Annotated in this window: 50 protein-coding genes and 2 pseudogenes; 23 read left to right on the top strand and 29 right to left on the bottom strand. The window is 60.8% G+C overall.

Annotation, left to right across the window (positions count from 1 at the left end; genetic code table 11):
- Nucleotides 1–101: pseudogene (locus tag FBY04_RS33020) on the bottom strand (integrase); the annotation flags it as partial.
- A gap of 193 nt (nt 102–294) precedes the next feature.
- Nucleotides 295–501 (bottom strand): annotated as a pseudogene (locus FBY04_RS04740) (Na+/H+ antiporter); the annotation flags it as partial.
- Nucleotides 502–815: 314 nt separating this feature from the next.
- Here FBY04_RS04740 and FBY04_RS04745 point away from each other — a divergent pair.
- The 4 genes from FBY04_RS04745 to FBY04_RS04760 all read left to right on the top strand — a co-directional run bounded on the left by FBY04_RS04745 (nt 816) and on the right by FBY04_RS04760 (nt 4,018).
- Nucleotides 816–1,178, top strand: coding sequence for an ArsC family reductase (locus FBY04_RS04745; RefSeq protein ID WP_007949322.1), 363 nt, complete (start codon nt 816–818; stop codon nt 1,176–1,178).
- A 33-nt stretch (nt 1,179–1,211) separates the two neighbouring features.
- Nucleotides 1,212–2,246, top strand: coding sequence for a 2,3,4,5-tetrahydropyridine-2,6-dicarboxylate N-succinyltransferase (dapD, locus tag FBY04_RS04750; RefSeq protein WP_084322265.1), 1,035 nt, complete (start codon nt 1,212–1,214; stop codon nt 2,244–2,246).
- Between the two features lie 162 nt (nt 2,247–2,408).
- Complete coding sequence (locus tag FBY04_RS04755) at nt 2,409–3,614, top strand: aminotransferase class V-fold PLP-dependent enzyme (RefSeq protein WP_145314677.1); 1,206 nt, start codon at nt 2,409–2,411, stop codon at nt 3,612–3,614.
- A complete protein-coding gene (locus tag FBY04_RS04760; RefSeq protein ID WP_084322263.1) occupies nt 3,611–4,018 on the top strand; it encodes a SufE family protein in 408 nt (135 codons plus the stop codon). Before FBY04_RS04755 ends, FBY04_RS04760 begins: the two co-directional genes overlap by 4 nt.
- A 93-nt stretch (nt 4,019–4,111) precedes the next feature.
- Here FBY04_RS04760 and tcdA read toward each other — a convergent pair whose 3' ends face one another.
- Complete coding sequence (gene tcdA, locus FBY04_RS04765) at nt 4,112–4,930, bottom strand: tRNA cyclic N6-threonylcarbamoyladenosine(37) synthase TcdA (protein ID WP_084322262.1); 819 nt, start codon at nt 4,928–4,930, stop codon at nt 4,112–4,114.
- A 271-nt stretch (nt 4,931–5,201) separates the two neighbouring features.
- Between tcdA and FBY04_RS04770 the strand changes: the two genes are divergently transcribed.
- From FBY04_RS04770 to FBY04_RS04785, 4 genes are all read left to right on the top strand, one after another.
- Complete coding sequence (locus tag FBY04_RS04770) at nt 5,202–7,793, top strand: glycosyltransferase (RefSeq protein WP_145314678.1); 2,592 nt, start codon at nt 5,202–5,204, stop codon at nt 7,791–7,793.
- 254 nt (nt 7,794–8,047) lie between these two features.
- Nucleotides 8,048–9,199 (top strand): succinyl-diaminopimelate desuccinylase, encoded by a 1,152-nt coding sequence (dapE, locus tag FBY04_RS04775; protein WP_084322260.1) that lies wholly within the window; start codon nt 8,048–8,050, stop codon nt 9,197–9,199.
- Nucleotides 9,199–10,008, top strand: a complete 810-nt coding sequence (locus FBY04_RS04780; RefSeq protein ID WP_084322259.1) for a putative RNA methyltransferase — start codon at nt 9,199–9,201, stop codon at nt 10,006–10,008. Before dapE ends, FBY04_RS04780 begins: the two co-directional genes overlap by 1 nt.
- A 76-nt stretch (nt 10,009–10,084) precedes the next feature.
- Entirely contained in the window at nt 10,085–10,462 is a 378-nt protein-coding gene (locus tag FBY04_RS04785; protein ID WP_084322258.1) for a hypothetical protein, read from the top strand.
- A gap of 139 nt (nt 10,463–10,601) precedes the next feature.
- Here the strand turns inward: FBY04_RS04785 and FBY04_RS04790 are convergent, their stop codons facing one another.
- Nucleotides 10,602–10,811, bottom strand: coding sequence for a cold shock domain-containing protein (locus FBY04_RS04790; RefSeq protein WP_019647794.1), 210 nt, complete (start codon nt 10,809–10,811; stop codon nt 10,602–10,604).
- A 236-nt stretch (nt 10,812–11,047) separates the two neighbouring features.
- On the opposite strand from FBY04_RS04790, the gene plsB reads away from it, so the two are divergent.
- From plsB to FBY04_RS04805, 3 genes are read left to right on the top strand one after another with little or no spacing between them, the layout of a single operon-like run.
- Nucleotides 11,048–13,549 carry a glycerol-3-phosphate 1-O-acyltransferase PlsB gene (gene plsB / locus FBY04_RS04795; RefSeq protein WP_145314679.1) on the top strand — a complete coding sequence of 834 codons (2,502 nt, stop codon included), beginning with the start codon at nt 11,048–11,050 and terminating at the stop codon, nt 13,547–13,549.
- A 28-nt stretch (nt 13,550–13,577) separates the two neighbouring features.
- Nucleotides 13,578–13,976 carry a YbaY family lipoprotein gene (locus FBY04_RS04800; protein WP_145314680.1) on the top strand — a complete coding sequence of 133 codons (399 nt, stop codon included), beginning with the start codon at nt 13,578–13,580 and terminating at the stop codon, nt 13,974–13,976.
- A gap of 40 nt (nt 13,977–14,016) precedes the next feature.
- A complete protein-coding gene (locus FBY04_RS04805; protein WP_084322255.1) occupies nt 14,017–14,706 on the top strand; it encodes a DUF4197 domain-containing protein in 690 nt (229 codons plus the stop codon).
- Nucleotides 14,707–16,091: 1,385 nt separating this feature from the next.
- Here FBY04_RS04805 and FBY04_RS04815 read toward each other — a convergent pair.
- Both FBY04_RS04815 and FBY04_RS04820 read right to left on the bottom strand, forming a co-directional pair.
- Nucleotides 16,092–19,157 (bottom strand): efflux RND transporter permease subunit, encoded by a 3,066-nt coding sequence (locus tag FBY04_RS04815; RefSeq protein ID WP_145314682.1) that lies wholly within the window; start codon nt 19,155–19,157, stop codon nt 16,092–16,094.
- 6 nt (nt 19,158–19,163) lie between these two features.
- The gene (locus FBY04_RS04820; RefSeq protein ID WP_084321944.1) at nt 19,164–20,264 is read right to left on the bottom strand and encodes an efflux RND transporter periplasmic adaptor subunit; all 1,101 of its coding nucleotides are present in this window, start codon (nt 20,262–20,264) and stop codon (nt 19,164–19,166) included.
- A gap of 93 nt (nt 20,265–20,357) precedes the next feature.
- On the opposite strand from FBY04_RS04820, the gene FBY04_RS04825 reads away from it, so the two are divergent.
- Entirely contained in the window at nt 20,358–21,002 is a 645-nt protein-coding gene (locus tag FBY04_RS04825; protein WP_084321943.1) for a TetR/AcrR family transcriptional regulator, read from the top strand.
- Nucleotides 21,003–21,108: 106 nt separating this feature from the next.
- On the opposite strand, the gene FBY04_RS04830 is transcribed toward FBY04_RS04825, so the two are convergent.
- Nucleotides 21,109–21,891, bottom strand: a complete 783-nt coding sequence (locus FBY04_RS04830; protein ID WP_008035485.1) for a class I SAM-dependent methyltransferase — start codon at nt 21,889–21,891, stop codon at nt 21,109–21,111.
- 93 nt (nt 21,892–21,984) lie between these two features.
- On the opposite strand from FBY04_RS04830, the gene FBY04_RS04835 reads away from it, so the two are divergent.
- Nucleotides 21,985–22,605: an energy transducer TonB gene (locus FBY04_RS04835; protein ID WP_084321942.1), complete on the top strand. Its 621-nt coding sequence runs from the start codon at nt 21,985–21,987 to the stop codon at nt 22,603–22,605.
- A 17-nt stretch (nt 22,606–22,622) separates the two neighbouring features.
- On the opposite strand, the gene FBY04_RS04840 is transcribed toward FBY04_RS04835, so the two are convergent.
- The 7 genes from FBY04_RS04840 to ppc all read right to left on the bottom strand — a co-directional run bounded on the left by FBY04_RS04840 (nt 22,623) and on the right by ppc (nt 29,864).
- Entirely contained in the window at nt 22,623–23,318 is a 696-nt protein-coding gene (locus FBY04_RS04840; protein WP_145314683.1) for an extensin family protein, read from the bottom strand.
- Between the two features lie 2 nt (nt 23,319–23,320).
- Entirely contained in the window at nt 23,321–24,142 is an 822-nt protein-coding gene (locus tag FBY04_RS04845) for an oxaloacetate decarboxylase (RefSeq protein ID WP_145314684.1), read from the bottom strand.
- A 33-nt stretch (nt 24,143–24,175) separates the two neighbouring features.
- Complete coding sequence (locus FBY04_RS04850) at nt 24,176–25,036, bottom strand: DUF72 domain-containing protein (protein ID WP_145314685.1); 861 nt, start codon at nt 25,034–25,036, stop codon at nt 24,176–24,178.
- The gene (locus FBY04_RS04855) at nt 25,036–25,341 is read right to left on the bottom strand and encodes a hypothetical protein (protein WP_084321938.1); all 306 of its coding nucleotides are present in this window, start codon (nt 25,339–25,341) and stop codon (nt 25,036–25,038) included. Before FBY04_RS04855 ends, FBY04_RS04850 begins: the two co-directional genes overlap by 1 nt.
- Nucleotides 25,342–25,528: 187 nt before the next feature.
- On the bottom strand, nt 25,529–26,203 hold the full coding sequence (tsaB, locus tag FBY04_RS04860) for a tRNA (adenosine(37)-N6)-threonylcarbamoyltransferase complex dimerization subunit type 1 TsaB (RefSeq protein WP_145314686.1): 675 nt from the start codon (nt 26,201–26,203) through the stop codon (nt 25,529–25,531).
- Between the two features lie 94 nt (nt 26,204–26,297).
- Complete coding sequence (gene adk, locus FBY04_RS04865; RefSeq protein ID WP_084321936.1) at nt 26,298–26,945, bottom strand: adenylate kinase; 648 nt, start codon at nt 26,943–26,945, stop codon at nt 26,298–26,300.
- Nucleotides 26,946–27,233: 288 nt separating this feature from the next.
- Nucleotides 27,234–29,864, bottom strand: coding sequence for a phosphoenolpyruvate carboxylase (gene ppc / locus FBY04_RS04870; RefSeq protein WP_084321935.1), 2,631 nt, complete (start codon nt 29,862–29,864; stop codon nt 27,234–27,236).
- A 213-nt stretch (nt 29,865–30,077) separates the two neighbouring features.
- On the opposite strand from ppc, the gene FBY04_RS04875 reads away from it, so the two are divergent.
- The 3 genes from FBY04_RS04875 (at nt 30,078) to FBY04_RS04890 (ending at nt 32,027) form a co-directional block, all read left to right on the top strand.
- Nucleotides 30,078–30,422: a pilin assembly protein gene (locus FBY04_RS04875; protein ID WP_084321934.1), complete on the top strand. Its 345-nt coding sequence runs from the start codon at nt 30,078–30,080 to the stop codon at nt 30,420–30,422.
- A gap of 354 nt (nt 30,423–30,776) precedes the next feature.
- Nucleotides 30,777–31,190: a DUF4398 domain-containing protein gene (locus FBY04_RS04885; protein WP_145314687.1), complete on the top strand. Its 414-nt coding sequence runs from the start codon at nt 30,777–30,779 to the stop codon at nt 31,188–31,190.
- 48 nt (nt 31,191–31,238) lie between these two features.
- Nucleotides 31,239–32,027 (top strand): OmpA family protein, encoded by a 789-nt coding sequence (locus FBY04_RS04890; RefSeq protein ID WP_145314688.1) that lies wholly within the window; start codon nt 31,239–31,241, stop codon nt 32,025–32,027.
- 191 nt (nt 32,028–32,218) lie between these two features.
- On the opposite strand, the gene FBY04_RS04895 is transcribed toward FBY04_RS04890, so the two are convergent.
- From FBY04_RS04895 to FBY04_RS04965, 15 genes are all read right to left on the bottom strand, one after another.
- Nucleotides 32,219–32,548, bottom strand: coding sequence for a hypothetical protein (locus tag FBY04_RS04895; RefSeq protein WP_084321931.1), 330 nt, complete (start codon nt 32,546–32,548; stop codon nt 32,219–32,221).
- Nucleotides 32,545–33,459, bottom strand: a complete 915-nt coding sequence (locus FBY04_RS04900) for an alpha/beta hydrolase (protein WP_084321930.1) — start codon at nt 33,457–33,459, stop codon at nt 32,545–32,547. Before FBY04_RS04900 ends, FBY04_RS04895 begins: the two co-directional genes overlap by 4 nt.
- 84 nt (nt 33,460–33,543) lie before the next feature.
- Nucleotides 33,544–34,821 (bottom strand): flavohemoglobin expression-modulating QEGLA motif protein, encoded by a 1,278-nt coding sequence (locus FBY04_RS04905; RefSeq protein WP_084321929.1) that lies wholly within the window; start codon nt 34,819–34,821, stop codon nt 33,544–33,546.
- A 35-nt stretch (nt 34,822–34,856) separates the two neighbouring features.
- Nucleotides 34,857–35,411 carry a hypothetical protein gene (locus tag FBY04_RS04910; RefSeq protein ID WP_084321928.1) on the bottom strand — a complete coding sequence of 185 codons (555 nt, stop codon included), beginning with the start codon at nt 35,409–35,411 and terminating at the stop codon, nt 34,857–34,859.
- A gap of 160 nt (nt 35,412–35,571) precedes the next feature.
- The gene (locus FBY04_RS04915; protein WP_167362919.1) at nt 35,572–36,288 is read right to left on the bottom strand and encodes a TetR/AcrR family transcriptional regulator; all 717 of its coding nucleotides are present in this window, start codon (nt 36,286–36,288) and stop codon (nt 35,572–35,574) included.
- A 103-nt stretch (nt 36,289–36,391) separates the two neighbouring features.
- The gene (lysS, locus tag FBY04_RS04920) at nt 36,392–37,894 is read right to left on the bottom strand and encodes a lysine--tRNA ligase (RefSeq protein ID WP_084321926.1); all 1,503 of its coding nucleotides are present in this window, start codon (nt 37,892–37,894) and stop codon (nt 36,392–36,394) included.
- A gap of 83 nt (nt 37,895–37,977) precedes the next feature.
- Nucleotides 37,978–39,073 (bottom strand): peptide chain release factor 2 gene (prfB, locus tag FBY04_RS04925; protein WP_139272976.1). Its coding sequence is split into 2 segments (ribosomal slippage): nt 37,978–39,000 and nt 39,002–39,073, totalling 1,095 coding nucleotides; the frame shifts between segments, so codons are not numbered across the junction.
- Between the two features lie 102 nt (nt 39,074–39,175).
- On the bottom strand, nt 39,176–40,177 hold the full coding sequence (locus tag FBY04_RS04930) for a PleD family two-component system response regulator (protein WP_084321925.1): 1,002 nt from the start codon (nt 40,175–40,177) through the stop codon (nt 39,176–39,178).
- Nucleotides 40,178–40,225: 48 nt separating this feature from the next.
- Nucleotides 40,226–41,236 carry a chemotaxis response regulator protein-glutamate methylesterase gene (locus tag FBY04_RS04935; protein WP_145314689.1) on the bottom strand — a complete coding sequence of 337 codons (1,011 nt, stop codon included), beginning with the start codon at nt 41,234–41,236 and terminating at the stop codon, nt 40,226–40,228.
- Nucleotides 41,233–43,521 (bottom strand): hybrid sensor histidine kinase/response regulator, encoded by a 2,289-nt coding sequence (locus FBY04_RS04940; RefSeq protein WP_145314690.1) that lies wholly within the window; start codon nt 43,519–43,521, stop codon nt 41,233–41,235. The genes FBY04_RS04935 and FBY04_RS04940 overlap by 4 nt, the downstream gene beginning before the upstream one ends.
- Nucleotides 43,518–44,201, bottom strand: coding sequence for a chemotaxis protein CheW (locus FBY04_RS04945; protein ID WP_145314691.1), 684 nt, complete (start codon nt 44,199–44,201; stop codon nt 43,518–43,520). Before FBY04_RS04945 ends, FBY04_RS04940 begins: the two co-directional genes overlap by 4 nt.
- Nucleotides 44,198–45,466 (bottom strand): protein-glutamate O-methyltransferase CheR, encoded by a 1,269-nt coding sequence (locus FBY04_RS04950; protein WP_145314692.1) that lies wholly within the window; start codon nt 45,464–45,466, stop codon nt 44,198–44,200. Before FBY04_RS04950 ends, FBY04_RS04945 begins: the two co-directional genes overlap by 4 nt.
- Nucleotides 45,463–45,999 (bottom strand): chemotaxis protein CheW, encoded by a 537-nt coding sequence (locus tag FBY04_RS04955; protein ID WP_145314693.1) that lies wholly within the window; start codon nt 45,997–45,999, stop codon nt 45,463–45,465. The genes FBY04_RS04950 and FBY04_RS04955 overlap by 4 nt, the downstream gene beginning before the upstream one ends.
- Entirely contained in the window at nt 45,999–47,621 is a 1,623-nt protein-coding gene (locus FBY04_RS04960; RefSeq protein WP_084321919.1) for a methyl-accepting chemotaxis protein, read from the bottom strand. Before FBY04_RS04960 ends, FBY04_RS04955 begins: the two co-directional genes overlap by 1 nt.
- A gap of 247 nt (nt 47,622–47,868) precedes the next feature.
- A complete protein-coding gene (locus FBY04_RS04965) occupies nt 47,869–48,591 on the bottom strand; it encodes a tellurite resistance TerB family protein (protein ID WP_145314694.1) in 723 nt (240 codons plus the stop codon).
- Between the two features lie 186 nt (nt 48,592–48,777).
- On the opposite strand from FBY04_RS04965, the gene FBY04_RS04970 reads away from it, so the two are divergent.
- From FBY04_RS04970 to FBY04_RS05000, 7 genes are all read left to right on the top strand, one after another.
- Nucleotides 48,778–49,692, top strand: a complete 915-nt coding sequence (locus tag FBY04_RS04970) for a LysR family transcriptional regulator (RefSeq protein WP_084321917.1) — start codon at nt 48,778–48,780, stop codon at nt 49,690–49,692.
- Between the two features lie 130 nt (nt 49,693–49,822).
- Nucleotides 49,823–51,280: a gamma-aminobutyraldehyde dehydrogenase gene (locus FBY04_RS04975; protein ID WP_145314695.1), complete on the top strand. Its 1,458-nt coding sequence runs from the start codon at nt 49,823–49,825 to the stop codon at nt 51,278–51,280.
- Between the two features lie 228 nt (nt 51,281–51,508).
- On the top strand, nt 51,509–52,660 hold the full coding sequence (gene ydcS, locus FBY04_RS04980) for a putative ABC transporter substrate-binding protein YdcS (RefSeq protein ID WP_084321915.1): 1,152 nt from the start codon (nt 51,509–51,511) through the stop codon (nt 52,658–52,660).
- A gap of 124 nt (nt 52,661–52,784) precedes the next feature.
- Nucleotides 52,785–53,822, top strand: a complete 1,038-nt coding sequence (locus FBY04_RS04985; protein ID WP_084321914.1) for an ABC transporter ATP-binding protein — start codon at nt 52,785–52,787, stop codon at nt 53,820–53,822.
- A 1-nt stretch (nt 53,823) separates the two neighbouring features.
- Nucleotides 53,824–54,771, top strand: coding sequence for an ABC transporter permease (locus FBY04_RS04990; RefSeq protein ID WP_084321913.1), 948 nt, complete (start codon nt 53,824–53,826; stop codon nt 54,769–54,771).
- Nucleotides 54,761–55,570, top strand: a complete 810-nt coding sequence (locus FBY04_RS04995; RefSeq protein WP_084321912.1) for an ABC transporter permease — start codon at nt 54,761–54,763, stop codon at nt 55,568–55,570. Before FBY04_RS04990 ends, FBY04_RS04995 begins: the two co-directional genes overlap by 11 nt.
- 174 nt (nt 55,571–55,744) lie before the next feature.
- Nucleotides 55,745–57,169, top strand: a complete 1,425-nt coding sequence (locus FBY04_RS05000; RefSeq protein ID WP_084321911.1) for a gamma-aminobutyraldehyde dehydrogenase — start codon at nt 55,745–55,747, stop codon at nt 57,167–57,169.
- Nucleotides 57,170–57,245: the final 76 nt, after the last annotated feature.

Below are 57,245 nucleotides of genomic sequence, written 5' to 3' on the forward strand. Positions count from 1 at the left end.
TTCTTCGTCGGGTAGCCCAACTGACGAATAGTTGCCCCGGTTCGCTTGCCCAGTTTGATGTAGAGCTTGACCGCTCGGATACGGTCTTCGTATGAGTACATGAACTACCTCCAGGTAGTCCAAGATTTCCGCCGCATCCCCAACAGCCTTTACTGGGTCAGTTTTCGGTCAGCGGCAACATTATCGCGCGCCTGTGTCCATTTGACTTGAAAAAAAATGGACAGCGCCATGACAGCCATAAGTCATTGATACTTAAGTAGTTATGCATGTCCATTTTGGCAGTATAAATCGGGTGTACGCATCGGAGAACAGCAGCGGTGGCAGGAACAAAAACAGGAACAATTCCGGGTCCAGTGCGACGTGCAACCCGAGCGTCGGCCAGGCCAGCAACGCGCCGGCACCGATTTGCACCAGCGGCAATGGCAATGCAATCACGCGTCCGACCAGGCGCGAAACACTTACCAGCATCAACAGGATCAGGACGGTGTAGGCGGTTTGCATAAAGCGCAGTTCCCGGGTAATCGACAGCATTGAAGTGCCATATTAGCCGCCTAGACTGTTCCCTGACCGTTACACCAATGTCGCATCGCCTGAAAACACCTCAATCCAATGTGGAAGCGGGCTTGCTCGCGAAGGGGGCTTAACAGTCAACATTTGCGTGTCTGACACACCGCTTTCGTCGGAACGCCGCCCGGAGCAAGCCCGCTCCCACAAGGGATTTGCGGTGGCATAACGACCAAGGCCGACGCGAAACCGTCCGGTCATGGCATAATCCTTCACCTTTTTTTTCCAGCACCTGCAAAGGGGGCAATTCCTTGACCGTTTCAAGCAAAACGTTGCACCTTTTCGGCATCAAAGCCTGCGACACCATGAAAAAGGCGCGCACCTGGCTCGATGAACACGCTGTCAGCTATGACTTTCATGATTACAAAACGGCCGGAATCGACCGTGAACACCTGACCCAATGGTGCGACGAGCACGGCTGGCAAGTGGTGTTGAACCGTGCAGGCACGACCTTTCGCAAGCTCGACGACGAACGCAAAGCCGATCTCGACCAGCCGAAAGCCATCGAACTGATGCTGGCACAACCCTCGATGATCAAGCGCCCGGTGCTCGATCTCGGAGACAGAACCCTGATTGGCTTCAAGCCAGACATCTACGCGGCAGCGCTCAAGTAAGCCCGCCCGTTCAATTTTGTTAGAGGTATTTACATGTCCACTACCGTATTCAGCCTGGCCTTTGGTGTCGGCACTCAAAACCGTCAAGGCGCATGGCTGGAAGTGTTTTACGCACAGCCATTGCTCAATCCTTCGGCCGAACTGGTCGCGGCCATCGCGCCGGTCCTGGGCTACACCGACGGCAATCAGGCCATCGCCTTCAGCACCGCTCAGGCTTCGCAACTGGCTGAAGCCGTCAAAGGCGTCGACGCCGCACAGGCTGCCTTGCTGACCCGCCTGGCCGAGAGCCACAAGCCGCTGGTCGCGACCATTCTGGCCGAAGACGCGCCACTGACTTCCACGCCTGAGGCTTACCTCAAGCTGCACCTGCTGTCCCATCGTCTGGTCAAGCCGCACGGCCTGAACCTGGCGGGCGTGTTCCCGCTGCTGCCGAACGTCGCGTGGACCAGCCAGGGCGCAATCGACCTCGCCGAACTGGCCGAGCATCAACTGGAAGCCCGTCTGCGCGGCGAATTGCTGGAAGTGTTCTCGGTGGACAAGTTCCCGAAAATGACCGACTACGTGGTACCGGCCGGCGTGCGCATCGCTGACGCGGCGCGGATTCGTCTGGGCGCTTACGTCGGCGAAGGCACCACCGTGATGCACGAAGGTTTCGTCAACTTCAACGCCGGCACCGAAGGCCCGGGCATGATCGAAGGCCGCGTTTCCGCGGGTGTCTTCGTCGGCAAGGGTTCGGACCTGGGCGGCGGTTGCTCGACCATGGGCACCCTGTCGGGCGGCGGCAACATCGTGATCAAGGTCGGCGAAGGCTGCCTGATCGGCGCCAACGCCGGTATCGGTATCCCGTTGGGCGACCGCAACACCGTTGAATCGGGCCTGTACGTGACCGCTGGCACCAAAGTGGCGCTGCTGGACGAGAACAACAAGCTGGTCAAGGTCGTGAAAGCCCGTGAACTGGCCGGTCAGCCTGACCTGCTGTTCCGCCGCAATTCGGAAACCGGCGCCGTGGAATGCAAAACCCACAAATCGGCGATCGAACTGAACGAAGCGCTGCACGCTCACAACTAAGCGTCACATGATCACCCTGTAGGAGCGAGCTTGCTCGCGAGAAACGTAAGGGCAACGCGGTTGTTCAGGTCACACGCGTTAACGTTAACGTCCATCGCGAGCAAGCCCGCTCCTACAGGGGTACGGTGTACACCCCGCCCATGTTTAGCAGGGCCAAATTGCATGATGATTCCCTCTCCCTGGCGCGCCGATTTTCCGGCCATCGCCGCGCTGCAACGGCAAGACCAGACCTATCTGGACAACGCCGCCACCACTCAAAAACCTCAAGCGCTGCTGGATGCCCTGGCGCATTACTACGCCAATGGCGCGGCCAACGTGCATCGGGCGCAGCACTTGCCCGGCGCGCATGCCACCCAGGCGTTCGAGGACAGCCGCAGCAAAGCCGCCCACTGGCTGAATGCCGGCGATTGCGGGCAGATCATTTTTACCCACGGCGCCACCTCCGCGCTGAACCTCCTGGCCTATGGCCTGGAACACCTGTTCAATCCGGGCGACGAGATTGTCATCAGCGCCCTTGAGCATCACGCCAACCTGTTGCCATGGCAGCAATTGGCTCACCGTCGCGATTTGAAGCTGGTGATCCTGCCGCTGGATACCGACGGTTTGATCGACCTCGATGCCGCCGCGTCGCTGATTGGCCCGCGGACTCGCTTGCTGGCGGTCAGTCAGTTGTCCAACGTGCTCGGTGCCTGGCAACCGCTGCCCGCCTTGCTGGCGATGGCCAAGGCACACAGCGCGATGACTGTGGTCGATGGCGCTCAGGGCGTGGTCCATGGTCGGCATGACGTGCAGGCACTCGGTTGCGACTTCTATGTGTTTTCCAGCCACAAGCTCTACGGACCCGATGGCCTGGGTGTGCTGTTCGGGCGCCACGAAGTGCTCAAGCAACTGCGCCATTGGCAATTCGGCGGCGAAATGGTGCTGGATGCGGATTACCAGCACGCACGCTTTCGCCCGGCGCCATTGGGATTCGAAGCGGGCACGCCGCCGATTTCCAGTGTGATTGGACTTGGCGCGACGCTGGATTACCTCGCCGGTCTCGATCAGGACGCGGTCTCAGCCCATGAAGCGGCGCTGCACGACTATTTGTTGAAAGGTCTTGAGGCACGTAACGGCATCCGCCTGCTGGGCAAACCGCAACTGGCGCTGGCGAGTTTTGTCGTCGAAGGTGTGCATAACGCTGATCTGGCGCATTTGCTGACAGAACAGGGGATCGCCGTGCGCGCCGGTCATCACTGCGCCATGCCGTTGCTGAAAAGCTTTGAACTGGCCGGGGCGATTCGGGTGTCGTTGGCGCTGTACAACGATTCCGAAGATCTGGAACGGTTCTTTGAAGCGCTGGATCAGGCGCTGGAGTTGTTGCGATGACCCTCCCCGCTGATGCCGTCAAGGCGCTCGAAACCTTTCAGGCTGCCGCTGGCTGGGAACAACGGGCGCGGCTGTTGATGCAATGGGGCGACCGTCTGCCCGTGTTGAGCGATGTGGACAAGATCGAGGCCAATCGCGTGCATGGTTGTGAAAGCCAGGTGTGGTTGGTGGGCTCGCTGCAGGACGGTCACTGGCAGTTTGCCGCGAGCAGTGATGCGCGATTGATTCGCGGGTTGGTGGCGTTATTGCTGGCGCGGGTTAACGGGTTGTCGGCGGTTGAGTTGCAGCAGGTGGATTTGCCGGAGTGGTTCAATCAGCTTGGATTGAGCCGGCAGTTGTCGCCGTCGCGCAGCAACGGCCTCAACGCCGTGCTCCAGCGAATGCGGAGCCTGAGCGACATGTAGGGGCCGGCTTGCTGGCGATCCAGGCGACTCAGTATGGCTGAGACACCGCGGCGCATGGATCGCCAGCACGCCGGCTCCTACAAGGATCGCGTTTCAAACCCCGGGTTTGACCCGATCCGCCGGGCGCCGCACACCCGCCACAATTTTATCCACAGCCTTGGTCGCCGCGACCATGCCGAATGTCGCCGTCACCATCATCACCGCGCCAAACCCGCCCGCGCAGTCCAGCTTCACGCCATCCCCGACAAAACTCTTCTGCAGGCAAATGCTGCCATCCGGCTTCGGGTAGCGCAGCTGTTCGGTGGAAAACACACACGGCACGCTGTAATGACGGGTCACCGTGCGGGAGAAGTTGTAGTCGCGGCGCAGGGTCGAGCGCACTTTCGAGGCCAACGGGTCGTTGAAAGTCCGGTTCAAGTCGCAGACCTGAATCAACGTCGGATCAATCTGCCCGCCCGCCCCGCCGGTGGTGATGATCTGGATCTTGCGGCGTTTGCACCAGGCGATCAGCGCAGCCTTGGCGTTCACGCTGTCGATGCAGTCGATCACGCAGTCGATGTTCGGCGTGATGTACTCGGCCATGGTGTCGCGGGTGACGAAATCCGCCACCGCGTGCACCGTGCAGTCCGGATTGATCCCGCGCAGGCGCTCGGCCATCACCTCGACTTTGGGTTTGCCGACAGTGCTGTCCAGCGCGTGCAACTGACGGTTAGCGTTGCTGACGCAGACGTCGTCGAGGTCAAACAGCGAAATCTCGCCCACGCCACAACGGGCTACGGCTTCCGCCGCCCAGGAGCCGACGCCACCGACACCGACGATCGCCACGTGGGCGGCGCGCAAGCGCTCAAGCCCTTCGATGCCATACAAACGGGCGATGCCTGCAAACCGCGGATCTTCTGTACTCATGACCATTACCCCAAAAACCGGCGCGCATTATAGGGCCGTCGGCGGCCAAGAGCATCTTTGGGCTATGAACGGGCGTCTTGAACTCATTATTCAGCCTACGCAGAACCAAGATTTAACCTACAAGGTCCAACGAAAGAACTTAAGTCGAGTTGGATTGCCCAACGTCCGGCTGTTCCCTGTCTGCTGTACGGTCAGGGAACGCCCGGTGTAGGATGCGCGCCCCTTGGCAACCGCCGACCGTAACTTCGTTCCACAGCCTTTGGAACCCGAAATAGCTATGTCATCGCGTAAATTTGGACTCAACCTGGTCGTGGTGCTCGCCATCGCTGCCTTGTTTACCGGCTTCTGGGCGCTGATCAATCGCCCGGTCACCGCCCCCAACTGGCCAGAACAGATCTCCGGGTTTTCCTACTCGCCGTTCCAGCAAGGCCAGTACCCGCAGAAAGAGCAGTACCCGACCGACGATGAAATGCGTCGTGATCTGGAGATCATGAGCAAGCTGACGGACAACATCCGCACTTACTCGGTCGATGGCACCCTGGGTGACATTCCCAAGCTGGCTGAAGAGTTCGGCCTGCGGGTCACCCTCGGCATCTGGATCAGCCCGGACCTGGAACGCAACGAGCGGGAAATCACCCGCGCCATCGAAATTGCCAACTCCTCGCGCAGCGTGGTTCGCGTGGTGGTAGGCAACGAGGCGATTTTCCGTAAGGAAATTACCGCTGCGGAACTGAGCGTGATTCTTGATCGCGTCCGTGCCGCCGTTAAGGTGCCGGTCACCACGTCCGAGCAATGGCACGTCTGGGAAGAGCACCCGGAACTGGCCAAGCACGTCGATCTGATTGCCGCGCACGTCCTGCCTTACTGGGAATACGTCCCGGTGGACAAGGCCGGTCAATTCGTCCTCGACCGCGCCCGCGACCTGAAAAAGATGTTCCCGAAAAAACCGCTGCTGCTCTCGGAGGTTGGCTGGCCGAGCAACGGTCGCATGCGCGGCGGCACCGATGCGAGCCCGGCGGATCAGGCGATCTACTTGCGCACGCTGGTGAACAAGCTCAACCGCCAGGGCTTCAACTACTTCGTGATCGAAGCGTTTGACCAGCCGTGGAAGGCCAGTGACGAAGGTTCGGTGGGCGCGTACTGGGGCGTGTTCAACGCCGCGCGTCAGCAGAAATTCAACTTCGAAGGCCCGGTCGTCGCGATTCCGCAATGGCGTGTGCTGGCCATCGGCTCGGCAGTGCTGGCCTTGCTGTCCCTGACCTTGCTGATGATCGACGGTTCGGCCTTGCGTCAGCGTGGCCGCACCTTCCTGACCTTTATCGCGTTCCTCTGCGGTTCGGTTTTGGTATGGATCGGCTACGACTACAGCCAGCAATACAGCACCTGGTTCAGCCTGACGGTCGGATTCCTCCTCGCACTCGGCGCGCTCGGGGTGTTTATCGTTCTGCTGACCGAGGCGCATGAACTGGCCGAAGCGGTCTGGACCCACAAGCGCCGGCGCGAATTCCTGCCCGTTGTAGGCGATTCGGACTACAGACCGAAAGTCTCGATTCACGTCCCTTGCTACAACGAGCCGCCGGAGATGGTCAAACAGACCCTCAACGCCTTGGCCAACCTCGACTATCCGGATTTCGAAGTCCTGATCATCGACAACAACACCAAGGACCCGGCGGTTTGGGAACCGGTGCGCGATTACTGCGCAACCCTCGGCCCGCGCTTCAAGTTCTTCCACGTCGCACCGCTGGCCGGTTTCAAGGGTGGCGCGCTGAACTATCTGATTCCGCACACCGCCAAGGATGCCGAAGTGATTGCCGTGATCGACTCCGATTACTGCGTCGACCCGAACTGGCTCAAGCACATGGTGCCGCACTTCGCCGATCCGAAAATCGCTGTGGTGCAGTCGCCGCAGGATTACCGCGACCAGAACGAAAGCACCTTCAAGAAGCTTTGCTACGCGGAATACAAGGGCTTCTTCCACATCGGCATGGTCACCCGTAACGACCGCGACGCGATCATTCAGCACGGCACCATGACCATGACCCGTCGCTCGGTGCTCGAGGAACTGGGCTGGGCCGACTGGTGCATCTGTGAAGACGCCGAGTTGGGTCTGCGCGTGTTCGAGAAAGGTTTGTCGGCGGCGTATTACCACACCAGCTACGGCAAAGGCCTGATGCCCGATACCTTTATCGACTTCAAGAAACAGCGTTTCCGCTGGGCTTACGGTGCGATTCAGATCATCAAGCGTCACACCGCGAGTTTGCTGCGCGGCAAGGACACCGAACTGACCCGTGGCCAGCGTTACCACTTCCTCGCGGGCTGGTTGCCGTGGGTCGCGGACGGCATGAACATCTTCTTCACTGTCGGCGCACTGTTGTGGTCGGCGGCGATGATCATCGTTCCGCAGCGGGTCGATCCGCCGTTGCTGATTTTCGCGATCCCGCCATTGGCGTTGTTCGTGTTCAAGGTCGGCAAGATCATCTTCCTTTACCGTCGCGCGGTTGGCGTGAACCTCAAGGACGCGTTCTGCGCGGCGCTGGCCGGTCTGGCGTTGTCGCACACCATCGCCAAAGCGGTGCTGTACGGTTTCTTCACCAGCAGCATTCCGTTCTTCCGTACGCCGAAAAACGCCGATAACCACGGCTTCTGGGTGGCGATTTCGGAGGCGCGTGAAGAGATGTTCATCATGCTGCTGTTGTGGGGCGCGGCGCTGGGGATCTTCCTGGTGAACGGGCTGCCGAGCAACGACATGCGCTTCTGGGTGATCATGCTGTTGGTGCAATCGCTGCCGTACCTGGCGGCGCTGATCATGGCGTTCCTGTCTTCGCTGCCGAAACCGGCCGTCGAGGGCGAAACGGCACCGGCAGTCTAAATCTTTACAGATGCACTAAACGGCGGCCAATGGCCGCCGTTTTGCTTTAAGATAACCGCCATTTTGCAGGGCTTGGCGTGATATACGGTCTTACTGACCGCACTCAAAACCTGTGGGAGCGGGCTTGCTCGCGAAGACGGTTTAACATTCAACATTTCCGTTGTCTGACACACCACCGTCGTGAGCAAGTCGAATCGTCGCACCGCCGCTCCCACATTAGTCCGTGCCCATATTCAAGTTTTCCGGAGTTTTCCATGACGGCCCACGCCGACCTTTCGCCGACCCTTCAACTCGCCATCGACCTGATCCGCCGTCCGTCCGTGACGCCGCTCGACGCCGATTGCCAGAAGCAGATGATGCAGCGCCTGGGCGATGCCGGTTTCAACCTGGAACCGATGCGCATCGAAGATGTGGATAACTTCTGGGCGACCCACGGCAAACATGACGGCCCGGTGCTGTGTTTCGCCGGCCACACCGATGTGGTCCCGACCGGCCCGGTGACTGCCTGGCAGATCGACCCGTTCAATGCGCTGATCGACGAACACGGCATGCTCTGCGGCCGTGGCGCGGCAGACATGAAAGGCAGTCTCGCCTCCATGACCGTGGCCGCCGAGCGCTTCGTCGCCGACTATCCGGATCACAAGGGCAAGGTCGCGTTCCTGATCACCAGCGACGAAGAAGGTCCGGCGCATCACGGCACCAAGGCAGTCGTCGAGCGCCTCGCCGCTCGCAAGGAACGCCTGGACTGGTGCATCGTCGGCGAACCGTCGAGCACCACGCTGGTGGGTGATGTGGTCAAGAACGGCCGTCGCGGTTCCCTCGGCGCCAAACTGACCGTGCACGGCGTGCAAGGTCATGTGGCCTATCCGCACCTGGCCAAGAACCCGATCCACCTTGCCGCCCCGGCCCTGGCCGAACTGGCAGCCGAGCATTGGGATCATGGCAACGATTTCTTCCCGCCGACCAGTTTCCAGATCTCCAACGTGAATTCCGGCACCGGCGCGACCAACGTGATCCCGGGTGATCTGGTGGCGGTGTTCAACTTCCGTTTCTCCACCGAATCCACCGTCGAAGGCCTGCAAAAGCGCGTCGCCGACATCCTCGACAAACATGGCCTGGACTGGCACATCGACTGGGCGCTGTCCGGCCTGCCATTCCTCACCGAACCGGGCGCGTTGCTGGATGCCGTGGCATCGAGCATCAAGGACGTCACCGGTCGCGAAACCAAGGCGTCCACCAGCGGTGGCACCTCCGACGGTCGCTTCATCGCGACCATGGGTACGCAAGTGGTTGAACTGGGCCCGGTCAACGCAACGATCCACCAGGTCAACGAGCGCGTGCTGGCCGCCGACCTCGACGTGCTGACCGAAATCTACTACCAGACCCTGATCAAGTTGCTCGCCTGATGCTCGCCTGCCCGATCTGCAGCGAACCGCTGAACGCGGTGGACAACGGCGTGGCCTGCCCCGCCGGGCATCGCTTCGACCGTGCGCGCCAGGGTTATTTGAACCTGTTGCCGGTGCAGCACAAGAACAGCCGCGACCCTGGGGATAACCTGGCGATGGTCGAAGCCCGTCGCGACTTCCTGAACGCAGGCCATTACGCGCCGGTGGCCAAGCGCCTGGCGGAACTGGCGGCCGAATACGCACCACAGCGCTGGCTCGACATCGGTTGTGGCGAGGGTTACTACACCGCGCAGATCGCCCAGGCCCTGCCCAACGCTGACGGTTACGCGCTGGACATCTCCCGGGAAGCGGTCAAACGCGCCTGCAAGCGCAACCCGCAGCTGACCTGGTTGATCGCCAGCATGGCGCGGGTGCCGTTGGCGTCTGGCAGTTGCCAGTTTCTTGCCAGCGTCTTCAGCCCGTTGGACTGGGAAGAAGCCAAGCGCTTGCTCAGCCCCGGCGGCGGCTTGATGAAAGTCGGGCCGACCAGCGGCCATCTGATGGAATTGCGTGAGCGACTGTACGACGAAGTACGCGAATACACTGACGACAAGCACCTGGCGTTGGTGCCGGAAGGCATGGCGCTGCAACACAGTGAAACCCTGGAGTTCAAACTGACGCTTTCAAAGGGTCAGGATCGCGCCAACCTGTTGGCCATGACGCCTCACGGCTGGCGCGCCAGTGCCGAACGCCGGGCGGCGGTCATCGAACAGGCCGAGCCGTTCGAGGTCACCGTGTCGATGCGTTACGATTACTTCGTACTTCAATAATTTTTTGGTCTTGAGCAACGGCTTGAGGCCGGCTAAATCCGCGAATGGATTTTTCAGACCCGCAGTGAGGACATCCATGCGCCAACCCGATATCGAGATTTACCTGAAAGACGCTGACGTCGACTACAAGGCCATCGCGGCCTGGCTCGGCAGCGCATTGGGCCCGTGCACCGACTGGGTTCAGAAAGGCCAGACCTACAAGTGCAAGGCCGGCAACGTGCCGGTGACCTGGTTGCCGAAAGCCGTAGGTAAATGGAACAGCCTGTACCTGGAAAGCGACCAGACCCCGTGGGAAGACGACATCGCCTGTGCCCGCGCCGCGTTTGCCGCGCTGAACGTCGAAGTGCGTTGCGCACCGGGCAGCTGGGTCGAGGAAGAAGGTGAGGAAACAGCGGATCGCTGGATGCGCATCAGCGCCGATGGCGAAGAAGAGATCACCTGGAAAACCGCTTAACATCAGCAACATTGATCAAACGTGGGAGCGGGCTTGCTCGCGAATGCGGTGTGTCAGTCAAAGTTAATGTCGACTAACCCACCGCATTCGCGAGCAAGCCCGCTCCCACATTGGTTTTCGGGTGATCTGGAGAGTGGTTTTACAGCCCCACCACATCCTCAGCCTGCAACCCCTTCTGTCCTTCCACCACTGCGTACTCGACCTGCTGACCTTCAGTCAGCGAGCGGTGGCCTTCACCGCGAATCGCGCGGTAGTGCACGAACACATCCACCCCGTCCGCGCGCTGAATAAAACCGTAGCCCTTGGCGTCGTTGAACCACTTCACGTTGCCGGTTTCACGTGTTGCCATTTGTTCATACCCCTTTTTTATTATTGATCGGGCTTTTCGCAGGAAAGCCTCGGGAACATTGCTTGCGCGGACCAGGTGCCACTATCTGGCCAGTGCGGGCTCGCCGAGTATATGACAGCTGCCAAAACTCTCAACTCAACTTTACTTAGGCGCTTTTTTGCCGATTTTCGGTGAATCCGGCACACTATCGGCCGCCCGAGCAAACGCTCGGTTTTATTCACTCATGCAGATGCCGTATGACCCGTTCCCCGTTCCGCCGTCTTGTGTTTGGCACCCTGCGCCGACTGCTCTATCTCTGGGTTCGCTCCGAGACGATCAATCAGTCGTCGTTCACCCTCAACCTCGACCGCAGTCGTCCGGTGTTCTACGTCCTGCAAAACCCTTCGCTGACCGACCTCGCCGTGGTCGACACCGAGTGCAGCAAGGCCGGCCTGCCCCGCCCGGTGCTGCCGGTGTCGGTGGGTAACCTGCTGGAACCCGCCGCGTTCTTTTACCTGACACCAGACCCCGACTGGCTCGGTCGCCAGGACAAGCGCGGTGCCCCGCCGACCTTGACCCGCCTGGTCAGCGCCCTGAGCCAGAATGCCGCCGAAGACGCGCAGATCATTCCCGTCAGCGTGTTCTGGGGCCAGTCGCCGGACAGCGAATCGAGCCCGTGGAAACTGCTCTTCGCCGACAGCTGGGCGGTTACCGGGCGTCTGCGCCGCTTGCTGAGCATCATCGTGCTGGGGCGCAAGACCCGCGTGCAGTTTTCCGCGCCGATTCACCTGCGCGAACTGATCGATCACGACAAGGGTCACGAGCGCACCGTGCGCATGGCCCAGCGGATTCTGCGGGTGCACTTCCGCAACCTCAAAGCTGCGGTGATCGGCCCGGACATTTCCCACCGGCGCAATCTGGTCAAAGGCCTGCTCAATCAGCCGCTGGTCAAGCAAGCGATCCTGGATGAAGCCGAGCGCGAGAACATCTCCCCGGAAAAAGCCAAGGCCCAGGCCCTGCGCTACGGCAACGAGATCGCCTCGGACTACACCTACACCGCGATTCGCTTTCTGGAAGTGGTGCTGAGCTGGTTCTGGAACAAGATCTACGACGGAATCAAGGTCAACCACATCGAAGGCGTGCAGAAGGTCGCCCAGGGTCACGAAGTGATCTATGTGCCGTGCCATCGCAGCCATATCGACTACTTGCTGCTGTCCTATCTGTTGTTCCGCAACGGCCTGACCCCGCCACACATCGCCGCCGGGATCAACCTCAACATGCCGGTGATCGGCAGCCTGCTGCGGCGTGGCGGTGCGTTCTTCATGCGTCGTACTTTCAAAGGCAACCCGCTGTACACCTCGGTGTTCAACGAATACCTGCACACCCTGTTCACCAAAGGTTTCCCGGTCGAGTACTTCGTCGAGGGCGGCCGTTCGCGCACCGGGCGCATGCTGCAACCGAAAACCGGGATGCTGGCGATCACCTTGCGCAGCTTCCTGCGTTCATCGCGTATGCCGATCGTCTTCATCCCGGTGTACATCGGTTATGAGCGCGTACTGGAAGGCCGGACCTACCTCGGCGAATTGCGCGGTGCGAGCAAGAAGAAAGAATCGATCTTCGACATTTTCAAAGTCATTGGCGCCCTGAAGCAGCGCTTCGGCCAAGTGGCGGTGAACTTCGGCGAACCGATCAAACTCGCGGAATTCCTCGACAGCGAACAGCCAGACTGGCGTCAACAGGAACTCGGCCCGCAGTTCAAACCGGCGTGGCTCAACGAAACCACCAACCGCCTCGGCGAAAAAGTCGCGCAGCACCTGAACGAAGCAGCGGCGATCAACCCGGTCAACCTCGTGGCGTTGGCATTGCTGTCCACCAGCCGTCTGGCGCTGGATGATCACGCCATGGCGCGAGTGCTGGATCTGTATCTGGCACTGTTGCGCAAGGTGCCATACTCGCCGCACACCACGCTGCCGGAAGGTGACGGGCGTGCGCTGATCGAGCATGTGAAGGATATGGATCTGCTGTCCGAACAAAGTGATGCGCTCGGCAAGATTCTGTACCTGGACGAGCAAAATGCCGTCCTGATGACCTACTACCGCAACAACGTCCTGCACATCTTCGCGTTGCCGTCGCTGCTCGCGAGCTTCTTCCAGAGCGCCTCTCGCATGAGCCGCGAACAGATCCTGCGCTACACCCGCGCGCTGTATCCGTACCTGCAATCGGAGCTGTTCATTCGCTGGTCGCTGGACGAACTGGATGCAGTGATCGATCAATGGCTCGAAGCGTTCGTCGAGCAGGGCCTGCTACGTTTTGAAAATGACGTTTACCTGCGCCCGGCACCGAGCTCGCGGCATTTCGTGTTGCTGACCTTGCTGTCGAAGAGCATCGCCCAGACGCTGCAACGCTTCTACATGACCGTATCCCTGCTGCTCAACAGCGGCCAGAACAGCATCAGCGCCGAAGAGCTGGAGGACCTGTGCACGGTGATGGCCCAGCGCCTGTCGATCCTGCATGGCCTGAACGCCCCGGAGTTCTTCGACAAGAGCCTGTTCCGCCACTTCATCCAGACGATGCTCGACCTGGACGTGCTCAAGCGCGACGAAGCCGGCAAATTGAGCTATCACGAACTGCTCGGCGATCTGGCCGAAGGCGCGGCCAAACGGGTGTTGCCGGCAGAGATTCGTTTGTCGATTCGCCAGGTGGCGTTGCATCGCAGTGAAGATGCGGCGGATCTGGCTACCACACAGCCCGAGCAATAACGCTCCCACATTAGATTGGAGATATCAGATGAAAAAACTCTCTCTATTGGCCATCACCGCTTTGCTCGGAGCCTGTCAGTCGATGCAGCCCGCCGACAAAACCAGCCTGGATGGCGAAGTCTTCTACCTGCAACGCATCGCCCTGCCCCCGACCGCCACCCTGAGCGTCAGCTTGCAGGACGTGTCTCTGGCCGACGCCCCGGCCGTGATCCTCGACGAACAGAAGGGCCCGGTCAAAGGTCAGGTGCCGCTGCCATTCCATCTGAGTTACGATCCGGCTCAGGTCAAACCCGGCCACAGATATTCCGTCAGCGCGCGCATCGAAGTGGATGGCGAGTTGATGTTCATCACCACCGAACACCACGCCGTGCAACTGGATGGCAGCGATCCGCAGCCACTGAAAATCCGCGTCGACGCAGCCCGTTGATTTTATTTTTCAAACACTTTTCATGAACAAGGAAGCCGCCATGTTCCGCCCTACCCTTCGCTTCGCCGGCCTCTGTGCAGGCTTGATGATTTCCGCCAGCGCCATGGCGCTCTCGCTCAGTGACCTGTCGCAAAAAGATGCCACCGGCGGCCTCAAGGATGCCCTGACCCAAGGCGCGCAACTGGCCGTGAAACAACTCGGTACACCGGGCGGGTTCAGCAACAACCCGGACGTGAAAATCGAACTGCCAGGCAAGCTGGGCAAGGTCGCCAGCAAGATGAAACAGTTCGGCATGGGCGACCAGGTCGATCAACTGGAAACCAGCATGAACAAAGCGGCAGAAACCGCCGTGACCCAGGCCCAGCCGATCCTCGTGGACGCCGTGAAGAAAATGTCCGTTGAAGACGCCAAGGGCATCCTCAGCGGCGGCAACGATTCGGCCACCCAATACCTGAACAAAACCAGCCGCGAACAAATCCGCGCCAAGTTCCTGCCGATCGTCAAGCAAGCCACCGACCAGGTCGGCCTGGCCAAGCAGTACAACTCGTTCGCCGGCCAAGCCGCGACCATGGGCGTGATCGATACAAAAAATGCCAACATCGAAAGCTACGTCACCGAACAGGCACTGAACGGCTTGTTCGAAATGATCGGCAAACAGGAAGAAACCATTCGCAAGAACCCTGCTGCGGCAGCGACCAGCCTGGCGAAGAAAGTGTTTGGCACCCTCTAAGCCACAACGCCGATCCTGTGGGGGCTAGCCTGCTCCCACAAGATCAGCGTATATCCGCGAGAACAGATTGGTTGGCAGGGTGTCTTCGCCAGCAAGCTGGCGCCTGCGAGGTCTGCGTATGTCGGCGAGGATAGGTTGGTTGGCAGGGCGCCATCGCCAGCAAGCCGGCTCCTACAAGGTCTGCGTATGTCGGCGAGAACAGGTTGGTTGGCAGGCCGCCATCGCCAGCAAGCCGGCTCCTACCAGGTCAGCGTATGTCGGCGAGGATAGGTTGGTTGGCAGGCCGCCATCGCCAGCAAGCCGGCTCCTACCAGGTCTGCGTATAGCCGCGAGAACAGGTCGGTTGGCAGGGCGCCATCGCCAGCAAGCCGGCTCCTACGAGGTCTGCGTATAGCCGCGAGGATAGGTTGGTTGGCAGACCGTCTTCGCCAGCAAGCCGGCTCCTACAAGGTCTGCGTATAGCCGCGAGAACAGGTCGGTTGGCAGGGCGCCATCGCCAGCAAGCCGGCTCCTACCAGGTCAGCGTATGTCGGCGAGGATAGGTTGGTTGGCAGGGCGCCATCCCAGCAAGCCGGCTCCTACAAGGTCTGCGTATAGCCGCGAGAACAGGTCGGTTGGCAGGGCGCCATCGCCAGCAAGCCGGCGCCTGCGAGGTCTGCGTATGTCGGCGAGGATAGGTTGGTTGGCAGGGCGCCATCGCCAGCAAGCCGGCTCCTACGAGGTCTGCGTATGTCGGCGAGGATAGGTGGGTTGGCAGGGCGCCATCGCCAGCAAGCCGGCTCCTACGAGGTCTGCGTGTATCCGCGAGAATAGGTTGGTTGGCAGGGCGCCATCGTCAGCAAGTCGGCTCCTACAAAAGCAGCGTATGTCGGCGAGAACAGGTGGCTGGCAGGCCGTCTTCGCCAGCAAGCCGGCTCCTACGAGGGCAGCGTATATTGGCGAGGATAGGTTGGCTGGCAGGCCGCCATCGCCAGCAAGCCGGCGCCTACAAAAGCTGACCGGCGTACACCCGCTTCTCACCACTCATCAGGCCGAGCGTTAGCTCGCCTGCAGCTCTTGATCTTGTTCCACCCGCCCCTTCGGGAGGCTGAGTGGAGGTGTTCATCCGGGGAGTGGCGCGCAGCGCCGTTCGACGCAGTCGAACTCATCGCATGTAGGTGCCAGCGAAGCCAACCGGAGGGCGATGCCCCCGGATGAATACCGGAGCGAAGGAACGCCGAGCCTTAGCGAGGGGCCGGACGCTCGGGGCGAGACCTTTTGGTTCCTTTTGGGGCGTTTGCCAAAAGGGACTCGCCGTAAGGGCGAAACCGCCAGCAGCCATTACCGCAAAAAAGGATATGTACCCAATCAACAAAAGCCTGGTCGGCCCAAAGGCCGCCAAGACCTCAAGCCGGTTCTTTCTTGATGCGGAACCAAGCCGCATACAGCGCCGGCAAAAACAACAGCGTCAACGCCGTCGCCACAATCAGCCCCCCCATGATCGCCACCGCCATCGGCCCGAAGAACACACTGCGTGACAGCGGAATCATCGCTAGCACAGCGGCAAGCGCCGTCAGCACGATCGGCCGAAAACGACGCACCGTGGCCTCGATGATCGCCTGCCAGGGTTTCAGCCCCGCAGCGATGTCCTGCTCGATCTGGTCCACCAGAATCACCGAGTTCCGCATAATCATCCCGGACAGCGCAATGGTCCCGAGCATAGCCACAAAACCAAACGGCTGGCGGAACACCATCAGGAACAGAGTCACCCCGATCAATCCCAATGGCGCCGTCAGAAACACCATCACCGTGCGTGAGAAACTGCGCAGTTGCAGCATCAGCAACGTCAGCACCACCACAATGAACAGCGGCACGCCAGCCTTCACCGAGTTCTGGCCACGGGCCGAGTCCTCCACCGTCCCGCCGACTTCCAGCAAATAGCCATCAGGCAGTTCCGCGCGGATCGGATCGAGCGTCGGCATGATCTGCTGCACCAGCGTCGCCGGTTGTTCCTTGCCGTAGATGTCGGCGCGAATCGTCACGTTCGGCAAGCGGTTGCGGTGCCAGATGATGCCTTCTTCAAAGCCGTATTCCAGCGTCGCGATTTGTGACAGCGCCACGCTGCGACCGTTGTCGGTCGGCACCGCCAGGCTCGGCAGCAACGACAATTCGGTGCGTTCATGCAACGTGCCGCGCAGGAGGATTTCGATCAACTCGTTGTCTTCGCGGTACTGGCTGACGCTGGACCCGGTCAGCGAGCTCTGCAGGAATTTCGACAGGTTTGCAGTACTTACGCCCAGCGCGCGGGCGCGGTCCTGATCGACGTTCAGATACACGACTTTGCTCGGCTCTTCCCAGTCCAGGTGGACGTTGGCCACGTGGGGATTTTCGCGAACCTTGGCCGCCACTTTGCGGGCCAGGGCGCGAACCTCCTCGATGTGTTCACCGGTGACCCGGAACTGCACCGGATAACCAACCGGCGGGCCGTTTTCCAGACGCGTCACCCGCGAACGCAGGGCCGGGAACTGTTCGTTGAGGGTTTCAATCAACCAGGTGCGCAGGGTTTCGCGGTCTTCGATGGTCTTGGCCAGGACGACAAACTGGGCGAAGCTCGCCGCCGGCAGTTGCTGATCCAGTGGCAGGTAAAAACGCGGCGAACCGGTGCCGACGTAGGCCACGTAATTGTCGATACCGGCGTGATCCTTCAGTAAACCTTCGAGGCGTTTAACCTCGTCGGCAGTGTTGCTCAACGAAGCGCCTTCGGCGAGCTTCAGATCGACCATCAACTCCAGTCGCCCCGAGGCCGGGAAGAATTGTTGCGGCACAAAACGGAACAACACGATGGAGGCAATGAACAGCACCACCGTCAGCGCGATCACCGTCTTGCGCCACCGCACGCACCACTCCACCAGGCGTCTGACACGCTGATAGAACGGAGTGGCGTAAGGGTCCGGTTGGCCGGTGCCGTGTTTCGCCGCATGAATCTTCGCCAGGTCCGGCAGGAGTTTTTCCCCCAGATACGGCACAAAAACCACGGCGGCAATCCACGATGCCAGCAGCGCGATGGTCACCACCTGAAAAATCGAACGGGTGTATTCGCCCGTCCCCGATTGCGCAGTGGCAATCGGCAGGAACCCGGCGGCGGTGATCAGCGTACCGGTGAGCATCGGAAACGCGGTGCTGGTCCAGGCGTAACTGGCCGCCCTGATCCGGTCGAAGCCCTGCTCCATTTTGATTGCCATCATTTCCACGGCAATGATCGCGTCGTCGACCAGCAAACCCAACGCCAGCACCAGCGCACCGAGGGAAATCTTGTGCAGGCCGATGCCCAGGTAATACATGCAGGCGAAGGTCATCGCCAACACCAGCGGAATCGCCAGCGCCACCACCATGCCGGTGCGCACGCCGAGGGAGAAGAAGCTCACCAACAGGACGATGGCCAGGGCTTCCACCAGCACTTGTACGAACTCACCGACACCGGTTTTCACCGCAGCCGGCTGGTCGGAGACCTTGCGCAGCTGCATACCGGCCGGGAGATTTTTCTGGATCCTGGCGAACTCGATTTCCAGTGCCTTGCCCAGCACCAGAATGTCCCCGCCGTCCTTCATTGCCACGGCCAGGCCGATGGCGTCTTCCGCCATGAAGCGCATGCGCGGTGCCGGTGGATCGTTGAAGCCGCGACGAACGTTCGCGACATCGGAGATACGGAACGTACGATCACCGACACGGATCGGGAAGTTCTTGATCTCTTCGACCGTCTGAAAATTCCCCGAAACCCGTAGCTGCAACCGCTCACTGGTGGTTTCAAAGAAGCCAGCCGTGGACATCGCGTTCTGCTCTTCAAGCGCCTGCTGCACCGCCGCCAACGGCAAGCCGAGGGTGGCGAGTTTGACGTTGGACAGTTCGATCCAGATCTTCTCATCCTGCAACCCGAGCAGGTCGACCTTGCCCACGTCCTTGACCCGTTGCAGCTGAATCTGGATGCGATCGGCGTAGTCCTTGAGCACCGCGTAATCAAAACCATCGCCGGTCAGCGCGTAGATATTGCCGAACGTGGTGCCGAATTCATCGTTGAAAAAAGGCCCCTGAATGCCCGGTGGCAAGGTATGACGAATGTCGCTGATCTTCTTGCGGACCTGATACCAGAGATCCGGAATATCCACTGAATGCATGGAGTCACGCGCAACGAACGTCACCTGGGATTCACCCGGTCGAGAAAACGAGACGATGCGCTCGTACTCACCGGTTTCCATCAGCTTCTTTTCAATGCGCTCGCTGACCTGACGCGACACTTCCTCGGCGGTGGCCCCCGGCCAGTTGGTGCGGATCACCATGGCCTTGAAAGTGAACGGCGGGTCCTCGCTTTGTCCGAGTTTGGTGTAGGAAAGCGCGCCGACAATCGCCAGCAACAGCATCAGGAACAGTACGATCTGGCGATTACGCAGCGCCCATTCGGAAAGATTGAAACCCATCGGGGATTACTCCTTGTCCGCCAGATTGACCACGCGGTTGGAGCGATCCACCGGGCGTATTTGCTGCCCGTCATGAAGCACATGGACGCCGGCGGCCACCACCCAGTCGCTGGCGTTCAGGCCTTCGAGCACCGGCACGGTTTTCTCGCCGAATGCACCGACCCGGACCGGGGCTTTTTTCAGGGTGTTGTTGGCGCTGAGCACCCAAACGTAGGTGGCGCCGTTTTCGGCGGTCACTGCCGAGAGCGGTACCGACAGTGCCACGACGTCGGCAGTCTGGATAAATACCCGGGCGCTCTGGCCAAGTTCGGCCGGGACTTTACCGGCAGTGAACGCGATCCGGGCCGCGAAGGTGCGCGACTTTGGATCGGCGGCGGGCGACAGCTCGCGGATGCGTCCGGCGAATCGTTGATCGGGTTGGGTCCAGAGTTCCACCGACACCGGCTGACCGACCTTGAAACGACCGAAACTCTGCTCCGGCAGGCTGATCAGCACTTCGCGCTCGCCATCGGTAGCGAGGGTGAACACGGTTTGACCGGCGGCGACGACTTGCCCGACTTCCACCGCGCGCTTGGCCACGACGCCGTCCTGAGGCGCGCGTAATACGGCGTAGCTGGCCTGATTGGTGGAGACGTTGAATTCGGCCTTGATCTGCTTCAGGCGTGCTTCACCGGATCTGTAGAGGTTTTCAGCATTGTCGTACTGGGAACGGCTGACCATCTGACGTTCCATCAGGGTCTTGTAGCGATCACGCTCGGCGCGTACGAGATTGAGATTGGCTTCGGCAGCCGCGACCTGGGCGCGGGTTGCTTCCAGTTGCAGGCGCACGTCCTGGGGATCGAGTTCCGCCAGAGGCTGGTCAGCCTTGACCCGCTGCCCTTCTTCGACCAGTCGTCGGCTGACTTTGCCGCCAATGCGAAAGGCCAGGTCCGGCTCGTAGCGGGCACGGACTTCACCGGGATAGCTTTCCATCGCCTGGGCCGAAGGCTCTGGCTGCACGACCATGGCCGGTCGGACAGTGACCTGCGGCGCCTCTTCGTGACCACACGCAGACAATAAAAACGCCAGACTGACTGGCAAGGCGAGGGGCAAGGCATAGCGGAACATGGTGAAGGACCTTTCGCTAATGGTGCTTGGAATAATTATACTGAGCAGTATGTTATTAATAGCAAACTCACCAGTCCAGTATTAAAAACGAATATGCCGAACAATCTTTCAGCCCCCAATGGTCCGGGCCGTCCCAAGGATCTGGCCAAACGCCAGGCGATCCTCGATGCGGCGAAAATCCTGTTTCTGAGCAATGGTTATGCGAGCACCAGCATGGACGCCGTCGCGGCTGAAGCTGGCGTGTCGAAGCTGACCGTCTACAGCCATTTCAACGACAAGGAGACGCTGTTCTCCGCCGCCGTGGTCGCCAAGTGCGAAGAACAATTGCCTACGCTGTTTTTCGAATTGCCTGACGGCATTTCAGTGGAAGCAGTGCTGTTGAATATCGCGCGCGGCTTTCATCACCTGATCAACAGCGATGAATCGGTGAACCTGCACCGGTTGATGATGACGCTGGGCAGCCAGGACCCAAAGCTCTCGCAAATCTTCTTCGAGGCCGGGCCGGAGCGCATGTTGCATGGCATGGAGCGGTTGCTGAGCAAGGTGGATCAGAGCGGTGCGTTGAGCATCGACAAGCCCCGTAACGCGGCGGAGCACTTCTTTTGCCTGCTCAAGGGCGCGGGGAATTTTCGGTTGTTGTATGGCTGTGGCGAGCCGTTGACCGGGGATGCGGCCGAGGAACATGTGCGGGAAGTGGTGGGGTTGTTTATGCGGGCGTATCGGCCTGAGACAGCCTGATAGGTATCGACTGTCTGTTCTGGCCCCTTCGCGAGCAAGCCCGCTCCCACATGGGAATGCATTTCCCTGTGGGAGCGGGCTTGCTCGCGAAGGCTGCGACTCGGTCTCAGGGCTTGAGCGCCTTCTTCGGATAAATGTCATACCGACTGGATTTCCCGTCCAGCGCATGACTCGGCTTCGGCCCCGCAATGCACGGCGCCTTGCGCGGACGCTTCACCACCACCCGATGGCTGGCCAATGCCAACGCGGCCTCCAGCAACGCGGGTGCATCCGGGTCATCCCCCACCAACGGCCGGAACAGGCGCATTTCCTTCTTTACCAGCGCGGTTTTCTCACGGTGGGGAAACATCGGATCGAGGTAGATCACCTGCGGTGGCTCGCCCTCCCAGTTGCGCATGACCTCGATCGAGTTACCCTTGAGCAAACGCATGCGCGCCACAATCGACGCCACGTCGAAATCTTCCGCGCCGCGTGCCAAACCATCCTCGAGCAACGCACCGATCAACGGCTGGCGTTCGATCAGGCTCATCTCGCAGCCCAGGCTCGCCAGCACGAACGCATCCTTGCCCAGCCCCGCTGTGGCATCCAGCACCCGCGGACGCACGCCCTGCGCGATGCCAACAGCCTTGGCGATCATCTGACCGGTGCCACCGCCGAACAAACGGCGATGAGCCGCGCCGCCCTCGACAAAGTCCACCCGCACCGGCCCCGGGGCGTCGGGCCCCAGCTGTTGCAACTGCAAACCCTGCTCCCCCACCTGCAAGGCAAACTCGCCATCATCGACCTGCAAAGGCAGGCCCAGGCGTTCGGCCCATTGCTCGGCCTGTGGCTGAAAAGCCGTGCCCAGGGCCTCGACATGGATGCGGCAAGCCGCGGGTTGCTCAATCATGGGAAAACACGCTCAAAAAATTAATGATCGGCAAAAACGGCCGATAACAAAACTAACGAGCATTTTGCCAGAGCTGAGCGTCGACCGAGAGAAATGTCAGACATTCAACGCACATCGATAGGTTACATCTCGCCCCACGGCGATTTTGGCCTGCGAAATTCCCAGGCACTGAGCGGCGTCAGTCACCTGTGGCAGGATTTTTTTGCCCAGGCTCTGGCCGATCAGTCGGGCGATGTCGTGCCGGCTTCTCTCGATTTTCCGGCGGTCGATCTCGAGAGCCCGGTCGAACCTACGATTGGCAGTGAGCTGCTGGCGCACATCGTTTCCCAGCGTGAATGCGATGTGAAAGAAACCCAGGTCAAGCCACCCGAGCCATTGTTCCTGCCGATTGCCGAGTTCGACATGGACCTGGCCGACAAACCGTTCCCACCGTTCCCGGCAGAAGAAATCGTCGCTCAGCAGAAACAGCAGGACTTCGAAAGCGGCTGGGTTCGCCCGATCGTGCTGACCGCAGGTCAACCCGTGCCAGAAGCCGGCCCGGCGCCGCAACCGCGTCCACTGCACTTGCCGATCGCCGAATTCGAAATGGACCTGCTGGACAAGCCATTCCCGCCGTTCCCGCCCGAAGAGCTCGCGGAACAACAGAAAAACTTCGATTTCGACATCGGCTGGGCACGCCCGATCGTTCTGCAGAACCTGCGCATCGCCGCCTGATCTTCAATAACAGGTCCTCAGCGACACACCCACCACGGCCCGACATCCACGTGAAAATGATTGCGATGGGCAGCGTTGTAGTCCGGGCCCAACACCACACTGAACACGTCGGAGGCGCCGTCGTGGACCTGACGTAAAAACCGTGCGTCCTGATTATCCTTCGGCCAATCCTTGAGCACGCTGATCGATCGGCCGTCGGCCAGGCGAAAACCGGCGATATCCAGCGCGTTCGCCGTGGCGTGCTGGCTGAGCCTGCCATTCTCACGGCCGTAGACGTTTCGACAGGCAAAGCTTCCCAGATGGTCGACGCGGGTGACCGCTTGCCCGTAGACCGTCTGGGCCGCTGGTTGCAACGCATGATGTTCGAACAGGGCAAACGACACCGCCAGGCGGCAACTGGCGAGGAAACTGCTGCTCAATGCGACGTCGCCGCCCTGCACGCGCAAGGCGTCGTTCAATGGACACTTTGCATCAGGGCTGTCGGCTTGAGGGGCGACGCGCAATCCGGAACTGCTCAGGGCCTGCTCGCACAACTGCGGATCATCGCGCAGTTGCATCAGTTTGTAGCGGGTCAGCAGGTTCGGTTTGGCCTTCACGTCCAGCGGCGCCCACGGGTTCCACTGCGGCGGCAGCGAGATCCAGCCGCGCCAGACGCTCACTCCAGCCACACCGACCATCAGCAGCAACACGAGCAGCACCCGCACAAACCGCATCGTCAGCCTTTGAATAACTGATTGGCCTGCGCGTACGGCATCGACCGCGACGTGAAGGTGAATGTACCGGAGGTCTTGACCTCTTCGGCCGCCCGGTAGAACTCGCCAAGCGCTGCCAACGCCAGTGCCGAGCCGACGCTGATGCGTTTGACGCCCATTTCGCTCAACTGCTCGACCGTCAATTTCAGCCCGCCGGACATCAGCACGTTAACCGGTTTGGGCGCCACGGCGCGAACCACCGCCAATACGTCTTCAGCGCTGCGCAGTCCCGGCGCATACAGCACGTCGGCGCCTGCTTCGGCGAAGGCCTGCAAGCGGCGAATGGTGTCGTCCAGATCGGGATTGCCATGCAGGAAGTTCTCGGCCCGGGCCGTCAATGTGAAGGGGAACGGCAAACTGCGAGCCGCGGCGACAGCGGCTTCGATCCGTGCCACCGCATGCTCGAAACAGTAGATCGGGGCCTCTGCGCGGCCGGTGGCATCTTCGATCGAACCACCCACGGCGCCCGCTTCGGCGGCTCGCAAAATACTTTGCGCACACTCGGCCGGATCGTTGGCAAAACCGTTTTCCAGATCGACCGCCACGGGCAGATCGGTAGCCGCGACAATCGCCCGAACGTTCGCCAGGGTATCGTCCAGCGTCAGTCCTCCATCGGGACGGCCCTGGGAAAAGGCATAACCGGCACTGGTGGTCGCCAGCGCCTCGAAGCCCAGGCTGGCGAGCATTTTCGCCGAGCCGGCGTCCCACGGATTGGGAATGACAAAAGCGCCAGCGCGTTCATGCAGTGCTTTGAACGCCTGGGCTCGAAGGGTTTGCGCATCCATTGGCAGGCTCCTGAAAAAGGCAGGGAATCCGCCTCAGAGCAGGCCAAGTTGCTCGGCGGCGGGCTCTCTGTATAGCTCAGGCAGCGGCGCCAGGCCAGGCAAACGCAGCATCAGTTGTGCGTGAAAACGTTGCGCAAGCTTCGCGGCCAGCAGGTTGTCGGCGGTGTGCAGGAAAATATAAGGCGTGCGGCCCTCTTCGATCCACAGGGCGATTTTCTCGACCCAGGGCACCAGGAACGGATCGTTGGCTTCCAGTTGCGGATGGCCGATGAAGCGCACTTGCGGGAACTGAGTGAACGCCGCCGGACGGGGCGGAACCCTGGGTTTCTTGGATTGGGCGTGAAGTACGGATGGATCGGTCGAGGTGCAACTGAACAGCGCACGCGGATCGAGGCAGATACGTTCAACGCCGCGATCCAGCAGCAGACGATTGAGCGCGCGCTCGGCATCACCCTTGGCGAAGAAATCGTCGTGTCGCACTTCGATGGCCAGAGGCCGGTCCACAGCGTCGATAAAACCCGCCAGCTCGTGCAATCGTTGGGGTGTGAAGCTTTTCGACAGCTGCAACCACAGTGGCGAGACTCGCTCGCCCAACGGGCTGAGCAGTTGCAGGAACGTTTCCGTGGCGGTCAGTTGTTCACGCAGGTCACCGCCGTGGCTGATGTCGCCGGGGAATTTGGCGGTGAAGCGGAAGTGTTCGGGCATGGTCTCGGCCCAGCGTTGCACGGTGCTGGCAGCCGGGCTCGCGTAGAAGGTCGTATTGCCTTCCACGGCGTTGAATACTTGAGAATAGAGATTTAGAAAATCGGAGGATTTTGCGTCCTGCGGATAGAGGTAATCACGCCAGGCGTTTTCACTCCAGGACGGGCAGCCAAGGTAGTAAGGCAGTCGCATCAGATGTACAGGTCGAGACCCATCACATCCGAATCCCAATCGACAAAACCGGCAGTGCTGAGGTAGCTGGCCAAGGCCATCGCTACGCTTTTGCTCATGGCGCGGTGGTAAATCATGTCTTGTTGACGCGCGGGAAGATTGCTCAGGCGCTGGGCGGAGGCTTTGGCGGCGCGGGCGGCCAGTTGCTCTTCGGAAGGGAATTCCAGCTCACCCTCGATATCGACGGATTCGTCCTCAACCACATGCCCTTTGCGAGGCTTGCGCTTGATGGGGTAGGACTGAGAGGAAAGGCCGTCTATACGCATAAAGTCATGCTCGGTATCGATGATGGCAGTCTAGTGGCACACAACCCACTTCGCAAACCGCCGAGTGATAACTAGAACACAGAAAAACGAAAAGGTTTAAAAGCGGGATTAGAAAACGACGATTGGCAGGCGTTGGCTATTCATTGTGGCGAGGGGACTTGTCCCCTCGCCACAGGAACAGCGGGAATCAACGGGCTTTGGGGGTCGCAACCTTGTCGCGCAGGTAAACCGGCTGCGCCTCATCCGCCACAATCGCTTCACCGCGTGCCCAGGCGAATCGCGCCAGGCTCAGCAGGTCTTCGGCGTGAGGCAACATGCCCGCATCCTGCCCCGTCAGGCTGACGGCAATGCGTTCGGCGTACCCCCAACCGGTGCCCGCGCCAAACCACTCGCCGCTGGCATCGGCCGGCAGTGCCGCCATTTCCGGCGGCAATACGGCTTCGTTACCGACCAGACGCATCTCCCCCGCCGTTTCGCGGTAGCAACCCCAATACACTTCATCCATCCGCGCATCGATGGCCGCCGCGACCTGACTCACGCCGTGTTCGCGATAAGCCCGCTGCGCCAGCACTGCCAGGTTCGACACCGGCAACACCGGGCGATCCAGCGCAAACGCCAGGCCTTGCACCACGCCAATGGCAATCCGCACGCCGGTGAACGCGCCCGGCCCACGGCCAAAGGCAATCGCATCGACCGCTTGCAGGGTGGTCCCGGCATCGGCGAGCAATTGCTGGATCATCGGTAACAGCTTCTGCGCATGCAGGCGCGGGATCACCTCGTAATGGCTCGTGACTTTGCCGTCATGCAGCAAGGCAACGGAGCAAGCTTCGGTCGCGGTGTCCAGGGCCAGCAAGGTGCTCATCGATGTTTCCGTAAGAGAGGTCAGAAAAAAGTGCGCCAGTATAAACAACTACGGCCCGCAAGCGGGCCGTAGAAGATGAAGCGGTTCAGACTTTTCAGCTCAGCGCTTCAAGCACCTTGCCGGTGATCGCTTCAACCGAGCCGACGCCAGCGATGTGGCTGTACTTCGGTTTGCCTTGAGCCGCCGACAGCTTCTGGTAGAAATCTACCAGTGGCTTGGTCTGCGAGTGGTAGACCGACAGGCGATGGCGCACGGTTTCTTCTGTGTCGTCCTTGCGTTGCACCAGGTCTTCACCGGTGATGTCGTCTTTACCAGCAATTTTCGGCGGGTTGTAGACGGTGTGGTACACGCGGCCGCTGGCCTCGTGAACGCGACGACCGGCGATACGCTGAACGATTTCTTCATCATCAACGGCGATTTCGACCACGTGGTCCAGCTCGACGCCGGCCTTCACCAGGGCTTCAGCCTGAGGAATGGTGCGCGGGAAACCGTCGAACAGGAAACCGTTGGCGCAATCCGCCTGGCTGATGCGTTCCTTGACCAGATTGATGATCAGGTCATCGGATACCAGACCACCGCTGTCCATCACGCTCTTGGCGATCAGGCCCAGCTCGGTGCCGGCCTTGACCGCGGCACGCAGCATGTCGCCGGTGGAGATTTGCGGGATGCCGAACTTTTCGGTGATGAACTTAGCCTGAGTACCTTTACCGGCCCCGGGAGCTCCCAGCAGAATGACGCGCATCGATGTGCTCCTCAATTTTTTATATAGATAACAACGGATTCGCCTCGTGGGGCCAATCTCAAAAACAGGGTCGTGACCGCCCAAACGGCCAAAGGCTGATCAAGATACACAGCAGGCCCGGACCACACAAGCCGCCGAAAGTCGGAGAAACCCGCGCCTTGTGTGACTCTGCGACGGGGTACCCCAAGTCGCAACCCCATCATTAACTGTCGCCTGGCAGCACTTTCCCGCCCTGCGCAAACCGGCACTCAACGCCCGCGCCGAGTGCCCGAATCCACGACAAAAACCTTAGCCGGTATTTCGCAAACCGGCGGCAATCCCCGCCACAGACACCAGCAACGCCTGTTCTACCGGGCTGCCCTGTGCCACTTCCTGCTGTCGCGAACGTGCCAGCAACTCAGCCTGCAATAGATGAAGCGGGTCGAGGTAAGTGTTGCGCAGACGGATGAATTCGAGGGTGTCTGGGCTATGTGCCAGTAGCTGCGACTGGCCGGTCAATCCCAGGACAACCGAACAGGCCTGCGACAATAGGTCGCGTAAATGCGCGCCCAAAGGCAGCAGATCCGGCTCGACCAACCGCTCATCGTAGGAGCGGGCGATGTCGGCATCGGCCTTGGCCAGGACCATTTCCAGCATGTCGATGCGCGTGCGGAAGAACGGCCACTGCTCGCGCATTTGCCCCAGCAACTCCCCTTCGCCACGCTCCAGTGCCTTGCTCAGCGCCGCTTCCCAGCCGAGCCAGGCCGGCAACATCAGACGTGTCTGGGTCCAACCGAAGATCCATGGAATCGCCCGCAGGCTTTCGATCCCGCCGGCGCGACGTTTGGCCGGGCGGCTGCCCAGTGGCAGGCGTCCCAACTCCTGCTCTGGGGTGGACTGGCGGAAATACTCGACGAATTGCGGATTTTCCCGCACCACGGCGCGGTAAGCGCTGACACCGTCTGCTGCCAATTCGTCCATCAAATGACGCCAGGCCGGTTCCGGCGGCGGCGGTGGCAGCAAAGTCGCCTCCAGTACGGCCGCAAGGTAGAGATTGAGGTTTTGCTCGGCGATGTCCGGCAGGCCGAATTTGAAACGAATCATTTCGCCCTGCTCGGTGGTGCGGAAACGTCCCGCCACCGACCCCGGCGGCTGCGACAGGATCGCCGCGTGTGCCGGGCCGCCGCCACGGCCCACGGTGCCACCGCGACCGTGGAACAGCAGCAGCTCGACTTGCTGCTCGCGGCAAATATCCACCAGACGTTCCTGCGCCCGATACTGTGCCCAGGCCGCCGCCGTGGTGCCGGCGTCCTTGGCCGAGTCGGAATAACCGATCATCACTTCCTGCGGCCCTTGCAGGCGCGCGCGATACCCCGGCAGCAGCAACAGTTTTTCAATCACCGGGCCGGCGTTGTCCAGGTCGGCGAGGGTTTCGAACAGCGGCACCACGCGCATCGGCCGCAACACGCCAGACTCTTTGAGCAGCAGTTGTACAGCGAGCACATCGGACGCCGCGCCGGCCATGGAAATGACGTACGAACCGAGCGAAGCGCCCGGTGCAGCGGCGATTTCCCGGCACGTCGCCAGCACTTCAGCGGTGTCGGCAGAAGGTTTGAAGTACGCCGGCAGCAACGGCCGACGGTTGTTCAGCTCGCGCATCAGGAAAGCGATGCGCTCCTCTTCGCTCCAGTCTTCATAGCGACCGAGGCCAAGGTAATCGGTGATTTCCGTCATCGCCGCCGAGTGCCGCGACGAGTCCTGCCGCACATCGAGACGCACCAGGAACAAGCCGAACGTCACCGCGCGACGCAGACAATCAAGCAACGGCCCATCGGCGATCACGCCCATGCCGCACTCATGCAGCGACTGGTAGCAGAGCTCCAGGGGATCGAGCAGGTCGCGATTGTTTTGCAACACATCGGCGGTTGCCGGCGTCGCGGTGGTCAAGGCGGCATGCGCCCAGTTACGGGTGGCGCGCAGGCGTTCACGCAACTGTTTAAGGACGGCGCGATACGGTTCGGCGCTGTCGCCGGCCTTGGCTTTCAGCGCGTCGCTGGCCTGTTGCATCGACAGCTCGGCGGCCAGGTGATCGACATCGCGCACGTACAAATCGGCAGCCATCCAGCGCGCCAGCAGCAACACTTCGCGTGTCACGGCAGCCGTCACGTTGGGGTTGCCGTCGCGGTCGCCGCCCATCCATGACGCAAAGCGAATCGGTGCGGCCTCCAGCGGCAAATGCAGGCCAGTGGCGTCATGCAGGGCTTTATCGGCCTTGCGCAAATAGTTCGGGATTGCTTGCCACAGCGAATGCTCGATCACCGCGAAACCCCATTTGGCCTCGTCCACGGGCGTCGGGCGGGTGCGGCGGATTTCTTCGGTGTGCCAGGCCTCGGCGATCAGGCGCTGCAACTTCGCGTGGATCTGCTCGCGCTCGGCGCTGGTCAGGTCACGATGGTCCTGAGCGGCGAGTTGCGCGGCGATGGCATCGTATTTCTGGATCAGCGTACGGCGCGCGACTTCGGTCGGGTGTGCGGTCAACACCAGCTCGATTTCCAGTCGTCCCAATTGCCGCGCCAGGGACTCGGCACCATGGCCTTCGGCAAGCAGGCGCGCGAGCAATTCGGGCAGCACACGCGCTTCGAACGGCGCGGGCTGCGATTCTTCGCGGCGGTGAATCAGCTGATATTGCTCGGCGATGTTGGCGAGATTGAGAAACTGGTTGAACGCCCGCGCCACCGGCAGCAACTCGTCTTCGCTCAACTGGTTGAGGCTGGCGCTCAGTTCGGCGTCCATCGAACCGCGACGGTCAGCCTTGGCGCCTTTGCGGATCTGCTCGATCTTGTCGAGAAAACCGTCCCCGTACTGCTCACGAATGGTGTTGCCCAACAGCTCACCCAACAGGTGAACGTCCTCGCGCAAGCGTGCATCAATATCGGTCATCAGCCGTTCTCCAGCGAAAAATCCGGTGTCTTGGAATGACATGCCTTGAAAACAAAGAGTGCCGCCGTAAAGCGCTTCTTACAAGCAAACGACGAAGGGACTTTAAACCTCGGGCCCGCGAGCTAGTCTGAAGAGTAAGCCGTACGACGGCTTTCGCCGGCCATGCCGGACACTTACCCTGCCTGCCACGAGCAGGCGCGCAATGAGGTTTTTATGAAAATCCGCGAGCTTGCCCATCACTGGGAAGAAAACGCCAAGGGTCGCCTGACCGACACCGGCTACGCGATTCATCTGGATGTGGAGGCCGCCGCACGACTGGCGGCGATTATCGAGATGTACCCCAAGCGGCATCCCGAAGAACTGCTCGGCGAACTGATCGGCGCTGCGCTGGAAGAGCTGGAAAAGAGCTTCCCGTACGTGAAGGGCTCAACCATCGTAGCCACCGATGAAGAAGGCGATCCACTGTACGAAGACATAGGTCCGACTCCGCGTTTTCTCGCGTTGTCCCGTCGTCATTTGCATGATTTGTCATCCAGCGAAGACAAGCAGAAGCACTGAATTCACCTCGGAACCTGTGGGAGCGGGCTTGCTCGCGAAGACGGTGTGTCAGCCAGCAGAGAGGTTGACTGACACACCGCCTTCGCGAGCAAGCCCGCTCCCACATCAGGTCGCAGAACCCCTTCAACAAAACCCGGGAATACCGCTGCACATCGCTAAAGTTCCCGACTTAGAGCCTTGTCCATTCGGTCAAAGTTTTTTCCGGCGAAAGGCCATCTTCTCTGAACTTTTGAAAAATGCCTCGGGTCGTAACCAGTAACCACGCCTGGGACGGCCGTTTCAAAACGCTTTCGAAATTTGATGGTTGCGGCTCCTTGCCCAGGATGGATTTTTAGCTTTTCAGGAGTTTTTCCAATGGAGTTGATGACCATGAAAACCAGCACTGCCAAGTCCTCGTCCAACCACTTGCGTCGCCTGAAACTGGCCGCTCTGGCGATCGGCAGCAGCTTCGTTCTGGCCGGTTGTGCCGGTAACCCGCCGACCGAGCAATACGCCGTAACCCAATCCGCCGTGAACAGCGCCGTCAGCGCGGGCGGCACCGAGTTCGCCGCGGTTGAGATGAAGTCCGCTCAGGACAAGCTCAAACAAGCCGAAATCGCCATGCACGACAAAAAGTATGACGAAGCCAAAATGCTCGCCGAACAGGCCGAGTGGGACGCTCGTGTCGCCGAACGCAAAGCTCAGGCGATCAAAGCCGAACAAGCTGTGAAGGACTCTCAGAAAGGGGTTCAGGAACTGCGTCAGGAAAGCCAGCGCACCGTGCAATAAGCGCCGCCTCGACGTACTTCTTACTCGACTTAAAAGGACGAAACCAAAATGCGCACACAATTGATGATCCCTGCCCTGCTGGCCGCAAGCGTTGCACTGGCCGCCTGCTCGACGCCGCCCAATGCCAACCTGGAACAGGCCCGCACCAACTACAGCGGCCTGCAGGCCAACCCGCAGGCGAGCAAAGTCGCGGCACTGGAAACCAAGGACGCCAGCGATTACCTGGACAAGGCCGACAAGGCTTATCTGGACAAGCGAGATTCGAACGAGGTCGACCAATTGGCCTACCTGACCAATCAGCGTGTTGAAGTGGCGAAGCAGACCATCGCCCTGCGCACCGCTGAAGCCAATCTGAAAAACGCCGCCGCACAGCGCGCCCAGGCTCGTCTCGACGCTCGCGATCAGCAGATCAAGCAGTTGCAGGACAGCCTGAACGCCAAGCAGACCGATCGCGGGACGCTGGTGACTTTCGGGGATGTGCTGTTTGCCACTGACCGTGCCGACCTGAAATCCAGCGGTCTGGTGAACATCAACAAACTGGCGCAGTTCCTTCAGGAAAACCCGGACCGCAAGGCGATTGTCGAAGGCTATACCGACAGCACCGGTACAGCGTCGCACAACCAGTCGCTGTCCGAGCGTCGCGCCGGTTCCGTGCGCATGGCGCTGGTGAAGATGGGTGTTGATCCGGCGCGCATCGTTGCCCAGGGTTACGGCAAGGAGTATCCGGTGGCCGAGAACTCCAACGCCTCGGGCCGGGCAATGAACCGTCGGGTGGAAGTGACCATTTCCAACGACAACCAGCCAGTGATTCCGCGTTCGGCGGTCAGCTCGAACTAAGCTTCACGCAGTAACGCAAAAGCCCCGCCTGAGTCGATCAGGCGGGGCTTTTTGTTTTCGCGGTTTGGCGGAACACCGCGTGGGCCCCCATCGCCAGCAAGCCGGCTCCTACCGGTTCAATGCAATCCTGTAGGAGCCGGCTTGCTGGCGATGAAGGCAACCGCGGTTTGTCTGATTTGAACGCGTTACCGTTACTGCTCCAGCTTCTGCGGGGTTTCCTGCCCCATGCAGCGCACCGCTTTTTTCCGGTCGTTGATCAGCACGCCGCTCAGGCCTTTCTGTTCGGTATCAAACAGCACCAGCACGCCATCGATGCACTGCGCCACTTGCGCCGCCGGCTCCAGGGAGACTTTGTAGTCCTCACCCGGCACGGTCTTGAGCATGGTGAATTGGTTGAGCAGCAACGCATCCTCAGGCTTGGCGAAGTGCAGGTAGCCGTACCACCACAGGGCACCCACTGTGCCGAGGATGCTACAGATACCGGTGATGATCAGCGGGATGGCGTTACGTTCTTCACTCATTGCGGGCTCTCTGATGGTTCATCTTCTGAATTCGGGGGGGCCGGGTAATTGGGGATTTCACCCAGTCGACGCAGGCCGTTGAAATGCTGCGGGTCTTCGAGGTAACGCAGCATGACTTTGCGCCAGACCGGGTCGGCGAACGTCTGCACGTGACCGCCGCGGGTCAGTTGCAGCACCCGCGGCGGCGGCGCAGCTTGATACAGACGGATGCCGTTGGAAAGGGGCACGATCGGATCGTCGATGCTGTGGTAGATCAATTTCGGCACGCCATTGAGCTGCTCCATGGAATGGATCGCGCTGTCACCGTCCGGCACCAGCCAGGACAGCGGCACCTGGAACGCCCAGGTCAGCCAGGAATTGCTCAGGGCGAACTGGCCGATGCTGCGATAACTGGCAGGCACGCCGTCAAGGACAAAGGCCTTGAGTTGCTTCTGGCGTTCAGGGTGTTGAACCAGGTAATGCACGGCCATTGAGCCACCGAGGCTTTGGCCCAGCAGGATCAGCGGCTTGCCTTTGACTTCCGGTGCCTGGTCGAGCCACTTGAATGCGGCGTCGATGTCCTGATAGATCGCCGGCAAACTCGGTTCGCCTTCGGACAAACCGTAGCCGCGATAATCGATCAGCAGTACCTGATAGCCCTCTTCCGGCAACCACCAGCTGCCGCCCAGATGCATGGGCAAATTGCCGCCGTTACCGTGCAGGTGCAACACCGTGCCTTTGACCTCGACGCCTTTTTTCGCTGGCAGCCACCAGCCGTGCAGCTTGAGACCGTCGGCGGTGGTGAGGGTAACGTCGCGGTATTCGAGTTTGGCTTTTTCCGGGGTGAACAACTGGCCGGGCTCGGGGTAGAACAGCAAGGAGCTGCAACCACCGAGGGTCAGGAGAAGGCAGAGGATGCCGAGGATTCTCATCCGTTGAAACCTCGCGAAAAAGGGTTGGAACACAGGTCAAATGTGGGAGCGGACCAAGCCCGCTCCCACAGGGGGTCCGTGTCCTTACAGGATGTTGGAATAATCCGCTTCGATCCGGTCCAGGCTCAAGTGATTCAGGAAGTTGGAGAAGCACATCCACGCCGACAGCGCGTTCATGTCGCGGAACTGTTCAGGCAGATATTTGGGTGGCACCACCAACCCCTCATCGACCAATTGGCGCAAGGTCCGCATGTCCTCCAGCGTGGTCTTGCCGCAAAACAGCAGCGGTATCTGCTCAAGCTTGCCCTTTCGCACGGCCAACTGAATGTAGTTGTAAACCATGATGAAGCCCTTGAGGTAGGACAAGTCTTTGGTAAATGGCAGACCATTCGGCACCGAACCGCGGAAAACCCGACTGGCATTGCCGTAGCTTTCCGCCATCTCAAAGCCCTGTTCGCGGAAGAACTCGAAGATCTGCAGGAAGTCCGCGCCCTCCTCCACCATGTGAATGGCGCGGGTGCGGTTGGTCAGTTTGCGCAGGCGGCTTGGGTAAGAGGCGAATGTAATGATTTCCATCAGGATCGCCAGGCCTTCCTGAGTCACCGTCGACGAGGGCGGGCCTTTGGACAGGAAGGTGCAGATCGGCTGGTTCAGACCGTTGAGCGTGGTGCCGACATGCACCAGCCCTTCATGGACTTCGAGGGCGCGCACGTCACGCTCGTTGAACATCGCGTCGGTGCGGATCTTGATGTAGTCGGCGCCCGCGGCGGCATCGGCGACGATCCCGTCAGACTCGAATACCCGAATGGTTTCCTCGGCCTCGCCAAATACTTTGCTCAGCCGGGTTTGCAATAAATGCACGGCGTCCTTGGCGGTAAGGATCTTCGGCTCATCCTTGAGGTCACCACGGCCATCGATGTTGTTCAGGTAATCGGAGAGCATCAGGCCGAGGTCGGACAGGGTCGGGTCACCCGCGTGGAACGCATCGGACGCCGCGCCGTACAGTTCCTGGGAAATCAGCCCGAAATCCTCGGTGCCGCGTGCTTCGAGCATACGCACCACCATCCGGTATTCCTTGCACATGCGGCGCATGATCTGGCCAACCGGGTTGAACTGGCCGAGCTGACGGGTGATGTCACGCTCGATGTTCTGGAACTCCAGTTTCACTCTGCTGGAGTCGAAGGACAGTGGCCGGTTCAGGTAGTAGTCACGGTCCACCTCCGGCATTTCCTTGCCCTTGGCCTTGAGGAAACGCTTGCGGATGCTGTCGTCCCACTTCACCGCGTCCAGGACGCGTATCGGCGTCTGCGCCAGCACGATGCGATCGGACAAAATGCGTATCGACTGCTGGTAATCGTCCACCCGAAACTCCTGTAGAAAAACCGTTATGTGCTGGTTTACTTGGCTTTGGCCAAGCGCTGATAGCGCACGGCCTCGACGAATACGTCGGAATTGGCCGGATCATCGAGGTAAGCGAAGACCTGATCCATGTTGGTGTTGATCAGCACGCCGTCGCCATCGTCGGTCTGGAAACCTTCACCGCTGAGGGTTTTCTGCCCCAGCGCCTGGTTGATCTGCTCGACGTCGAGGTTATAGACCACCAGTTCATGCTTGTCGGTGAGTTCGAAACCGGCAATGGTGAAATGCCCGCCGAACTGCGCGGGCACTTTCGCCGACAGGTACCAGCGACTGCCATGGCGCGAGACGGTGAAGGGATAAGCTTCGCGCTCCTTGGGTTTGGCCTTGAAATAGCTGACCGCCTGATAGCGATTGTCGCCAATGCGCGTCAGCTCCAGGTTCATGGGTTCGCCCCAGGCGTTGGTGCTGGTCCACTTGCCGAGTAATCCCTTGGGCGCGGGGTCGCTCGTGGGCAGCGGTTCCTTGAAAGTCACCAGGCAGCCACTGAGCAGCAGGAACGACAAGGCGATCACAACGACGCGCCAGGCTTTCATTCAACACTCCCTTTGAAGCATACGCCGGCTTGATGTGGCCACCGAACCCATGGGAGCGGGCTTGCTCGCGAAAGCGGTGTATCAGAAGACGGAAATGTTGAATGTTAAACCGCCTTCGCGAGCAAGCCCGCTCCCACAGGGGATCGGGCACCACAATGGATCACACCGACGCCAGGACCAAGTGCATATACCGCGTCAGGATACCGAGCATTTCGGCTTCGGCGGCAGGCTCGGCGTCGTTGAGCAGGCCCTGATATTCCATCCGTCCGATAATCGCCGTCAACACTTTGGCATCTTGATGGGGTTCACGGGAACCCAAAACCTGGAAAAGCTGACACGTGCCCTGCAGGAGAATTTGCTGGTGCGAGCGCACCAGCTCCGCCAGGCGGGGGTTGAGCAACGCTTCCTGACGGAACGCTTGCTCGGCCATCAAATGTTCGCGGCGGTTGATCAGTTGCCGATGAACATAGTCCGCCATCAACCGCGCAATATCGTCCGCCAGCTGCGAGCGCGACTCGGGGCTGCCGTCGCCGCTGACGACCATCTCGCGCAGCAGGCCTTCATTGTTCACCCACAACTTGGCCATGAACGCCGCGCTGCGCTCCACGTATTGGGCGAAGGTGTCGGTGAGCAGGTCATCGATGTCCTTGAAATAGTAGGTGGTGGCCGACAGCGGCACACCGGCCTCGGCGGCGACCGCACGGTGACGCACCGCCCGCACGCCATCGCGCACGACAATGCGCATGGCGGCATCGAGAATGTCCTGTCGACGTTGCTCACTGCCCTGGCGGCTGGCCTTGCGGCCCTGGTACTGAACACTTTCAGCGACCGCAGTGGCGACACCCGCTGCACCTTCTAGAGCCATTGCGCGATTCACGGCAGGTATTCCTCTCTTACTTCAAAAGTAACCAATTGATACGTTTGTACCAGACAGGCAATAAAAAGCCGCCCATTTCAGGCGGCTTTTTTAGTTGAAACACTTACGCTTGCGGCCGCATGTGCGGGAACAGGATCACGTCGCGAATCGACGGGGAGTTGGTCAGCAACATCACCAGGCGGTCGATGCCGATCCCTTCACCCGCCGTTGGCGGCATGCCGTACTCCAGCGCGCGAACGAAGTCGGCGTCGTAATGCATGGCTTCGTCGTCGCCGGCGTCCTTGTCGGCCACCTGCGCCATGAAGCGCTCGGCCTGGTCTTCCGCGTCGTTCAACTCGGAGTAGGCGTTGGCGATTTCACGACCACCGATGAACAGCTCGAAACGATCGGTGACGTTCGGGTTGTCGTCGTTACGACGGGCCAGCGGCGACACTTCGAACGGGTACTGGGTAATGAAGTGCGGCTGCTCCAGCTTGTGCTCGACCAGCTCTTCGAAAATCATCACCTGCAGCTTGCCCAGGCCTTCAAAGCCCAGCACTTTCGCGCCAGCCTTCTTGGCGATGGCACGAGCCTTCTCGATGTCGTTCAGGTCGTCAGCGGTCAACTCGGGGTTGTACTTGAGGATCGAGTCGAACACCGACAGACGCACGAACGGTTCGCCGAAGTGGAACACCTTGTCGCCGTACGGCACGTCGGTGCTGCCCAGAACCAGCTGCGCCAGCTCGCGGAACAGTTCTTCGGTCAGGTCCATGTTGTCTTCGTAGTCGGCGTACGCCTGGTAGAACTCCAACATGGTGAATTCAGGGTTGTGACGGGTCGAAACGCCTTCGTTGCGGAAGTTGCGGTTGATCTCGAACACCTTCTCGAAACCGCCAACCACCAGACGCTTGAGGTACAGCTCAGGCGCGATACGCAGGAACATTTCCATGTCCAGCGCGTTGTGATGCGTTTCGAACGGCTTGGCTGCCGCGCCGCCCGGGATGGTTTGCAGCATCGGCGTTTCGACTTCGAGGAAGTCGCGCTTCATCAGGAAGCTGCGGATGTGCGCAATCACTTGCGAACGCACGCGGAAGGTCTGGCGCACGTCTTCGTTGACGATCAGGTCAACGTAGCGCTGGCGATAGCGCTGTTCGGTGTCGGTCAGACCGTGGTGCTTGTCCGGCAGCGGGCGCAGCGACTTGGTCAGCAGGCGCACTTCGGTCATTTCAACGTACAGGTCGCCCTTGCCGGAACGGGCCAGGGTGCCAACGGCTGCAATGATGTCGCCCATGTCCCAGGTTTTCACCGCGGCCAGGGTTTCTTCGGACAGGGTCTTACGGTTGACGTAGACCTGAATGCGCCCGGTCATGTCCTGGATCACCATGAACGAGCCACGGTTGAGCATGATGCGACCGGCAACCTTGACCGGGATTGCAGCCTCTGCGAGCTCTTCCTTGGTCTTGTCCGCGTACTGTTTCTGCAAGTCTTCGCAGTAGTTGTCACGGCGGAAGTCGTTCGGGAAGGCATTGCCCTTGGCGCGCTCGGCAGCCAGCTTTTCCTTGCGCAGGGCGATCAGGGAGTTTTCTTCCTGTTGCAGGGCTTGCGGGTCGAGTTCTAGGTCGCTCATGTCTTTAAGTATTCCATCAGGTTCATTGTCCCCGGCCGTTGGCCGGGGATCGCCAGCAAGCCGGCTCCTACAGGGGGATCGTGTTACAGGCCTTGTTTCAGGCTGGCCACCAGGTATTCGTCGATGTCGCCGTCGAGCACCTTGTCGCAGTCGCTGCGTTCGATGTTAGTGCGCAAATCCTTGATTCGCGACGCATCGAGTACGTAGGAGCGGATCTGGTGACCCCAGCCGATGTCCGACTTGGTCTCTTCCAGGGCTTGCGAGGCGGCGTTGCGTTTCTGCACTTCCTGTTCGTACAAGCGCGCCCGCAACATTTTCATCGCGGTGTCTTTGTTGGCGTGCTGGGAGCGTTCGTTCTGGCAACTGACCACGGTGTTGGTCGGTACGTGGGTAATCCGTACGGCCGAGTCGGTGGTGTTTACGTGCTGACCACCGGCACCGGAGGAGCGGTAGGTGTCGATGCGCAGGTCCGATGGGTTGATGTCGATTTCGATGTTGTCATCGATTTCCGGCGACACGAACACGGCCGAGAACGAGGTATGACGGCGGTTGCCGGAGTCATACGGGCTCTTGCGCACCAGCCGGTGCACGCCGATTTCGGTACGCAGCCAGCCAAAGGCGTATTCGCCCTTGATGTGCACGGTAGCGCCCTTGATCCCGGCGACTTCACCGGCAGACAACTCCATGATGGTCGCGTCGAAACCGCGTTTGTCAGCCCAGCGCAGGTACATGCGCAGCAGGATGTTGGCCCAGTCCTGGGCCTCGGTGCCGCCGGAGCCAGCCTGGATGTCCAGGTAGGCGTTGTTGGCGTCCATTTCACCGCTGAACATACGACGGAATTCGAGTTTTTCCAAGGACTCGCGCAGACGCTCGACTTCGGCGGCGACGTCATCGACGGCGGCCTGGTCTTCTTCCTCTGCGGACATCAGCAGCAGGTCTTTGGCGTCGGCCAGGCCGGTGTGCATTTCGTCGAGGGTTTCGACGATCTGCGCCAGCAGGGACCGCTCGCGGCCCAGTTCCTGAGCGTACGACGGGTTGTTCCAGACAGACGGATCTTCAAGCTCGCGATTGACTTCAGTCAGACGCTCATGCTTTTGATCGTAGTCAAAGATACCCCCGAATAGTTTCGGAGCGCTCGGACAGGTCCTTGATACTGTTAAGGATCGGGTTGATTTCCATGGCGGGCAGCACTCGTTGGCGAACTTTTGAAAGCCGGCGAGTATAACGGCAAACGGTCCAAAACGGCAGCCCGCCTGGCTGAAAAGGCCTGTCCGCTCGCTCCTACTCGATGCCGACCTGATTACGCCCATTGTTCTTCGCCAGGTACAGCCCCTTGTCCGCCGCCGAGATCAGTTGTCGGCAATCGGCGCCCGGTTGCGGGGTCATGGTCGACAGACCGATGCTGATGGTCAGGCTCGAGCCTTCGGTCGGGAAAATGTGCGGGATCTTCAGCGCGGCCACGGTCTGGCGCAGTTTCTCCGCCACCAGTCGCGCACCGCCCGGCGTGGTGTTGGGCAGCACCAGCGCAAACTCTTCACCGCCATAACGGGCCGGCAGGTCCGAAGGCCGGGCGCTGGCGTCACGGATGGCTGTGGCGACCTTGCGCAACGCTTCGTCGCCTTCGAGGTGGCCAAAGCTGTCGTTGTAGGACTTGAAGTAGTCCACATCGATCATCAGCAACGACAGTTGGCTCTGGTCACGCAACGAACGGCGCCACTCCAGCTCCAGGTATTCGTCGAAGTGACGACGGTTCGACAGCCCGGTCAGGCCGTCCGAGTTCATCAAGCGCTGCAGCACCAGGTTGGTGTCGAGCAATTGCTGCTGGCTGACCCGCAGCGCGCGGTAGGCCGCATCACGCTGCAGCAGGGTCATGTAGGAGCGCGAGTGATAGCGAATGCGCGCCACCAGTTCGATGTTGTCCGGCAGTTTCACCAGATAATCATTGGCCCCGGCCGCGAAAGCCGCGCTTTTGATCAACGGGTCTTCCTTGGTCGACAGCACAATGATCGGAATATCCTTGGTGGCCGGATGATTGCGGTATTCACGCACCAGGCTCAGGCCGTCAAGACCGGGCATGACCAGATCCTGGAGGATCACGGTCGGTTTGATCCGGATGGCCTGCGCAATGGCCTGATGCGGGTCTGCGCAGAAATGGAAGTCGATGTTCTCTTCATTCGACAACCCGCGGCGCACCGCCTCGCCGATCATCGCCTGATCGTCCACCAACAACACCATGGCGGCGTTTTCGTCGGTTTTAAAGCCGTCGAGCTGTAATTCATTCATGTTCGGTCACCTGAGTACTGCCTGGGCCAGGATTGCTGCTAAGCGTAGTCATTTAGCGAAAATCTCCAGCAATCGTGGCGCTATCTTGTCCAGCGGGCGAATTTCTACAGCGGCGTCGATGGCCGCTGCCGCTTTCGGCATGCCATACACCGCGCTGCTTTGTTGGTCCTGAGCGATGGTCAGGTAGCCCTGTTGGCGCATGAGTTTAAGCCCCTGCGCGCCATCGCGCCCCATGCCGGTCAATAAAACACCCACGGCATCGCCGTTCCAGTAACTGGCCACGCTCTCGAAAAACACATCGATCGAGGGCCGATAGATCTCGTTGACCGGCTCGGCGGTGTACGCCAGCGTGCCGTTTTTCAACAAGCGGATATGGTGGTTGGTGCCGGCCAGCAGCACGGTGCCGGCCTGTGGCTGTTCGCCTTCCTGGGCCAGGCGCACGTTCAGGCCGCTGGCGCTGCTGAGCCACTCGGCCATGCCGGCGGCGAACACCTGGTCGACGTGCTGCACCAGCACGATAGCGGCCGAAAAATCTCGCGGCAGCCCCTTGAGCAGTACTTCCAGCGCTGCCGGCCCGCCCGCGGACGAACCGATGGCGATCAATTTTTGCCGAGAGCCCGAATGACGCGACGGACTCGGCGCGGGTCGCGCCCGATTGCCCTTGTCGCCGATCAGCCAGCTGATGTTCAGGATCTTGCGCAGTAGCGGCGCCGCCGCTTCCTGGGCATTGCCGGCACCGATCGCCGGCGTATCGACCACATCCAGCGCCCCATGCCCCATGGCCTCGAACACCCGATGCACGTTCTGCTGACGGTCGACCGTGACAATCACAATGGCGCATGGCGTCTCGGCCATGATCCGCCGGGTCGCCTCGACGCCATCCATCACCGGCATGATCAGGTCCATCAGGATCAGGTCCGGGGTGTTTTCCACGCAACGTTGCACCGCCTCGGCCCCATTGCTGGCGACCCAGATCACCTCGTGCGCTGGCTCAAATGCCAAGGCGCGGCGCAAAGCCTCAACCGCCATGGGCATGTCGTTCACGATTGCGATTTTCATGCCCGCGCTCCTCCGATGAGCTCAACCACTGCATCAAGCAGGGCGTCGTCATGAAAACTGGCTTTGGCTAGATAATAGTCGGCCCCGGCGTCCAGTCCACGACGACGGTCTTCTTCACGGTCTTTATAGGACACCACCATAACCGGCAGCGATTGCAATCGATTGTCCCGACGCAATAAAGACACCAGTTCGATGCCATCCATGCGTGGCATATCGATGTCGGTAATCAGCAGATCGAAATCCTCCGAACGCAGGGCGTTCCAGCCATCCATGCCATCCACCGCCACGGCCACGTCGTAGCCGCGATTGACCAGCAATTTGCGCTGCAACTCGCGAACGGTCAGCGAGTCGTCGACCACCAGGACCCTTTTGCGCGCTGCTTCGACCGCCTGATTACCGTGGCGGGCAATACGTTCCAGGCGCCCGGTATTGAGCAGTTTATCCACGGACCGCAGCATGTCCTCGACGTCGACAATCAGCACCACCGAACCGTCGTCGAGCAAGGCGCCGGCAGAAATGTCCTGCACCTTGCCCAGACGCTCGTCCAGTGGCAAAACCACCAGCGTGCGCTCGCCAATAAACCGTTCGACCGCGACGCCGTAGATCGCATCGCGCTCGCGGATCACCACGACCTTGAGGGTTTGCTGACTGTTCTGACTCGCTGGGCGCTGGAGCAATTGGCTGGCGGCAACCAATCCGACGTGCCGGCCTTCGTACCAGAAGTGCTGACGGCCTTCGACCTGCACGATGTCCGCCGGCTCCAGGTCGCACATGCGCTCGATGTGAGCCAGCGGAAACGCATACGCCTCGTCGCCGACTTCGACCACCAGGCTGCGCACCACCGACAGTGTCAGCGGCACTTCGAGGTGGAAACGGCTGCCCTCGCCCGCCGTCTGCTCCAGCACCACTGCGCCGCGCAACTGACGAACCATGTGTTGAACCGCGTCCAGGCCGACGCCGCGTCCGGACACTTCAGTGACCTCGCCCCGCAGGCTGAAGCCCGGCAGGAACAGAAACGTCAACAGTTCCTCTTCGCTCAATTGCGCGGCGGTGTCCGGAGGCGACAACTGCCGTTCGATGATGCTGCGGCGGACCTTTTCCAGATCAACGCCGTTGCCGTCATCGCTCAGTTCCAGCACCAGCAGACCGGCCTGATTGGACGCGCGCAAGCGGATCAAACCTTCTTCCGGTTTACCGGCCAGCAACCGCTGCTCCGGGGATTCGATGCCGTGATCGACGGCGTTGCGCAGCAGGTGCGTCAGTGGCGCTTCGAGTTTCTCCAGGACGTCGCGGTCGACCTGGGTTTTCTCGCCTTCGATCTCCAGCCGTACCTGTTTGCCGAGGCTGCGACCCAGGTCGCGGACCATGCGCACTTGCCCGGTCAGTACATCGGCAAACGGCCGCATCCGACAGGCCAGCGCCGTGTCGTACAGAACTTGCGCGCGCTGACTGGCCTGCCAGGCGAACTCATCCAGTTCGGCGTTTTTTTCCACCAGCAATTGCTGGGATTCCGCCAGCAGCCGGCGAGCATCGTCGAGGGCTTCCCGGGCCTCCAGGCTCAAGGTCTGTTCCTTGAGATGGACGTTGAGGTTTTCCAGTGCCCGCAGGCCGTTGTTCTGCATGCGCTTCAGGCGCTGCATGGTGGCCAGGTGCGGTTTGAGGCGCTGGGTTTCCACCAGAGATTTACTCGACAGGTCGAGCAAACTGTTCAAGCGCTCGGCCGTAACGCGCAATACGCGCTCGCCACTTTCGGTGGTGCGTTTGGTCTTGGGCGAGGGCTCGGCGGCACCTACCGAAGGGGCTTGCGTGGCGGCCGGCATGGGCGACTCAACCGTGGCCGTCGGCGGCTCCAGCTGAAGTTCTGCCATCGGCGGCGCGATGGGGGCAACCGTCGCCATGTGAACAAGCAGCCGTCCCATCAAGACGACATAAGCTTCGATATCCGCAGGCGCCGGTGCGTTGTTCGGCGTCGCGATGCGCATCAGCAGATCGGTGCCCTGCAGCAAGGCATCAATGTGCTCGGGCCGCAGATACAACCGGCCTTCCTGGGCGCTGACCAGGTAATCTTCCATCACATGGGCAACGCTGACGCCGGCATCGACGCCGACAATTCGCGCCGCGCCTTTGAGCGAGTGAGCCGCGCGCATGCACGATTCAAGGTAATCGGCCTGGGTCGGATCGCGTTCAAGCGCCAGCAGCCCCGTGCTCAACACCAGGGTCTGGGCCTCGGCTTCCAGGCTGAACAGCTCCAGCAAAGAGGCGTCGCGCATTTGCTCAGGGGTCATGTGAGGCTCCGGGTCACGGCAGACAGCAGCTGTTCTTCATCCAGCCAACGCAGGCTGCGACCTTTGAATTGCAACACGCCACGGGTGTATTTGGCACTGGCCTGGTTGCCAGAGCGGGACGCCGCGTCGAGGGTGTGCTCCTCGATGGCATGGATGCCGTCGACTTCGTCCACCGGCACCACCACTGGCCCACCGTGGGCGGCAATGATCAACATCCGCGGCATCACGCGTGCGCCTGAAGCCACGCTGCTGGTGGCGTCCAGCCCCAGCAGTTCCACCAGCGAGAGGCACGCTACCAGTGCGCCGCGTACGTTCGCCACGCCGAGCAAGGCCCGGGAGCGCTGGTGCGGCAGGGAGTGGATGGCTTGCAGCGGCGCCACTTCCACCAGGCTGCGGGTGGCCAGGCCCAGCCATTCTTCACCGAGGCGAAACATCAACAGCGAGCGGGTTTTCACATCGCTTTGGACCGCGACCGAGACTTGCCCGCGGTCGTCCTGCTGCAACGCATAGCGGTCAAGCAAACGCGTGGCGGCGGCCGAATACACCGCGCAATTGCGGCAGTGAATGTGGTCGATCAACAGCGGGCAGGATTTGTCGCCGTGGATACCGATGCGATTCCAGCAATCATCGATGGCCTGGGCATCTTCATGGGTGAGGCTAAAGGTGTCGGCGGCGTTCATCGTTTGCGCTCACTGTCTGCGCGCTCGCTTCGGGCGGCGCGGTCCTGCAATCGTCGGGCGCCCGTCGTGTCGCCCTGGGATTGCAGCAAGGCCGCCAGGTGCATCAACGCGTCGGGATGTTGCGGTTCGAGGTACAACGCCTTGCGATAGAACCCCTGGGCTTCGAGGGCACTGCCGGCGACATCGCTGAGCAGTCCGAGCCAGTAAAACACTTGGGCCACCGGTTCATGACTGCGCAAATAGCTTTCGCACGCGGCGCGGGCTTCGGCGCTTTTGCCTTCGTTGGCCAGTGCGGCGATGTTAGCCAGCAATGTGGCGGCGTCCGGGTTGGCGGCTTTCGTCACCACCGGCAACGGCGTCACGGTTGCGAAAGGCCGGCTGCGCACGGGCGGCGGTGTCACGCTGCGCACCGGCTGGCGCGCCGGTAACTGAGTCGGCACAAAGGCTGGAACAGCTTCAGGCGCAAGGACGCTCTGCCGGCTGAACGCGAAAGACTGAGGAATTCCAATCGAGCGCATGCCGAAGCGCCCCAGCAAACTGCCCTCGGCCGGGCCGATAAACAGCACACCCTCGACATGGGTCAGGCGCTTGAGCACTTCGAACACTTGCTGCTGGGTGGTCTGATCGAAATAGATCAGCAGGTTGCGGCAGAACACGAAGTCATACGGTGGTTCGTTGGCCAGCAACGCCGGATCCAGCAGATTGCCGACCTGCAAGCGCACTTGTTCCAGTACTCGTTCGCCAAGGCGATAGCCATCGTCTTCAACGATGAAATGCCGGTCGCGGAATGCGACGTCCTGGCCACGAAACGAGTTTTTGCCGTACAGCGCGTGCTTGGCTTTTTCCACCGACAGCGGGCTGACGTCCATGCCTTCGACTTTGAACTGATGCGGTTTGAGTCCGGCATCCAGTAACGCCATGGCGATGGAATAGGGCTCTTCGCCGGTGGAACACGGCAGGCTGAGGATTCGCAGCGCGCGCATGTTGTTGATGTCGGCCAGGCGTTTTGTCGCCAGTTTCGCCAGGGTGGCAAAGGATTCCGGGTAACGGAAAAACCAGGTTTCGGGAACGATCACCGCTTCGATCAGCGCTTGTTGCTCATCCCGCGAGCCTTGCAAGGTGTGCCAATACTCATCGGCCGTCTGCGACCGTGATGCGGTGCTGCGCTGGCGCACGGCCCGCTCGATGATCGCCGGGCCCACCGAGGTCACGTCGAGGCCGATGCGCTCCTTGAGAAAATCGAAAAACCGCTGATCGCTGCTCATGGCCGCTCCTCAAGCAACGCCGGATCCAGTGGCGGTGACGGAAACAGCAGTGCGCGAACCTGTTCATCCAGCAGGTCGGCGACACGCACCCATTGCAGCAAACCTTGCGCATCTTCGCGAACAGGTCCGAGGTAAGGTGCCTGGCGATTGTCGAGACCATAAGGCTGAAAATCCGCCGGGTTGCAGCGCAGCGTGTCGGTCGCCTGTTCCAGGATCAGCCCGAGCAACTGCGCCTCAACGGATTCATCCGGACGATAATTGACCAGCACTAAACGCGTGCTGGTGCGGGCCTGAGCCGGTAAACCGAACGTCAGCGCACTGAGGTCGATGACCGGCACCACCGCGCCGCGATAGGCGAACACCCCGGCGACCCAGTCCGGTGCGCGGGGAATCGGCTTCAACGGCAGACGCGGCAGCACTTCCGCCACCTCGATCGCTTGCAGGGCATAACGCTCGCTGGCGATGCGAAACACCAGAAACAACGCCTGCATCGCCGGCTTCACGGCGGTGCGTTTGGCCGTGAGTTCGCTCATCAGACTTTGAATCGCGAAACGCCGCTACGCAGCCCGACGGCCACCTGGCTCAGTTCGTCGATGGCAAAACTGGCCTGGCGCAGGGACTCGACGGTCTGGCTGCTGGCATCGCCCAACTGCACCAGCGCGTGGTTGATCTGCTCGGCACCGGTGGCCTGGGCCTGCATGCCTTCGTTGACCATCAACACGCGCGGCGCCAGCGCCTGAACCTGATGGATGATCTGCGACAGCTGCTCACCGACCTGCTGCACCTCAGACATGCCGCGGCGCACTTCTTCGGAGAACTTGTCCATGCCCATGACCCCGGCCGACACCGCCGACTGGATCTCGCGCACCATCTGCTCGATGTCGTAAGTGGCCACGGCGGTCTGGTCCGCCAGACGCCGCACCTCGGTGGCGACCACGGCAAACCCGCGGCCGTATTCACCGGCCTTCTCGGCTTCAATAGCGGCGTTCAAGGAAAGAAGGTTGGTCTGGTCGGCGACCTTGACGATGGTCACGACCACTTGATTGATGTTGCCGGCCTTCTCGTTGAGGATCGCCAGTTTGGCGTTGACCAGATCCGCGGCGCCCATCACCGAGTGCATGGTCTCTTCCATACGCGCCAAGCCCTGCTGCCCGGAACCGGCCGCCACCGAGGCCTGATCGGCAGCGGTGGAGACTTCGGTCATGGTGCGTACCAGATCACGCGAGGTCGCGGCGATTTCACGGGATGTCGCGCCGATTTCCGTGGTGGTGGCGGCGGTTTCCGTGGCGGTGGCTTGTTGTTGCTTGGAGGTGGCGGCGATCTCGGTGACCGACGTGGTGACCTGCACCGACGAGCGCTGAGCCTGGGACACCAGCGACGTAAGCTCGGCCATCATGTCGTTGAAGCCGGTTTCCACGGCGCCGAATTCGTCCTTGCGCTCCAGGTTCAAGCGCCCACTCAAATCACCGGTGCGCATGATTTCGAGGATCTGCACGATGCGGTTCATCGGTGCCATGATCGCGCGCATCAGCAACAGGCCGCACAGACCGGCGGCCAAAACCGCCACCAGCAGGGAGATGCCCATGATGGTTTTCGCAGTGCCCACCGCGTCATCGATGTTCACGATGTCCTGATCCGCCACCGCCTTGTTTTCGCGCAGGATGTCATTGAGCTTCATGCGCCCTGCTGTCCACGCCGGGATCAGTTGTTCATTGAACAACTTGATGGCCTCGGCTTCCTGATTGCGCTTATGCAAGTCGAGCACTGCGGCCAGGATCTTGCCGTAATTCTCATGGAGTTTTTCGAAGGCTGCGAATTCGAGCTTGTCTTCGTCCGTGGTGACGGTGGCGCGATAGCTATTCATCGCGTCCAGCACGCGCGCTTCAAAATTCTTGAAGTCTGCGGCGTCCTCGGCGCTGATGCCCTGCCCTTCCTTCAAGCCCAGCATTTCCTGGATCTGGAGAAAACTGTCGACCCAGGCGCCACGAATCGTCGAGCTGTAATACACCCCTGGAAGCGCGTCATCACGAACGCTGGCTTCGCTGGCCTCGATCTTCAACAGCCGCGAATACGAGACGACGACCATCAGCAGCATGATGGCGATAATTACCGCAAAGCTCGCCAAAATGCGTTGGCGCAACGTCCAGTTCTTCACAGTCAGTCCTCGGGGGCCGTTTCAAATGTTGCGGAGTATAGCCGAGGGCGGTGTTTCATTTATAAGACGGATGCGCGGCAGTTCTCATCCAGAGGAAAAACGTCGGGAGCGCTATGAATGAGTGGCGTAGCGGATGACGTCTTCGCGGGCAAGCCATGCGCCTACAGGGCCTGGTGTCGCCCCCATATCATGTGGCCGACTCAAATCCTGCAGGAGCATGGCTTGCCCGCGAAGGCGATCTTGAGGGTTACAAAGAAGCCTGGCGCACCTGTTTTTCCAGCTCGGCCTTGAGGCCCGGTTCCAGCTTCAGCTGGCGCGCCAGTTCATCCAGGTAGGACTTCTCCATGAAGTTCTCTTCGTCCACCAGCATTACGCTGGCGATGTACATCTCGGCGGCCATTTCCGGGGTGCTGGCGGCGCGCGCCACATCGGTTGGATCGAGCGGTTTGTTGAGTTCGGCGTGCAGCCAGTGTTGCAGCTCCTGATCATTGTCGAGTTTGGTGAACTCGCCTTCGATCAACGCCCGCTCGCGCTCATCGACATGGCCGTCAGCCTTGGCCGCGGCCACCAGCGCCTTGAGAATCGCCTGGCTGTGTTGCTCGACCTGCGCCGTCGGCACGCGGTCCACGGTTTGCGGCTCTTGCTTCGGTGCAGTGCCCTGCTGGGCCTGCCAGTTGCCGTAAGCCTTGTAGGCAATCACGCCCAATGCCGCGAGGCCGCCGTAGATGGCCACTTTGCCGCCGACCTTGCGAACTTTCTTGTTGCCGATCAAAAGGCCCATGGCACCCGCCGCCAGCGCACCGCCACCCGCGCCCGAGAGCAAACTGCCAAGCCCGCCCGAACCACCGCTGCCGCCGAGCAAGCTGCCCAATCCACCGCTGGACGCTTTGTTCTGCGAGCCACTGGCCTTGTTCTGCAACATGTCCTGGCCAGATTTGAGCAACTGATCGAGCAATCCACGGGTATTCATTCTTGCCGCCTCCACAAATGGGGTAAACCAGACACTGAGGCCACCAGCCTAGATCGAAAGTGCCCAGCCCCTCCCGGCGAGAGTGCTTCCAGATGTTGCTCAACTTCTTTAATGCAAAAAAGCCTATCGATTAAAAAGATATACACTCGAGTGAATCTATAAAAACCGCCCACCGGGTACTTCTTCATGATGACCTTGCGTCAAATCCGCCATTTCATCGCCGTGGCCGAGACCGGATCGATCTCCGCCGCCGCGCAAGCCGCGTTCATTTCCCAATCGACATTGACCCTGGCGATCCAGCAACTCGAAGAAGAGATTGGCGTCGGCCTGTTCAACCGACACGCCAAGGGCATGAGCCTGACGCACCAGGGCCATCAATTCCTGCGCCAGGCGCACCTGATTCTGGCCACCGTGGACAACGCCAAGCGCAGCCTGCAACAAAGCACCGACCAGGTCGCCGGGCAATTGATCATCGGTGTGACCAGCCTCGTCGCCGGTTACTACCTCGCGGATTTACTCACCCGCTTTCAGCGCGCCTACCCCAACGTCGAGATCCGCGTGATGGAGGACGAGCGCCCGTATATCGAGCATTTGCTGGTCAGCGGCGAGATCGATGTCGGCGTGTTGATCCTCTCCAACCTCGAGGACCGCCACGCCCTGCAAACGGAAGTGCTGACCCATTCGCCTCATCGGTTATGGCTGCCGGCCCAGCATCCGCTGCTGGAACACGACAGCATCAACCTCGCCGACGTCGCCCGTGAGCCGTTGATTCAACTGAACGTCGATGAAATGGACCGCAATGCCCAGCGCATGTGGTCGGCGGCGTCGCTTCAACCACGCATCACCCTGAAAACCGCCTCGACCGAAGCGGTACGAAGCCTGGTGGCCGCAGGGTTGGGCGTATCGATCCAGCCCGACATGACGTACCGCCCATGGTCATTGGAGGGCGACATCATCGAAGCGCGGCCAATCGCCGACCTGAGCCAGACCCTCGACGTCGGCCTGGCCTGGCGTCGTGGCACGGCGCGCCCGGCGCTGGTGGACCCGTTCCTGACCGTGGCACGCGAACAACCCCACGGCGGGCGCAAGCCATCTATTTAATCGAATGCCACCTTCAGTATTTAGTATTTGTCGACCTCGGGTCCGGGCACTAGTCTTGGTACATCTATAAGACGGCCGGGCCCCAGTCACTGGGAGCAGCATGGCCACACAAGAAAAGAGATCCCGAAAAATGACTGGCGCGCAGACCCCGCTGTTCACCGCGTTGCTGATCGATGGCGAACTGGTCGCGGGTCAGGGCTTTGTCGAGCCGATCCTCAATCCCGCCACCGGTGAGGTGCTGACGCACATCGCCGAAGCCAGCACCGAGCAAGTCGAAGCCGCGATCCTCGCGGCCCATCATGCGTTCGCCAGTTGGTCGCGGACCACGCCACAGCAGCGCTCGAACCTGCTGCTGGACATCGCCAACGCCATCGAAAAACAAGCCGACCTGCTCGCCCGCCTCGAATCCCTGAACTGCGGCAAACCCTTGCACCTGGCGCGTCAGGACGACTTGAGCGCGACGGTCGACGTGTTTCGCTTCTTCGCCGGCGCCGTGCGCTGCCAGACCGGCCAGCTCAGTGGCGAATACCTGCCGGGTTACACCAGCATGGTGCGTCGCGATCCTATTGGGGTTGTAGCGTCCATCGCGCCGTGGAACTACCCGATCATGATGGCCGCGTGGAAAATCGCCCCGGCCCTCGCCGCCGGCAACACGCTGGTGTTCAAACCGTCCGAGCACACGCCGTTGTCGATTCTGGCCCTGGCGCCCGCGCTGGCCGACATCCTGCCGCGCGGCGTGATCAACATCATTTGTGGCGGCGGTGAAGGCGTTGGCAGCCACTTGGTGAGCCACCCGAAAATCCGCATGGTGTCGCTGACCGGCGATATCGTCACCGGACAAAAAATCCTGCAAGCCGCGGCAAAAACCTTGAAGCGCACGCACCTCGAACTCGGCGGCAAGGCGCCGGTGATCGTCTGCAACGATGCCGACATTCAGGCCGTGGTCGAAGGCGTGCGCACGTACGGTTACTACAACGCCGGCCAGGACTGCACCGCGGCCTGCCGGATTTATGCACAGGCCGGCATTCATGACCGACTGGTGGCCGAACTCGGCGCAGCGGTCAGCAGCCTGCGCTTCGCCGGCAAACGCGATGCCGACAATGAAATCGGCCCGCTTATCAGCACCCGCCAGCGCGACCGGGTGGCCAGTTTCGTCGAACGCGCCCTCGGCCAGCCGCACATCGAGCGGGTGACCGGTGCGGCCGTGCATTCCGGCGCCGGCTTCTATTACCAGCCGACCCTGCTGGCCGGCTGCAAACAGAGCGATGAAATCGTCCAGCGCGAAGTGTTCGGGCCGGTGGTCACCGTGACCCGCTTCGACGGGCTCGAACAAGCAGTGGACTGGGCCAACGATTCGGAATACGGCCTCGCGTCTTCGGTCTGGACCCAGAACCTCGACAAAGCCATGCAAGTGGCCGCGCGCTTGCAGTACGGCTGCACCTGGATCAACAGCCATTTCATGCTGGTCAGCGAAATGCCCCATGGCGGCCTGAAACGTTCGGGTTACGGCAAAGACTTGTCCAGCGATTCGCTTCAGGACTACAGCGTGGTGCGGCACATCATGGCGCGCCACGGACAGCATTTATAAAAGCGCACTACGCTAACAATTAGCCGTAAAGGCATTGATGTTGAAACGTTGGAACAACGCGAATCCCTTGCAGGAGCTGGCTTGCCAGCGAAGGCGTCGGTCCAGTTGACAACCAGGTTGACTGACCCACCGCTATCGCCAGCAAGCCGGCGCCTACGAGGATCGTGTTTACAACGCTGAACCACGTTCACAACTGCCCCGACCATAATTAAAGAAGAGGGAATCCCCATGTTCGTGCACAAGACCGCACTGCTCAGTGCAATCACTACCGCGCTGCTGGCCAGCGCCAGTATCCAGGCCGCCGAACCGCTGAAAGCCGTCGGTGCCGGCGAAGGTCAGCTGGATATCGTCGCCTGGCCCGGTTACATCGAACGTGGTGAAAGCGACAAGGCCTACGACTGGGTGACCGATTTCGAGAAGGAAACCGGCTGCAAGGTGAACGTGAAAACGGCGGCCACTTCCGATGAGATGGTCAGCCTGATGTCCAAGGGCGGTTACGACCTGGTGACCGCGTCGGGCGATGCGTCGCTGCGGTTGATCGTCGGCAAGCGTGTACAGCCGATCAACACGGCGTTGATTCCGAACTGGAAGAACCTTGACCCGCGTCTCAAGGATGGCCCGTGGTACGTCGTCAACAAACAAACCTTTGGCACTCCGTATCAGTGGGGCCCGAACGTGTTGATGTACAACACCAACGTCTTCAAGACCGCGCCGGACAGCTGGGGGGTGGTGTTCGAGGAACAGAACCTGCCGGACGGCAAGTCCAACAAGGGCCGGGTTCAGGCCTACGACGGTCCGATCTACATCGCCGATGCGGCGCTGTATCTCAAGTCGAAGCGGCCGGAACTGGGGATCAAGGACCCCTACCAGCTCAACGAAGAACAATACAAAGCCGCGCTGGACCTGCTGCGTAAACAGCAGCCGTTGGTCCACCGCTACTGGCATGACGCGACCGTGCAGATGAGTGACGTCAAAAACGAAGGCGTCGTGGCGTCCAGCAGCTGGGGCTACATGGTCAACGGCCTGATGGCGGACAAGCAGCCGGTGGCTTCGGTCATTCCGAAAGAAGGTGCAACGGGTTGGGCCGACACCACCATGCTGCACGCCGACGCCAAGCACCCGAACTGTGCTTACAAGTGGATGGACCATTCGCTGCAACCGAAAGTCCAGGGTGACCTGGCCGCCTGGTTCGGTTCGTTGCCGTCGGTTCCGGCGGGATGCAAGGAGAGCGAATTGCTGGGCGCCGAAGGCTGCAAAACCAACGGTTTCGACCAGTTCGACAAGATCGCCTTCTGGAAAACCCCGCAGGCTGAAGGTGGCAAGTTCGTGCCGTACAGCCGCTGGACCCAGGACTACATCGCGATCATGGGCGGTCGCTGACAGCTGAAGGTCCTTCGGACCTTTATCGCCAGCAAGCCGGCTCCTACAGAGTACGCGTACCCCGTGCAGGAGCCGGCTTGCTGGCGATGCTTTTCAAGATTCCAGATTCCCGGAGCACCGCACCATGACGCTTGCAGTCCAGTTCACCAACGTTTCCCGTCTATTCGGCGAAGTGAAAGCCGTAGACCGGGTTTCCATCGACATCCAGGACGGCGAGTTCTTTTCCATGCTGGGCCCTTCCGGCTCGGGCAAAACCACGTGTTTGCGCCTGATCGCCGGTTTTGAACAACCGAGCGCAGGCTCGATCCGGATTCATGGCCACGAAGCCGCCGGGCTGCCGCCGTATGAGCGTGACGTCAACACGGTGTTTCAGGACTACGCGCTGTTCCCGCACATGAACGTGCTCGACAACGTAGCCTACGGTTTGAAAGTCAAAGGCGTCGGCAAAACAGAACGCCGCAAGCGCGCCGAAGAAGCCCTCGACATGGTCGCCCTCGGCGGCTACGGCGAGCGCAAGCCGGTGCAACTCTCCGGTGGTCAACGCCAGCGCGTGGCCCTGGCCCGCGCCTTGGTCAATCGCCCTCGGGTGTTGCTGCTCGACGAACCCCTCGGCGCCCTCGACTTGAAACTGCGCGAGCAAATGCAGAGCGAGCTGAAAAAGCTGCAGCGCCAGCTCGGCATCACCTTCATCTTCGTCACCCACGATCAGACCGAAGCCTTGTCGATGTCCGACCGCGTGGCTGTTTTCAACAAGGGTCGCATCGAGCAGGTCGACACACCGCGCAACCTCTACATGAAACCGGCGACCACCTTTGTCGCGGAGTTCGTCGGCACCTCCAACGTGATTCGCGGCGATCTGGCGCAGCAACTCAGCGGCAATCCGCAGCCGTTTTCGATCCGCCCGGAACACGTGCGTTTCGCCGAAGGCCCGCTGGCCAGTCACGAGATCGAAGTCAGCGGTTTGCTCCACGACGTTCAGTACCAGGGCAGCGCCACCCGCTATGAACTGAAACTGGAAAACGGCCAGACCCTGAACATTAGCCAGGCCAACAATCAATGGCTGGACGTCAGCGCGCAACATCAGACCGGGCAACGCATCAGCGCACGCTGGGCGCGGGAAGCGATGATCCCGTTGCACGACACCGTTGCCGGCGGGGTGTGAGATGACCAGCGTGGCTCTTCCTCAAACCCCGGCCGGCGGCTCGCCGTTACGCAGGTTTTCCAACCTGCTGTATCGCCGGCCGAACTTTTACCTGTCGCTGCTGCTGGTGCCGCCGTTGTTGTGGTTCGGCGCGATCTACCTTGGTTCGCTGTTGGTGCTGTTGTGGCAAGGCTTCTATACCTTCGACGATTTCACCATGGCGGTCACGCCCGACCTGACCCTGGCGAACTTCGCCGCGCTGTTCCAGCCCTCGAACTTCGACATCATCCTGCGCACCCTGAGCATGGCGGTCGTGGTCTCGATCGCCAGCGCCATCGTCGCGTTCCCGATTGCCTACTACATGGCGCGCTACACCACGGGCAAAACCAAGGCGTTTTTCTACATCGCTGTGATGATGCCGATGTGGGCCAGCTACATCGTGAAGGCCTACGCCTGGACCTTGTTGCTGGCCAAGGGCGGCGTGGCGCAATGGTTCGTTCAGCACCTTGGACTGGAGCCGGTGTTGCAGTTCGTGCTGGGCATTCCGGGTGTGGGTGGCAGCACCTTGTCGACCTCACACCTGGGGCGCTTCATGGTGTTCGTCTACATCTGGCTGCCATTCATGATTCTGCCGATTCAGGCCTCACTGGAACGCCTGCCGCCGTCGTTGCTGCAAGCCTCCGCCGACCTCGGCGCCAAGCCACGCCAGACCTTCATGCAGGTGATTCTGCCGCTGTCGATTCCGGGCATCGCCGCCGGTTCGATCTTCACGTTTTCGCTGACCCTGGGCGACTTCATCGTGCCGCAACTGGTGGGCCCGCCGGGGTACTTCGTCGGCAGCATGGTGTACGCCCAGCAAGGCGCGATCGGCAACATGCCGATGGCCGCGGCCTTCACGCTGGTGCCGATTGTGTTGATCGCCATTTACCTGACCATCGTCAAACGACTGGGGGCCTTCGATGCACTCTGAGAAAGCTTCATTGGGTCTGCGCATTGCTGCCTGGGGCGGATTGGTGTTTCTGCACTTCCCGATCCTGATCATCTTCCTGTACGCCTTCAACACCGAAGACGCGGCGTTCAGTTTTCCGCCCAAGGGTTTCACCCTGAAGTGGATCGGCGTGGCGTTCTCGCGACCGGACGTGCTGGAAGCGATCAAGCTGTCGCTGCAGATCGCCTCCGTCGCCACGTTGATCGCACTGGTGCTTGGCACGCTGGCATCGGCCGCGTTGTACCGTCGGGATTTTTTCGGCAAACAAGGCATCTCGCTGATGCTGATTTTGCCCATCGCATTGCCGGGGATCATCACCGGGATCGCGCTGCTGGCGACGTTCAAGACGCTGGGGATCGAGCCGGGGATGTTCACCATCATCGTCGGCCACGCGACCTTCTGTGTGGTGATCGTCTACAACAACGTCATCGCCCGTTTGCGCCGTACATCGCACAGTTTGATCGAAGCCTCGATGGACCTCGGTGCCGATGGCTGGCAGACCTTCCGCTACATCGTCCTGCCGAACCTTGGCTCGGCATTGCTCGCCGGCGGCATGCTCGCGTTTGCGCTGTCGTTCGACGAAATCATCGTCACCACCTTCACCGCCGGCCATGAACGCACCCTGCCGCTGTGGCTGCTCAACCAGCTCAGCCGCCCACGGGACGTGCCGGTGACCAACGTCGTCGCGATGCTGGTGATGATGGTGACCATGCTGCCGATTCTCGGCGCCTATTACCTGACCCGCGGCGGTGAGAGCGTGGCGGGGAGTGGCGGGAAGTAACGAAGAACACCGATCCCAGTGTGCGAACCCAATCCTGTAGGAGCTGGCTTGCTAGCGATTACTGACCGACGTTCAACATAGATGTGGGCTGACACACCGCGATCGCTAGCAAGCCAGCTCCTACAGGATCCGGTTTCTCCAGAGAAAAATAATAGATTCAAAGAGGACAACGCCATGCAAACCAAACTCTTGATCAACGGCCAACTCATCGACGGCGAAGGCCCCGCCCAACCGGTGTTCAACCCGGCCCTCGGTCGCGTGCTGGTGGAAATCAACGAAGCCAGCGAAGCCCAGGTCGACTCCGCTGTACGGGCCGCCGACGCCGCGTTCGACAGCTGGTCGCACACCCCGCCAAAAGAGCGCTCGCTGCTCTTGCTCAAACTCGCCGACGCCATCGAAGCCCACGGCGAAGAGCTGGCCAAACTCGAATCCGATAACTGCGGCAAACCCTACAGCGCCGCGCTGAACGACGAGATCCCGGCGATTGCCGACGTGTTCCGTTTCTTCGCCGGCGCCAGTCGTTGCATGAGCGGCTCGGCCGGCGGTGAATACCTGGCCGGCCACACCTCGATGATCCGCCGCGATCCGGTGGGCGTGATCGCCTCCATCGCGCCGTGGAACTACCCGCTGATGATGGTCGCCTGGAAAATCGCCCCAGCCCTCGCCGCCGGGAACACCGTGGTGCTCAAGCCGTCGGAACAGACCCCGCTGACCGCGTTGCGCCTGGCACAACTGGCGTCGGAAATCTTCCCGGCCGGTGTGCTCAACCTGGTGTTCGGCCGTGGTCCTACCGTCGGTAGCCCGCTGGTCACCCACCCGAAAGTGCGCATGGTGTCACTGACCGGATCGATCGCCACCGGTTCGAACATCATTTCCAGCACCGCCAGCAGCGTCAAGCGCATGCACATGGAACTGGGCGGCAAAGCCCCGGTGATCATCTTCGACGACGCCGACATCGACGCCGCTGTCGAAGGCATTCGCACCTTCGGTTTCTACAACGCCGGCCAGGACTGCACCGCCGCCTGCCGCATCTACGCGCAGGAAGGCATCTACGAGACATTCGTCGAGAAGCTCGGCGCAGCGGTCAGCAGCATCAAGTATGGCCTGCAGGATGACCCGTCGACCGAACTCGGGCCGCTGATCACCGCGCAGCACCGCGACCGGGTAGCCGGGTTCGTCGACCGCGCCGTGGCGCAACCGCACATCCGCCTGATCACTGGCGGCAAGGCAGTTGAAGGCAACGGCTTCTTCTTCGAACCGACGGTGCTGGCCGATGCACAGCAGGACGACGAAATCGTCCGCCGCGAAGTGTTCGGCCCGGTGGTGTCGGTGACCAAATTCACCGATGAAGCGCAGGTGCTCGGCTGGGCCAACGATTCGGACTACGGCCTGGCGTCGTCGGTGTGGACCGCCGACGTTGGCCGCGCGCATCGCCTGTCGGCGCGCTTGCAGTACGGCTGCACCTGGGTGAACACGCACTTCATGCTGGTCAGCGAAATGCCTCACGGCGGTCAGAAATTGTCCGGGTATGGGAAGGACATGTCGATGTATGGGCTGGAAGATTACACCGTTGTGCGGCATGTGATGTTCAAGCATTAAAAGCATCGCCAGCAAGCCGGCTCCTACGGTGGTTTGTGTCGTGCGCCATGAATGTGTACGACACAAACCACCGTAG

This window comes from Pseudomonas sp. SJZ080 (genome assembly GCF_007828295.1).
In the GTDB taxonomy this organism is placed as follows: domain Bacteria; phylum Pseudomonadota; class Gammaproteobacteria; order Pseudomonadales; family Pseudomonadaceae; genus Aquipseudomonas; species Aquipseudomonas migulae_A.

Bases quoted from the DNA above. Each gene is read 5' to 3' on its own strand.
- dapD (WP_084322265.1), top strand. From the start codon at position 1,212: ATGTCCACTACCGTATTCAGCCTGGCCTTTGGTGTCGGCACTCAAAAC.
- FBY04_RS04755 (WP_145314677.1), top strand. From the start codon at position 2,409: ATGATGATTCCCTCTCCCTGGCGCGCCGATTTTCCGGCCATCGCCGCG.
- FBY04_RS04760 (WP_084322263.1), top strand. From the start codon at position 3,611: ATGACCCTCCCCGCTGATGCCGTCAAGGCGCTCGAAACCTTTCAGGCT.
- tcdA (WP_084322262.1), bottom strand. From the start codon at position 4,930: ATGGTCATGAGTACAGAAGATCCGCGGTTTGCAGGCATCGCCCGTTTG.
- FBY04_RS04770 (WP_145314678.1), top strand. From the start codon at position 5,202: ATGTCATCGCGTAAATTTGGACTCAACCTGGTCGTGGTGCTCGCCATC.
- dapE (WP_084322260.1), top strand. From the start codon at position 8,048: ATGACGGCCCACGCCGACCTTTCGCCGACCCTTCAACTCGCCATCGAC.
- FBY04_RS04780 (WP_084322259.1), top strand. From the start codon at position 9,199: ATGCTCGCCTGCCCGATCTGCAGCGAACCGCTGAACGCGGTGGACAAC.
- FBY04_RS04785 (WP_084322258.1), top strand. From the start codon at position 10,085: ATGCGCCAACCCGATATCGAGATTTACCTGAAAGACGCTGACGTCGAC.
- FBY04_RS04790 (WP_019647794.1), bottom strand. From the start codon at position 10,811: ATGGCAACACGTGAAACCGGCAACGTGAAGTGGTTCAACGACGCCAAG.
- plsB (WP_145314679.1), top strand. From the start codon at position 11,048: ATGACCCGTTCCCCGTTCCGCCGTCTTGTGTTTGGCACCCTGCGCCGA.
- FBY04_RS04800 (WP_145314680.1), top strand. From the start codon at position 13,578: ATGAAAAAACTCTCTCTATTGGCCATCACCGCTTTGCTCGGAGCCTGT.
- FBY04_RS04805 (WP_084322255.1), top strand. From the start codon at position 14,017: ATGTTCCGCCCTACCCTTCGCTTCGCCGGCCTCTGTGCAGGCTTGATG.
- FBY04_RS04815 (WP_145314682.1), bottom strand. From the start codon at position 19,157: ATGGGTTTCAATCTTTCCGAATGGGCGCTGCGTAATCGCCAGATCGTA.
- FBY04_RS04820 (WP_084321944.1), bottom strand. From the start codon at position 20,264: ATGTTCCGCTATGCCTTGCCCCTCGCCTTGCCAGTCAGTCTGGCGTTT.
- FBY04_RS04825 (WP_084321943.1), top strand. From the start codon at position 20,358: ATGCCGAACAATCTTTCAGCCCCCAATGGTCCGGGCCGTCCCAAGGAT.
- FBY04_RS04830 (WP_008035485.1), bottom strand. From the start codon at position 21,891: ATGATTGAGCAACCCGCGGCTTGCCGCATCCATGTCGAGGCCCTGGGC.
- FBY04_RS04835 (WP_084321942.1), top strand. From the start codon at position 21,985: ATGTCAGACATTCAACGCACATCGATAGGTTACATCTCGCCCCACGGC.
- FBY04_RS04840 (WP_145314683.1), bottom strand. From the start codon at position 23,318: ATGCGGTTTGTGCGGGTGCTGCTCGTGTTGCTGCTGATGGTCGGTGTG.
- FBY04_RS04845 (WP_145314684.1), bottom strand. From the start codon at position 24,142: ATGGATGCGCAAACCCTTCGAGCCCAGGCGTTCAAAGCACTGCATGAA.
- FBY04_RS04850 (WP_145314685.1), bottom strand. From the start codon at position 25,036: ATGCGACTGCCTTACTACCTTGGCTGCCCGTCCTGGAGTGAAAACGCC.
- FBY04_RS04855 (WP_084321938.1), bottom strand. From the start codon at position 25,341: ATGCGTATAGACGGCCTTTCCTCTCAGTCCTACCCCATCAAGCGCAAG.
- tsaB (WP_145314686.1), bottom strand. From the start codon at position 26,203: ATGAGCACCTTGCTGGCCCTGGACACCGCGACCGAAGCTTGCTCCGTT.
- adk (WP_084321936.1), bottom strand. From the start codon at position 26,945: ATGCGCGTCATTCTGCTGGGAGCTCCCGGGGCCGGTAAAGGTACTCAG.
- ppc (WP_084321935.1), bottom strand. From the start codon at position 29,864: ATGACCGATATTGATGCACGCTTGCGCGAGGACGTTCACCTGTTGGGT.
- FBY04_RS04875 (WP_084321934.1), top strand. From the start codon at position 30,078: ATGAAAATCCGCGAGCTTGCCCATCACTGGGAAGAAAACGCCAAGGGT.
- FBY04_RS04885 (WP_145314687.1), top strand. From the start codon at position 30,777: ATGGAGTTGATGACCATGAAAACCAGCACTGCCAAGTCCTCGTCCAAC.
- FBY04_RS04890 (WP_145314688.1), top strand. From the start codon at position 31,239: ATGCGCACACAATTGATGATCCCTGCCCTGCTGGCCGCAAGCGTTGCA.
- FBY04_RS04895 (WP_084321931.1), bottom strand. From the start codon at position 32,548: ATGAGTGAAGAACGTAACGCCATCCCGCTGATCATCACCGGTATCTGT.
- FBY04_RS04900 (WP_084321930.1), bottom strand. From the start codon at position 33,459: ATGAGAATCCTCGGCATCCTCTGCCTTCTCCTGACCCTCGGTGGTTGC.
- FBY04_RS04910 (WP_084321928.1), bottom strand. From the start codon at position 35,411: ATGAAAGCCTGGCGCGTCGTTGTGATCGCCTTGTCGTTCCTGCTGCTC.
- lysS (WP_084321926.1), bottom strand. From the start codon at position 37,894: ATGAGCGACCTAGAACTCGACCCGCAAGCCCTGCAACAGGAAGAAAAC.
- FBY04_RS04930 (WP_084321925.1), bottom strand. From the start codon at position 40,177: ATGAATGAATTACAGCTCGACGGCTTTAAAACCGACGAAAACGCCGCC.
- FBY04_RS04935 (WP_145314689.1), bottom strand. From the start codon at position 41,236: ATGAAAATCGCAATCGTGAACGACATGCCCATGGCGGTTGAGGCTTTG.
- FBY04_RS04940 (WP_145314690.1), bottom strand. From the start codon at position 43,521: ATGACCCCTGAGCAAATGCGCGACGCCTCTTTGCTGGAGCTGTTCAGC.
- FBY04_RS04945 (WP_145314691.1), bottom strand. From the start codon at position 44,201: ATGAACGCCGCCGACACCTTTAGCCTCACCCATGAAGATGCCCAGGCC.
- FBY04_RS04950 (WP_145314692.1), bottom strand. From the start codon at position 45,466: ATGAGCAGCGATCAGCGGTTTTTCGATTTTCTCAAGGAGCGCATCGGC.
- FBY04_RS04955 (WP_145314693.1), bottom strand. From the start codon at position 45,999: ATGAGCGAACTCACGGCCAAACGCACCGCCGTGAAGCCGGCGATGCAG.
- FBY04_RS04965 (WP_145314694.1), bottom strand. From the start codon at position 48,591: ATGAATACCCGTGGATTGCTCGATCAGTTGCTCAAATCTGGCCAGGAC.
- FBY04_RS04970 (WP_084321917.1), top strand. From the start codon at position 48,778: ATGATGACCTTGCGTCAAATCCGCCATTTCATCGCCGTGGCCGAGACC.
- FBY04_RS04975 (WP_145314695.1), top strand. From the start codon at position 49,823: ATGACTGGCGCGCAGACCCCGCTGTTCACCGCGTTGCTGATCGATGGC.
- ydcS (WP_084321915.1), top strand. From the start codon at position 51,509: ATGTTCGTGCACAAGACCGCACTGCTCAGTGCAATCACTACCGCGCTG.
- FBY04_RS04985 (WP_084321914.1), top strand. From the start codon at position 52,785: ATGACGCTTGCAGTCCAGTTCACCAACGTTTCCCGTCTATTCGGCGAA.
- FBY04_RS04990 (WP_084321913.1), top strand. From the start codon at position 53,824: ATGACCAGCGTGGCTCTTCCTCAAACCCCGGCCGGCGGCTCGCCGTTA.
- FBY04_RS04995 (WP_084321912.1), top strand. From the start codon at position 54,761: ATGCACTCTGAGAAAGCTTCATTGGGTCTGCGCATTGCTGCCTGGGGC.
- FBY04_RS05000 (WP_084321911.1), top strand. From the start codon at position 55,745: ATGCAAACCAAACTCTTGATCAACGGCCAACTCATCGACGGCGAAGGC.